The sequence below is a fragment of the bacterium genome, from assembly GCA_035505375.1.
In the GTDB taxonomy this organism is placed as follows: Bacteria; Hydrothermota; Tepidihabitantia; order Tepidihabitantales; family Tepidihabitantaceae; genus UBA2258.
Genome location: DATJQV010000075.1, coordinates 115,344 through 173,014, shown reverse-complemented (window position 1 = coordinate 173,014; position 57,671 = coordinate 115,344). Strand labels below are relative to the sequence as shown.

Below are 57,671 nucleotides of genomic sequence, written 5' to 3'. Positions count from 1 at the left end.
CACGGTCTACACCGCGGCGGCGAACGACTCCATCAAGGAAGTTTCGGTCGTCTCGAACCAGGACTACTTCAACAACCGGCTTTATTGTCTTGCCATTACGTACAGCGGCACGCTCGCATTTGTCTGGTCCGACACCGGAGCGGTAGCGTGGACTGAGATAGCGACCGGCGTGACGAACGCCGACCGCGGTCTCTCGGATTGCACAAACGAAGGGTACGATTCGCTCTTCCTCTGGGCTTCCTACTACGACAAGAGCAACAACCTGCGGATTGACACCGACAGGCCGGGAGACGTGTGGGGGAATGTCCTCTCTAGTCCGGCCGGGACCTCCACTCCGCTGACTTCAATCGGCGCCTACCACGACACGCTTCTCTGTGCCTTTGACTACCAGGGATCGTCGGTGTACTGGTGTAAGTACTTTGTCAGCTACAACGGCGGCACGAACTGGAGTTGGCTGTACCTCGACCCCGACACCATGACGACCTCCGAGTCGCCGGCGGTCATGCTGCGCGGCGGCGGCGGCGAAGGGGCTGTCTACCGCTATTACACCCCGACTCGGTCATTACGCTACACTTGGCGGCCCTACACCGGCGGTTCTTGGAGCACTCCCGTGTCGATTGCGGCCAACCAGCCGTATTGGAACCAGCCCGGGATCCAATACCTGGGCAGTGGCAATTTCGGCGTCGCCTACTTAAGCTGGAGCACCCCGTCCATCCGCGGTGCGTACTTCGTCCGGAGCGACTCGACCGGCGTTGCCGAACAGCGGCGGTTGGTGATGGAAGAGAACATTCTTAGCGTCACACCGAACCCGCTCTCGGGCAGCGGCCGGCTGAACTACACGCTCAATCGGCCCGCCGACCTGCGGGTGCAGGTGTACGACCGCGCGGGTCGCGTCGTGCGGACGCTCTTCGACGGCCACAGCCCTGCAGGCAGACAGTCGCTCGGGTTCGACGCTGCGGGCATGACGCCCGGCGTGTACTTCGTGCGTGCCAACGCCGACGGTGCAACGCTAACGGTGCCGATGACGATTGTGAAGTAGGACAGCTACCGACTTACCAGGGGACGGCCAGCGCCGTCCCCTTCGCTTTTCGCGTTGTTTAATCTTGACCGACGGCGCAGGCCGAGGGATAATTTATCCGTTCGACCGGGTTAGCTGGTGACCCCGAGAGAACCTCAGACCGGGCCTGGCAAGCCGGGCCCGGCTTTCTATTGGACGATTTCTTCGTCCTCCGGCCGCCAGGCCGGGTCCACGATGCAGGCGAACTCTATGTCGTCGCTGCCGGCATTCTCGAGCCACTGAACCGAGCCGGGAGGTATGTAGACGGCGTCGCCGGTCGAGACCGCGGCGGCTTCGTCACCGATGTGCATCGTGCCGCTGCCGCTAACGACGTAGTACACTTCGGCCGTCTTCAGCCGGTGCGGCCGGGACTGCTTTCCCGGAGCGACCCACGCGACCGCAAGCGAGCAGCGAATTGCGGCGGCATCACTCCCAGGGTGAAGCAGCTCACGCAGCCTGGTTCCGTCGCCGGCCGTGATTTCCCTGCAGTCCTTCAGCTTCTTGATGAGCATGGCGCAAGCGTTGCTGCAACGGGCCGGTCTTCGGGCTCTGGTCCGAGTCCTAGCCCCTTCCTAGTTCAGTTTCCCGACCGCGTGCTCGACCGCGTCGAGCAGTTCGCCCGACTTCACCGCGGCAGTCAGGTTGTTGATGTCTTCCTGGACCGGCCGGTCTTCGACCATCGGCTGCACGTACTCGCGCACGACGTCGTAGGCGATCTGCGTCCCCTTGCCCGGCTTGAGCGGCTTGCGGAACTCGACCGCCTGCGCGCCCGCCATCAGTTCGATGGCGACGACGTACCAGGCGTTGTCGAGAATCTGTCTGGTCTTCAGGGCGGCGGTGAACGCCATCGACACAAAGTCTTCCTGGTCGGCCGCGGCCGGTATCGAGCCGACTGACGCCGGCGACGATAGGATGCGGTCTTCGCAGACGAGCATGCCCTGCGTGTACTGGGTGAGCATCAGGCCGGAGAACATCCCCGCGCCCAAGGTCAGGAAAGCGGGCAGGCCGCAGGACAGGTTGCGGTTCAGCAGCCGGTTGGTCCGGCGTTCGGACAGCACCGCGATCATCGTTACGCACTCGCCGGCCAGGTCGAGCGCGAGCCCGAGCGGGGTGCCCTGGAAGTTGGCGCCGGTCAGGTAGGCCTTCTCGTCCGGGAAGAACAGCGGGTTGTCGCCGACGCCGTTCAATTCGGTCTCGAACATGTAGCGCGCCCATTTGAGCGCGTCCTTGGCCCCGCCCACGACCTGCGGGGTGGAGCGCAGACTGTAGGCGTCCTGGACCTTCTTGCCCGGCTGCTTGAGCATCTCGGAATCGGCCGTCAGCCGCCGGATATTCTCGGCGCACGTCACTGCCCCGGGATAGCCGCGCACCTTGTGAATCCGCTCGTCGAAGGCCACCATGTTGGCATTGACGACTTCCAACGTCAGCGCGGCAGCGATTTCCGAGACCTTGTAGTAGTGGTCCGCGTCGTTCAGGTGCAGCGCGCCCCAGCCCGCGGTCATGTTGGAGCCGTTGATGCAGGCGAGGCCGTCGCGCGCCTCGAACTGGATCGGCGTCACGCCTGCCGCCTTCATCGCCTCGGCCCCGCTCATCCGCTTGCCCTGGTAGAACGCCTCGCCCTCACCGAGCAGCACGAGCGCCATCTGGCTCATCGGCGAGAGGTCGCCGCATGCACCGACCGAGCCTTTGTCGTAGACGACCGGCGTCACACCCTTGTTGAGCATGTCGACCATGCACTCCACGACCTTCAGCCGGATACCGGAATGGCCGTTGGAGAGAACGTTGATGCGCGAGCAGATGGCTGCCCGCACCGTCTCCTCGGGCAGCGGCACGCCGCACCCGGCCGAATGCGAGTAAACGATGTAGCGCTGGAACTGCTCGGTCTGTTCCGGGGTCAGGATGGTCTCGGACAGCTCGCCGATGCCGGTCGTTATGCCGTACATCACCGCCCGCTCCTTGACCTTCTCCTCGATAAAAGCGCGGCAGTTGTTGATTCTCGCCTTAGCCGCCGGGGCCAGCTCAACCTTTTCACGCCGTCGCGCCACGCGGACGATGTCCTCGATTTTCAGGTTCTTGCCGTCTAGTACAACCGCCATCCGATTACCTCCGTGAGAAGCGGGCCCGGCCTCTTTTCCCGGCCGGAACCGCTACTTTGTTTCTCCAGTATTCTGCTGTCTGCGGGGACCGCCTCGGAACGGCCGGCGCGCTCGCGGGGGCGGCCCGGCCCGCTGCGCCATCTGTTCGACATGGTTACCCGGCCAGTAGATCTTGCGGCACTTCGGGCAACCACGGAAATCGTGATGAATCTGGTAAATGAAGAACGGCACCGACGGCCGCGCCTGCTCGCGGGTCAGCTTCTCCAGCGGGACGTTGCACTGCAGACACCGGCCGTAGGCAGCTATCTTCTCGGCCGGCGGCGACGCGGGCGCGCTTTGCGGTTGCGGCCGAGGAACCGGCGGCTTTGCGACAGGCACCGGCGTCTCCTCGACCTCGACCGGGACCGCAGGCTTCAGGCCCGCTTCCATCTCGGCCTTGACCTGCGCCACCTGTTCCGGCGCGAGCTGGCCCGGTATATATATCGTCCCCGGCAATCCCTTGAGCTTGCTTGTGCGGGTAAGCAGTATCCGGCCGCTCTGCCGCGCAATTCGGTAGGCGGGCATGCCGCCCAGGGTACGGTCGTACGCGGCGTCGTAGCCCAGCAGGCGCAGCTCTCGCGCCAGCTTGCCGAGCATCACGTCGCAGAGGAAGCTGACGTTCTCCGGGTTCTTGGGCGGGGCGATGTGGCCGCGTGGGCCGCGGCCACGAGGCCGGTGACGGCGTGGCTGCCGGCGGTTGTCGGGCGCCGGAACTTGCTGTTCTTCGGGAATCACGGCCTTAATCTAGCCAAAAAGCCCTTGAAATCAAGACCACCGGTCAACCGGGCATCGGTCCGACGCCATTTGACAAGCGCGTGTGAGCGAGGCATATTCCTGCATGCGGAAGTGGCACGTGCTCGCATGCGTTGGCGGATTCCTCGTTCTGGCAGCCTGCCGGAAGGCGGAGCCGGTGTCGCCCGTGCACTTTGCGCGGGAGGAAATAGCGATGGATGTGCGGCCGGGCACGCTCGAGGTGCGCGGCATGTATCACTTCACGAGCTCGTCCAAGGACCCGCTTGTGGCATCAGTATTCTACCCGTTCCCGCTCGACCCGACGCATCTCTACCCAGACTCAGTCGAAATCAGGCAGCACGGGTTCCAACGGCAGGATTCGGGCGTTTCATTCAAGATGCGGTTTCAGCCGGGCGTCGAGGACTCGTTCTTCGCTTACTACCAACAGCCCCTGAAGGCGAACTCGGCCACCTACATCGTCACCACGACCCGCAAATGGAAGCGACCGATTGACCGGGCGCGGTTCCACATTACAGTGCCCGAGAATCTCACAGGTGTCACGCTCACCTACAAGGCGGACAGCACGGTAATGTCCGGCGGAACCGTATCGTACTTCTTCACCAGGAAGCAGTTCTACCCGGACAAGGACGTGACGGTCAAGTGGAAATAGGAAAGTGGTCCAGCGATCAAGTGCGGAGAACGACTGGTGGCTTGCCGCCGCCCCTATCGGTAGCGTTCTCGCTTCGCGCTAGTACAGAACGAGCTTCGTCTTGGCCGTCCGACCTCCGGACCGGCACCTGGCGAAGTAAACTCCGGGCGCGAGCGTCACCGGAAGCTCGATTCTCTTCTCGCCCTTGAGAGGACCGAGGTCGAAGACGCTGACGCGGGAGCCGATTTGGTTGTAGAGTTGCACGCTCACAGGCGCCGTGCCGTCGCCGGTCACCAGCAGAGCCCGGCCCGAGACTCGCATCAACGGGTGTAACTGCGCAGACGGCGTCTCGGCCACACCAGCCAGCGGAATCACAAGGTCAATCCCGCTGACAACTTGGGAGTAGCCCACGGTGACCGATTCCGGGTAGACTCCGCGATATTCTTGGCCGTTGTATGAGCCGTCTGCACTCACGCGATAAGTCCCAGCGCCAAGGCCTTCAATGCTGAAGTTGGTCTTATGATACAGGCCGCAAGCAACGTCGTGACCGTATCGACCGCTTGCCTCGACTCCTGCATTGTCGAGAGTAATGCCACCGATCCCGGTCAAGGTGCCTGCAATCGTGCTATAGTTGTCATTGGCCTCGCCGGGGGTCGGCGTCGAATCGATGTACCAGTTCATCCCCTGGCTGCCGCTGTCGCCGTCGTTCCAAAACGCGATGCTGCCGGTTGGCGGTGGCAACGGAGCGTTTCCGTCGCGGGTAGGATAGCTGGGGAAGCGGACATCATCAACATCATTTCCAGTTGTGTCATACACAACAACGCTGTCTCCAAGCGGGTTCAATCGCAGCTTGCCGTGTCCGATGTGTCCGATGGCCAACGCCTCGGAGTCAACGACCAAATATGAATCTTGCGGAAGTTGGCACGTCAGGGTGCAGGCCGAGAGGGATGTGAGAATACGCCAGCCGCTCAGGTCAATCGGCATGGGCTCAGGCTTGCAGTTAAGTTCGACGAACTGATGAGCCGGATTAACGCTGACCTCACTGAGGCCAGTCTCGATGTAGGGATTGGCGGCAGCCACTGCCGCCGCAAAGAGCAGGCAGACTAGAAGTTTGGTCATAACCGCCTCCGGATAGATTTTATCTTCGGGCAGGACGCTGTCAACAGGCAAGGGTTCGAGCACGGGCTCCGGCATCCGCCACTGAACTCCTTGAATCCCAGAATCCTGGAATCCTCCTTCCCCGACCGCTTGACATCTCAGGACTAAATCATAGGGATATGATTCGGCAAGCGCTTGACAATCCGTGGTTTTGGTGGATAATGATACCCAATGCGCGAGCCGTCTGCGGCCAGATTAGGTCTGATTCCGCCGTATCTTTTCCAGGAACTCGACGACCTCAAGTCCCGGGCCGGCCACGACCTGATTGACCTAGGTGAGGGCAGTCCTGACCAGCCGGCTCCCAGGCCCATTTCCGCCGCGCTCACCCGGGCACTGAAGAATACAGAGAACCACCGCTATCCGAGCTATCTGGGCAAGCTCGCCGCGCGTGCGGCCGTGGCGTCATGGTATCGCCGCCGGTTCCACGTCGAGCTCGACCCGGAAACCGAGGTCTCGATGCTGCTCGGGTCGAAGGAAGGCGTCGCTCACCTGATTTGGGGCACGTGTGGCCCCGGCGACACGGTCGCGATTTCCGACCCCGGATACCCGGTGTATCTGAACCAGTCGCGACTGGCCGGCGCTACTCCGATTCCGGTGCCGCTCGAAGAGAAGAACCACTTCCTCGTCGACCTCGACTGGCTGTCGCGCATCGCGCCGCGCATCAAGCTTCTCTGCCTGAACTTCCCCAGCAATCCGACTGCGGCGGTAGCTACGATTGAATTCTACCGCGAGGTCGTGGCCCTGGCCCAGCGCCATGGCTTCTTCGTCGTCAACGACAACGTCTACTCGGAGCTCTACTTCGGCAGGAGTCGGCCGCCGAGCATCCTCGAAGTGCCCGGCGCCAGGGACCGCTGCGTCGAGTTCCACTCCCTGTCCAAGACCTTCAATATGGCCGGGTGGCGCATCGGCATGGCGGTCGGCAACTCGCGGCTGATAAAATCCCTGCTCAAGATAAAGCAGAACACCGATTCCGGCCCGTTTGGGGCGATTCAGGACGCGGCAGTGTGCGCCCTGCAGTCCGGTGCCAAGTTCGCCGCGGCCAACCGCGCGATGTACAAACGGCGCCGGGACGCCTTCTGCGGCGAATTGGTCAGACACGGCTGGGACGTGAATGTTCCCGAAGCCACGTTCTACATCTGGGCCCGCGTCCCTCCCGGTCACGACACCGCACCTGCCGGCGAGTCGGCGTCGCTCATCTTCACGCGCCAGATGCTTTCCAACTGCCGTGTGATGTGCGCCCCGGGTACCGGCTTTGGCCAGTACGGCGAAGGGTTCGTCCGGTTTGCGCTTATCGCCCCCGAGAAGCAATTGAAGGAAGCCGGTCACCGAATCGGCAAATGGCTCAACAACGAATGACGACTGACGATTGTCGAGTGTCGATTCAGGCGATCGGGCCGCGTCGGGGCATTCGGCAATCGCCAATCGGAAATCGCCAATGTCCTTAGTCGTCCAGAAGTACGGCGGCAGCTCGGTCGCGGACATCGAGCGAATCCGCCGGGTCGCGCGGCGGGTCGTCGCAACCCGCGCCGCCGGCGACCGGGTCGTCGTCGTGGTCTCGGCGATGGGTCACACCACCGACGCGCTCACACGGCTGGCTCACGAAATCACGCCGAGCCCGCAGCGACGCGAACTCGACATGCTCCTGACCGCCGGCGAGCGGGAAGCGATGGCGCTGGTATCGCTTGCGATTCTCAACGAAGGGCTCGAGGCCGTGTCCTTCACCGGCTCTCAGGTCGGTATCATCACCGACCGGTTCCATTCCGACGCGCGCATCGAAGAGATTCGCGGCGACCGTCTCCTCCGCGCCCTGCGCGGGAAGAAGATCCCGATTGTCGCCGGCTTCCAGGGCGTCAGCCCGGAGCGCGAGATAACGACCCTCGGCCGCGGCGGCTCCGACGTCACCGCGGTCGCGCTCGCGGCCGCGCTGGGGGCCGAAAGATGCGAACTCTACAAGGATGTGGACGGCATCTTCACCGAGAACCCGTCCGAATTCCCGGGCGTGCGGCTCGTGCCCGAGCTCAGCTTCGAGGAGCTGGCCGAGCTCGCCGGTTCCGGCTCGGAAGTAATTCACCCGCGGGCATGCGCGCTCGCGGCCAAGTACCGGGTGCGGCTATCCATCCGGTCTTCGTTCAACGATAAGCGAGGTACGACAGTGGCCAAACTGGAAAAGATGGAGAAGGCTTTCGTCCGGGCGATGACGCACAACCACAAGCTGGTGCGGCTTTCGCTCGTCGATGTGCCGAAGAAGAAGAAATGCCTGCATCAGGTCGTAACCCAGCTTGCCGCGGCCCGGGTGCCGATTGTGTTCTTCAACCACGGCGTGGTGCACGGCGACCGGTTCGACCTGTCGTTCATCGTGCCCGAGGAGCATTTGAGCACGGCGAAGACGATACTGGCGAAGCTCGCGAAGCAGGTCCGGGCCGACCGGCTCGACATCAAGGACAGCCTTTGCTCGGTCTCCGTAGTCGGGCCGGGTGTCGGTTCCGACCCTGACATCCTCTCCGGGACGCTCGAAACCCTGCACCGGGTTGGCGTCCACCTCGACGCCTTCTCGACGTCGGAGACACGGCTGTCCTGCTTCATGGACCGGAAAGACCTGCGCCTTGCCGCGGCCGCGCTGCTGGCGCGATTCAGGCTGAAGAGATGACCGAAAACGCAGAACGCCAAATGCCAAACGACGAACTGACCGACGAGCCGGCAACCGTCGGGGACTCGGATTCAACCACCAAGACACCAGGACACGAAGAGGAAAATACGGCCGCCGGGGATACAAGCGACGCCACTGCTCTTGCCGAGCCGACACCGGCGGTGCCCGAATCGCCTACTGCCGAGTTCTCATTCCCGACTCTCGACTCCGCAGAATCGGCACTCAACAATCGTCCTTCGGAAGTACTTTCCCCGGCTCCCGCTTCCGACCAATCTACAATCTCAAATCCAGAATCTGAGATTCCTGCCCCCGCGCCCCTCGTCCCCAGTCCCTCGCCCCTTCCTTCGGCCGAGGTCATCGAGGCCCTGCTTTTCGCCGCCGACGCGCCGGCGAAGCTCGACCGGCTCGCCGAACTGGCCGAGGTATCGCCGGAAACCGCCCGGACTGTGATTGACGGACTGAACGCGAGCTACCAAGAAACCGGCCGGACGTTCCGGGTCCAGCGGGTGGCGCAGGGCTTCCAGCTCTATACCATGCCGATATATGCCGAGTACGTCCGCCGTCTCTACCAGCACCAATACACCCACCGGCTGTCGCGGGCCGCGCTCGAGGTCATGGCCATTATCGCCTACCGGCAACCGGTCACCCGGCCCGAGATTGAGCAGTTGCGCGGGGTTGACTGCTCGGGCCCGCTTGTTACACTACTTGAGCGCAGGCTGATTGCGACCTACGGCCGCGCCAGTCGCCCCGGCAATCCCTTTCTTTACCGGACCACGCCCGAATTCCTGCGCTATTTCGGTCTGGCCGGGCTCGAGGACCTGCCGCGGATGGAAGAAATCGGCGAGTTCCTCGCCCGCCGCGAGACCGGGCCCGATACCGGAGAGCCGGGTCGGAACGAGACATCGGCCGCAACGGCATCGGTCGAGCAGTTCGATTCGCTGGCGATGGACGGCGGCCACAAGGATGCGGCACCGGAAGATGCGAGGTAGACGACCATGTTTGAACGATTGAAAGACGAACAGCCGAATTCCGACCCGACAAAATTGGTAGTCGGGTTGCTATCGTCGGACAGAAACCTGTTGGCGCAGGCGCAGTCCGCGCTGTCCGAGGGATTCGGAACAGTATCAGTAAAGAGCCCTGAGATTCCGTTCAACTTCACCGACTACTACGAAAAGGAAATGGGGCCGAACCTGATTCGGCAGTGGGTGGGGTTCCATGGCCTGGTCGAGCCCGACCAGCTCCACGAATTCAAACGGACGACCGGAATGCTGGAAAGGCGTTTCATCGGGCCGGAGCGCAAGCGCCGGGTGAATCTCGACCCCGGCCTGCTGTCACTGTACAACCTCGTGCTGGCTTCGACCAAGGGCTTCGCGCACCGCGTCTACCTGCGAGACGGGATCCACGCCGAACTCACGCTCATGTTCCACGCGGGCAAGTTCCAGCCCCTGCCCTGGACCTATCCTGACTATCAGACCCCTGTCTGCCAGGAATTCCTGATTAACTGCCGCAGAGAATTGCTTGCCGACGCCGCCGAGCAGCGGACCGGCCACAACGGCCAGGTTTTCAAGGCGACCTAGCGGATTCCTGATCCGACTGCCGGCAACAGCGTCACAAGCAGCAAGCCATGAGTGAGCCGTTGTCGTCGGCCGACCCAAAAGCCACCAAGCCGGAACGCCGGTTGAAAGACCTGCGCCACTACTTCATCACCGGCGTCGCGACGCTGCTGCCCCTGAGCGTCACAGTCTTCGTCTTCTGGTTCATAATCGTGCGGCTCGGCAGCCTCTTCTATCCGCTCTTCCGGATCCACCCGTGGCTCGCGCAGCACGTCCCCGGCTGGGGCGCGACGCTGGCCGGGTTCGTCCTCTTCCTGATTATCGTCCTGCTCACAGGCTGGGTCGCGACTGGTCTCATCGGCCGGCTCACGCTCGGCTGGCTGGACAAGGTCTTGAGGCGCGTACCCGTCGTCAAGAGCATCTACGGGTCAGCACGCCAGCTCACCGACGCAGTCTTCGTCGACCGCAGCTCGCTGCGCAAGACCGTCGTCGCCCAGTACCCGCGCCACGGCCTGTTTGCGGTCGGCTTCCTGACGAGCGACGACCGCATCACGCTTGCCGACGGCAGCAAGGCGCTGTTCGTTTTCTTTCCCACGACGCCCAACCCCACCTCGGGCTGGCTCGCGCTCATCCCCGAGCAAGACATTACCGAGACCCGGATGAGCATCGAAGATGGCCTGAAGCTCGTGGTCTCCGGCGGCGTCATCAAACCTGCCGACATCGGCACCTTCATTCGGCCCAGACCCTGACCCGGAGCGCGGGCGGCCCGCTCAAGCCCGAGTCGTAAGCGCACGAGTCACGGTCCGATAGTTGCAGGTAGCCCACCGCCACGGCGGACTGCAAAACGGTCGCTGCAGACTCGCAGCCCAGAGCTGCGCTCAGAAGCCTTTGTGAAAGCTCATCAGAAACCTCGCCGCAGAGTTCCCCAGATTGCACATTCAACGGCTTGTTCGATGGCTTACTCAACATCCTGCCCAAAGACTGCTGTCAGCCCCGCTGTTGTCACCGCCGCATCCGGGGTTTGAGCCGGAACTCGGCGCAGAACGCGAGACAGAAATAGACCCTGCACTTGCGTCGGCATTCGGCGTTTCATTCCACGAGTCACCTGCCGACTCATCCTGCAACTGACTCGCCGACTAACCCAGCGAGTCAATCTCCGACTTACCCGCAGAATCACTCTCCGGTTCACTCAGGGGCTGATTCTCCAACTCACGTGCCGATTCAGTCGCCGACTCAGCCCCTAAGTCATTCCACGAGTGACTGTTGGACTCACTCAACGAGTCATTCTGCAGGTCACTTGCCGATTCAATCCCTGAGTCACCCAGGGGATGACCCCGGGAGTGACTCCCCCAGTGGTTCCCTGACTGAATCCTGGAGTGCAAATCCTAGTGACAAGTAGCGCGCTCTCGCGCTTGGCGTGCGATGTATCTTACTCAAATGCCTTAGGTTACGTGTCTGGCCCTGCGTTGAGACCTGTCATCGCCCTGAAGTGTGGCTGTTTGAGCGAACGAGCGCTGACCAGCGCAGGTCAGAAGGCGGCATGGGCTGCTTCGCGTTCCCTATGCAAAGCTGTGTCCAGGTTTCCGACTAAGTGGGCTGTTGCGGTTGAGCCGCACTGCCCGACTCAGGCAGCTAACTGACCATTCTCGGCCAAGCGCGACCCCAGGCCGCGAATCGCCAATTCCCAGTTCGCAGGCTGCCGTATCGAACTGCGTCCCTTGCAGCCCAGGGCTTGCTGCCTGTGTCACGCGGTTGAGCCATCGGATGGCACATGCCTGCGGCAGGGCAGGGCTACTCCTCAGATCTGGCGAGAATCTCCTGCCACACGATGGTCACGGTTGCACAGTCAGTTCCGAGCCGTCGTCGAAGCGGAGGACAAACTGCTTGCCTTGCACGTTGGCTTTGGGGCCTGTGCCCAGCGAGTCAACGAAGAAGTCCAAGAAATCCAGCTCGACCGTCTGTGACATGCTCGGCCCGACCGTCACTGGAGCAAACCGCACGGTATCACCGCGGCCAGTACCGGGCAGCCCGATTGGTATCGGGTAGCCGGTGCCGAAACTCCCGTTAATGAGGAAGATTCTCATGTACGTGGACTCCGGGGCCTGGAAGAACTCAAGCGATCGGATAGTGTCTTCTGCCTCCCAAGCGTTGCCGATGTGAATCATGAAGCTCGAACTGTCGCCGCTCAAAGCTGGTGCACCAACCAATTGCAGCTGGACCGGCCCGCGAATGACGATGGTATGCGGCGCTGACCACGCGGACATCAGTCCGTCCGTATCCTTCGCCTGTGCCATCACCTCATAGCTATCCGGAACAGACCAGGAGTGCTTCATGTAGACGGGGTAGCCGGCGGGACCGAAATCGCTCCAGTCCGAGGTATCGCCGTCGCCCCACGCGAACCGGATTGCCACCGGCAGGCCGTCGGGGTGCTGCGCACCGGTGGTGAACGTGTAGGTGGTATCCGGATATCCGAGGTCCGGACCACCGGGCGGGTCCGGCATGTCGGGCGGATGGAGCTCTGCTACCTCGACCAGGAGTCCTTCGGACGAATCTGACGTCAGCAGTTGCTGGTCCTGCGCCCAGGCGTGGACAGTAAATGACCCGGTGTCCGACCAGGCGTGAGCCATTGCGACCGTCTCACCGCTCGCGAACCATCCCACCCAGTGCGAGACCGAGGAATCACCCCAGTCGAAGCGCACCTGCACGCTGTCGCCATCCGGGTCGGTGGCGACGGTCGTGAATGTGTACGTGGTTTCCGTGATGCAGTAGTTGGGGCCGGCGGGCGCAGCCGGCGCGTCGGGTCTGCGGTTCTGGTTGCAGGAAAACGACGCCATCAGCACCAGACCGGCGGACAATGCAAGGAACGACTGGACTCTATTTCGAACCATCTGGCCTCCGTCGTAATTATAGCGCGGCCGTGGTTATGTCAACGCAATCCGCCCAGTGCCCTTAGTCCGACTTCGGAATTCCCCGTAAAGACACAAGGAAGGCGCACCGAGAGGGTTTAGGGAGTGAGGACCTTCACTCTTCTTTCTTTGCAGCCAACGGCAATGGGCGTTTAGCGGCGTGCCGCGGCTGTTGCTTCGTCCCGACGGCCGAGTCTGCCTGGCTGTTCAATATCGGACATGGTGATGAAAGGGAGGCGTCGACGGACAGGCCCGGAACTGGGCCTGCCCGTGCAGCGTCAAAGACTATGACATGGCTCGCAGGATTTTGTCCGGCATTGTGGTTTTCGTCGGCTACCTGCTGTCGCCGTTATCGTGGTGGAATGACGCGTTCATCAATCTGCCGCTCGCATACCTGTTCGCGAGCCTGGTCAGCCTCGCTTCGCACCGGCTGTTCGTCCCGGCGATGATACTCGGCTACTGGCTGACCAATGTCGCCGGGCTCTTGATGATGGCATCAGGCACTGCCGGTGTCGTCGCGGGCAGCTCGTCCCGCTTCGGCCGACGCCAGCTTATCCTGAGCCTGGCTGCCGCCACCGGTTACACCCTGCTCATCGTCCTGCTCTACGTCGTCGGAATCCTCAAGCCCATCGGTGCCGTCATCGGCCATCGCCGGTAGCGGCGCACTGCGCGACCACCACTGATTCAGGCCCCGGTAACATGCGAGTTCGTGTTTATCCGTGGCTAACAGCCGGTTATTGCATCCGGCTCGGAATATGTCTACAATTAGTTGTGACGCCTGTCCCTACCCCCCGCCGTCACCGTGAAAGGCAGTCGAACCGGTACGCGGCACCAGAACCCGACCGCGTCCATTCGGCCGGCCACCTGCTGCGTCAGGCGCGGTCGGCCTTCTATCGCGAGGATGAGGACGAGGCACTGGACCTGCTGCTCGAAGCCATGCACATCGCACCGAGCAATCTGCACGCCCATTACCTCGCTGCGCTCTGCGCCGACCTGCTCTCCGAGGAAGACACGCTCGACGACGTGTGCGCGCACGCGCTCGAGACCGACGCGCGACATCCTTACACGATTGCCTGCGAGGCGGTCCGCTATCTCTACCTCTCGAACTTCTCCCGCGCCGAGGACCTGTTTAACCAGGCGCTCCGGCGACTGCCCGATGAGCTCGACATCCAGATCGGGCTCGGCATCCTGCACGAATACTCGGGCGATGAGGAGAAGGGTATGGCCGCATTCCGGCGGGCGCTGGAGCTCGACCCGAACAACGTCCGCGCCCGGGTTTCGCTGGGCGTCGCCTATGCCATGAGCGGTGAGTACCAGAGCGCCCTCGCGGAGTACTCGCGGGCCAAGGCGATTGACCCGAGCATCGAGAATCCCCACGAACGGCTGGGCCGAGACTATTACCTTGACGGGATGATTGAGGAAGCGACGAGCGAGTTCGGCCGCGCGATGGCCGAGGAGCCGGACGAGCCCGCCGCCTACTTCTACCAGATGGACTGCCTCAACCGGCTCGGCCGGCTCGATGATGCCCTTGACCGCTATCAGACCATCCGGCAACGGTTCGGCGACCAGCCGGAGCTGACCAGCGGTTTCTATGAGTATTTCCACATGCGGCAGGAGGCCCGCGCCGCGCTCGAGATGCTGGTCGGCCGCAACCCGAATGACCCGGACCTGCGAGTGCGGCTCTCCAACCTGCACCGCGAGTCCGGCCAGCTCGACCAGGCAATCGCCGCGGCCGAGGCCGCGAATAAGCTGGACCCCGAGAGCCATGAGACGATCGGGCTGCTGGGATCGCTCTACTTCGAACACGGCGACTACCACGAGGCGATTGATTCGTGTCACCGGGCGACCCAGCTTGACCCCTACGACCAGGCAGCCTATGTAACGCTGGCCGACTCGCTCCTGTTCCTGGGCCGTGACGAAGAGTCGCAGGCCGCGGTCGAGGAGATGGAGCGCAACCGCCAGGAAGCTTGGCGCCGTTACCAGGACCGTTTCTCAGGCCAGGACCGCGCCGACGCTGGTTTCTGACAAGACTTCAGTCAAGTCAGAGCGAGGCAGAAACCCCTTTACATCGAGTCCGTTCCCGGTATAATCCCTTAGTGACTGGTAAGGCGGGAGACGGCCAGTCAAGCGGTAAAGAGCATCTCAACCTCCGCTAACTCAGTAGGATGCAGACATTCTATCGAGGTAGTCAAATAATCCGCCGCTTGAGTTCCACCCCAGCCGTCCCCGCCTTCTTTTTTCATCCGCGAGAAAACTGACTGGTACTAGCTCCGGCTGAGGCGTAGCGCCAGCCGGATTGCGGCGAGCATCGACCGCGGTGAGGCGGCGCCTCGGCCCGCGATGTCGAAGGCAACGCCGTGTAGGGGCGACGTGCGGATGCGGCCCAGCCCAAGCGTGAGGTTAACGCCCTCGTCTCGGCCGAGCAGCTTGGCGGGAATCATCGCCTGGTCGTGGTACATGGCAACATATCCATCAAATGGCAATGACGAATGGCCGGACTGCAGCAGGCCGGCCAACGACGCATCGGCGGGAATGGGGCCGAATGCGTTGATGCCCATCTCGCGGGCTCTCGCGACGCCGGCGGCGATGCGTCCTTCCTCCCCGAGGCTGAACTCATAAGCGTGCGGGTTGAACGCCATCACGCAGATGCGGGGCCGCTTCACACCGGTGGCGCACAGGAACTCGCCTAGCAACCCTGCCTTCTCAGTGACCGCGGCAGCGGTAATGTGCCGGCTGGCGCGGGCCAGCGGCTCGTGGATGGTGACGAACACGACCTTGAACTTCGGGGTCCATGCGAGCATCGTGTAGCGTCTGCTCCCCAGCCGCTCGGCCAGGAACTCGGTCTGGCCCGGCCACCTGAAACCGGTAATACGCAGGGCTTCCTTTGAAACCGGCGCGGTTACGAGCGCGGACAGGCGGTTCTCTCTGAGTTCCCTGACTCCGACTTCGAGACAAGCAAGGGCCGCAGCGCCGCAGTTCCGCTGAGCTCGCCCCATCTTGAAAACCCCGACCCGCCCGGCAACGTCCTCGACGCAGGAGAGGTCGACGTCAGTCCTGAGTCGTTTCTGTTCCTTCTCAAACACTTCGCGTGACCCGAACAGACGACAGCGGAGGCGCGGCATATGAGACAGCGACTTGAGTACAATCTCCGGCCCGATTCCGGCCGGATCGCCCATGGAGATGCCCAGCGGAAGGGGTCGAGGATTCGAGGATTCAAGGATTCGAGTGCCCGAAGTGGAATCCTTGACCCCTTGACCCCTCGAATCCTTCTTCATCAGTAGTGGCTCAGCGTCCCGCTCCTGCGGGTAGAGCGGTCAATGGCTGCGAAGATCACCAGCCCGCAAACGACCCATATCACGCAAAGCACGGCCACGCGCAGGAACGCCGTGCCGACCGAGAATCCCATCTGTTCGCCCATCAGGAAGTGGCGCGCGGTCATGATGCCGTAGGTGGTCGGGACCGCGAGCGCAGCCTTCTGCATGAAGACGGGGAGGACCGCAAGCGGGTAGGCAATGGGCGTGATAACCATCAGCAGGCTGCCAAGCGCCTCGGAGATGAGCCAGCCCTGTTTGAAGATGAGCGTCGTCGAGGCCATTATCATCCCGATACCGTAGAGCGCGATGAGCATCAGTCCGATCATCCCAAAGGCGGGCAGCAAGCCGAGCGGGTTGACCTTGAGGCTGAAGACCGCCAGGATGAACAGCAGTTGCACGGCAATCATCAGGAACTGGTGCAGTATCGAGTGCATCGACATCCCCATGGTGAAAACCCAGCGCGGCACCGGCGCGGCAAAGACCGCCTCCAGCGTGCCGTACATCTGCTCCTTGCGCAGGCTGAAACCCATCGCCCACAGCGCCATGTTCATGAAACCGATGAAGACATAGCCGATGGTAATGAAGCTGACGATATCGGTGGTGCCGACAAGTTTCTGCAGGTTTGCAGAAGAGCGCCCACCGACCAGCGCGATGCCGTAGAACACGTAGGGCAGAAGATAGACGACCGGGTCAATCAGTCCGCGGAGGAAGTCGATCGGGTAGGTCAGCTCAAGCTTCCACTCTTTGATGTTCTCGACCCACACCGCGTTCGCGTAGTGCCGCAGCAGACGAAGGGGTCCAGGATTCGAGGATTCGAGGATTCCAGTGACCGGACCAGAATCCTCGACCCCTTGGCCCCTTGAATCCTCTCCCATCAGTGCATTCCGACCGTTCCGTCCCGGCGGGTCTTGCGTTCGAGCGCGACGAATGTGAAGTAGCCGCCGAGGAGCAGGACCGCGTCCATCGCCACCAGGATTCCTGAGATCTTCCAGAGTCCAACCGCGCGCTGGTTCAGCAGGATGATGCCGCGGATGGCGACGAGCGCCCAGGTCAGCGGGATCAACACGCTGACGAATGATGTAATCGGGTTCACCTGCACGGGGTAGCGGATGGGTGAGAACAGGAAGAAGACCCATTCGAGCGTATGTACCCAACCGTGGACTTCCTTGATAAGCAGCGTGAACCCGGCGAAGGCGATGGCGAAGCCGTAGAACCCGACCATCAGCAGGACGACGAGCAACAGCACTGGCAGAACCTTGGCAAGCGTAAAGGAGATGCCGAACGGCAGCAGGCTGATAATCGTGGCCTGCAGGAAAACGATGCACGTTGTAACCGAGGCCTCGGCCAGCGTCTTGCCGATGAGGACAACCAGCGGGTGTGTGGGCGAGGCAATGATGTACTCCATCGTTCCCCAGTAGGTTTCTTCGCGCAGGCTGTTGCCCACGCCCCAGAGCCCGGAGAAGACGAAGTTCGACACCATCGCGCCGATGAGGATGAAAGCCATGTAGTTGCCCGAACCGGTCAGGTGCTGGAACGCGGCGCTCGAATTCGAGCCGACCATTGCCTTGCCCTGGAACAGGAACGGAAAGACCCATAGCACCGGGAAGATTGCCCAGTACACGACGATGATCGGGTAGGAGAAGTAGATGCGCAGCGTCTTGGCCATTTCGGCCCGGATGACGTACGCCGTGGCCGCGAAGCTCATTCGGGTTCGGGCTTGTGCTCGGCCGTGTCAGCGCCGAGCGACGTCCCGGTGACATACAGGAACACGTCCTCGAGTGTCGGTTGCTTGATGTCGATGCCCAGTATCCGGCCACCCCTGCGCAGGTGCTCGATCGCCTCGGACAACACCGCCTCGGCGCGCGGAGCAACGACCTTGAGCGTGGTCACGCCCTCCTTGAACTCGGACGCGATACGCTCGACTCCGGGCAGGGCCTGGATCGGCGACGTGTCGGGCTGCCCCTGGATGCGGATTTCCAGCACCTCGGTGTGCGGGATGTCCCGCTTGTACTGCTCCGGCGTCTTCACGTCCACTATCTTGCCCTTGTTGATGAAAGCAATCCGCTGGCATAACTCGTCCGCCTCATCCATGTAATGTGTGGTGAGCAGGATGGTCTTGCCCTGCTTGCGGTTCAGCTCGTCCTTGATGAATCCACGGATGAACCGGGCGAACTGCGGGTCGAGCCCGAGCGAAGGCTCGTCGAGCAGGATGAGGTCCGGGTTGTGGAGTATCGCCCGGGCCAGGCTCACCTTCTGCTTCATTCCCGAAGAGTAGCGCTCGAGCCGGTCGCGCTCGACTTCTTTCAGGCCGAGGAGCTCGATCAGGTAGTCGATCCGCTTGTCGCGGGCCTTGCCGGTCAGTCCGTAGAGCGCGGCGAAGAAGTTGAGGTTGTCGCGGGCCGAGAGTTTCCAGTAAAGGGTCCGCTCACCCGAAGTCAGCAGGCCGATGCGCTGGCGGCAGTAGAGCGAATCCTTGAAGGCGTCGTGGCCAAGCACCTTGACGGTTCCGGCATCGGGAATCAAGAGGGTCGCGATGCAGCGCACGAGCGTGGTCTTGCCCGCGCCGTTCGGACCGAGCAGCCCGAAGAGTTCTCCTCTGCGCAGAGTCAGAGTCGCACCGTCCACTGCCCGTGTTATCTTCTTCTTCAGTCCGCGCCCGCGGCGGAAATTCTTTACGACCGACTGCACCTCGAGCGCCGGCGTTCGTTCTTCGTTCATCGTCCCTCGTTTATCGCTTTATCGGCTACCCGCTCCATCGCCTCGGCTGCACCGTCCCAGGTCCACTGCTTCGCCCACGCGATTCCCTGCTGACCGAGACGGGCACGCAGCGCGTCATCGGACAACAGCTTCTCCAGTTTCTCGGCCAGCGACGGCACGTCGCCGTACTCGTACATCAGGCCGTTCACGCCATCCTTGGATGAATCGCGCAGGCCTGGAGAGTTCGCGGCGACAACCGGCGTCCCACAGGCATTTGCCTCCATCACAATCAGCCCCCAGCCCTCCTTGACCGAGTTTTCGACGAGCACCGCAGCCCGACGATACCAGCTCACCTTCTCCGCTTCCGGCACGAAGCCGGTGAACCGCACTTGTTCGCCCAATCCGAGCTTCGCGGCGAGCGCTTCTAGCCTTGGCTTGTCGTCTCCGTCGCCGACGATGACAGTCGTGAAGCTGACGCCACGCTCCTTCAGCTTCTTCGCGGCAAGCAGCAGGTGGTCCGTTGCCTTGTAGCGCTTGAGCCGTCCGACGTGCAGCACCAACCGTTCGCGGGGCACCGAGTTATCAGGTCGGAACCGTAGGAAGTCGGTACCCGGAGGGATTACCGCTATGCGGCCCGGATCGATGCCGACCCTCACGGTGTCTTTCTTTGAACTTTCGGAGAGGACTGCGAACCGGCACTGCCTGTAGGCGAGGGGAATCATGGTCTCCGACGCCCACACGTAGGCTGCCATGGGCGGCAGGGTTTCGCGAAAGATGCTGCCGCGGAAAAGGTGCATCAGGATGGCCAGGACCGGCCGCCGTGTGTGCCACGGTGAGTAGAAGGGAATCTTGTTAAGGTCATCGATGACGACGTCGGCGTTCAGGGACTCGGCCAGCCGTCCAACCATCCGCCCGGCCGTGAAGTTGAACGTGAACTTGCCCCCGGCGCGGATTACACGAATGCCCTCGTTCACCTCCTCCGCAGACGACCCGGCGAACCGCTCGCTGAGCAGGGTAACGTCGTGGCCGCGTCTGACCAGGCGTGAGAAGATCTCCTGGAAATAGACCTCGGCACCACCCGCCAGAGGATTCCGGGAATCGCGCCAGTTCACGACGAGTATTCTCATGGGACGCTCATATTATTGGGAGATTCGAGGCTGGTCAAGGATTCGGGACGCCGGTCACACATTCCAGCAGCGGGCCGATGTTCACAAGATACCACCGCTTGGGGTGTGAAGGGCCACCGCGCGGCGAGACAGGAATGGCGTTGAACAGGAGTCTTTCGGCAAAGGACACGCGGCGCATCGTGGGCTACGATGCGCCGCGTTCTTAGTCGGTCCCCGTCGAGAGTGTTGACTGGTGAGGAGGGGACGTATGAGCGCTTCCTGCCCTTGGAGAGAACCTCAGCTTGGCTCGGTCTGACTCTCTGGGCCCACCGCTATCCCAGTATGCAGACATCCTATGTGCACTTGGCATGCCAAGCCGCACCCATGCGAGTCAATGACTTAAATCAATTCTTTTCAATGCATTATCTTGATGGACGATCACAGCTGTCAACACAACTATTGCCCTGTGCGTGATTTTGCTGCAGCAAAATACGACAGCGATTCATGCCCCGAGATCGTGCTCGGCCATCTTGCGACGCAGCGTGTCCCGGTGGATACCAAGCAGCTCGGCGGCGCGGGTCTGGTTGTTCTGAGTTCTTTGAAGGGCCTCCCTTATGGCCTGACCCTCGATCTCATGCAGTGCGAGCGTGCCGACGGCGGCTTGGAGTGGACCGGCGTCTGATGTCGAGGGCCGGTCGGTGCCCGAGGTAGCGCTGCTGTCTCGGGGTCGCGGGACGGATCCGGAGGGACGCGGGGTTTGCGTGCTGAGGAGCCTGACCATGCCGAGGGCCGGCATCACGTGGCCGAAACCTATCTCGGCGCTACCGTCGTACTGTGCGCGTTCGTATGCACGCTCAATGATGTTCCGTAGCGTACGGACGTTGCCGTCGAGCAAATCATTACTGCCGTCGACGTGCTGCTGAACGACCTGGCGGATGAACTTCACGGCGGTGCGTTCGATCCCCAGCTGTCGCTTGTGCCGAGGATTGGCGTTCATGATCTGAATGACATAGTGGGCGATGTCTTCGATATCCGCCTCGACGCAGTCGGCCGGCTCATTCTCCCAGCGCTCACGGATTGATGGCACAGGAATGCAGTGCTGAACCAGCCGGCCATAGAAGTCCGGTCTGAACCGGACCTGCAGCTCCGGCACGCTGCGGTTGGTAGCGGCGACGATGCGCATGTCGATCCTGAGCTCGCGCGAGCTGCCGACGCGCTTGATGCGGTGATACTCCATCGCCCGGAGGAGTTTGACCTGCGTTTCTTGCCCGATATCGCCGATTTCGTCAAGAAAAACCGTCGAGCCCTGTGCCGTCTCCAGGATTCCCGACCGCTCTCCCACCGCGCCGGTAAATGCGCCCCGCTGGTGCCCGAAAAGTTCATCCTCGACCAGGTTTGAGCTGAGGGCCGCCATGTTGACGGTGAGCGGATACTCGCGGCCGGGGTCACCTTCGACGTGGCGGTAGCTGCAGCGGTGCAGGGCATTGGCTACGAGCTCCTTGCCGACGCCCGACGCCCCCAGCAGCAGCACGGTGGCGTCGGACGGGCCGATACGCTCTATCTCGTAGACAAGGAAAGCCATCTTGCGCGCCCGGCCAACTACCATGTGATGCTCGGTGGTCCAGTGGTTGCGTTGTTCGTCAGTAAGCGGCCGTATGGCGAGCGTGTCGATTGAGGCGGCTAGCTTCGGGTAGTACTGGTCTCCAACCGCGCTCTCCGGCACGAACGAACAGAGGCCGTACCCGGGCCGGATGATGAACTCCGAGAACTCGCTGGTCGACTCAATGCCGGTCCGGCTGGAGACGAAGATGACCGGCGCAATGCGGTCGATGTTGTTCTGGCGGATGTAGCCATAGATCAGAAAACCCTGCAAGGCTTTGATGTCCGGTGTGCGCTGCAGGGGCTTGAGGATGTCTGGGTAGTCCACCAGCTTACGCTCATCTGTAGTGTGACTGAAGTCAACGTCCTGGACGATCAGCGCGACAAAACGCGCCCGGTTTCGGTTGTACCACTGGCGGACTTCGGCGAAGCAGTCGAGATGGACATAGTCGAACTCACGCGCCAACCGTCCGCCATCGTACTGTCCGGTACCCTTGACCAGACTATCATAACTAGACGGAAGGTCGTCAACTACCAGTATGACCGGTTTAGCCATGGACCTGTTGTCTAGTCACGCAGTTAAGTGTATGAGGCTGTCGTTCACAAGTCAAGGGGCTGAGGGCAATCCCCCTGCTTCTTCAGGCACCTCGCAACAGTCTGCGTTGTTGACCCACAACTTCCCGTGTGGGCCATCACGGGTTCGATTCGGCGGAGTGCCCCGGAAGTCAACAGCGCAAACTCGACCGGCTACCGGTGGTGCGCACTCCAGGGCGTGGCGATTTGAAACTCAGCAACGGCAGCGTGAAGTAAGCAGTTTCCCTCGTGCCACGTCCGATCGGCCCTGTGGTGTCTCACCACGTGCACTCCAGCCGCAGCCGGCTGGTTTCCGTTGCCAGCCCAACGGGAGAGACTTGCCTTGACTTTGGTAACGGCGTGGCTTGAATTATCGTTGTGCGAAGCATGAGCCGAGGTGTGCTCGTACTGCTTGCGGTAGGTTCCGTCGCCGCGGCCGGCTTCTGGGGCTCCGAAGTCCTGATTGACAGCGGTTCCGTCACGGCCTTCGACGCGACCGCTGATACCTCCGGCGGTATCTGGGCCGCGATCGCCTACCAGGACAGCGCTGTTGGTTTATACTATTCAGGAGACTTCGGCTCAACCTGGCACGGCCGTTGGGCGATGCACGCCGACGCATCGGTGCGGCAGCTGCAGCTCGTCTCCGGCCAGGGCGACTCGTCGTTCTTCTACCTGTTCATGCTTCAATCCGGTAACGGCGGCGACCTGTGGCTGGCGCGGATTCCTTACGACTCGAGCCAGCCCGGCCTCATGCCCGTCGCGGTGGGCCCGGACACGATCGACGACTTCTCCGTCGCCATCGACCGCGACGCCCACTACTACCTCTACTGCCTTTACGTGAACGAACACCGCGCCGGCCGGACCGGAGCGTTTACCCGCTCGCTTGACTATGGCCTGTCCTGGGAGCCTGGAACCGACTGGTGGAACGCCTGGGACCCGTGCATCTCCTACACGACCGGCTCGACGATTCACTGCGCCTGGCGCTACGCGCTGAATGGCGGCGAAATACACTATTCCTTCAACCGCCACTACGGGATGCCGGGTTACTGGTCAACCTACCGAGTCGTGAGCGACAGCCTTGCCGGGCAGTGCTTCGACCCGACCGTCATGCAGGCCGACTCCACGCCGGAATCGAAGGCTGCGGTCTGGGTCTTCTACACCGTTGGACGCCGCGACACATCGGTGCGCGACCTCGAGTACTCGTCAAGCACGGACGGAGGATCAAACTGGACCCTCGGTCTGCCGTTCGGTAACTCGACCACCGAAGAACAGCAGCCCCGCCTCGCCGCCGACCGCTCCAAACCAAACGACTACGTCAGCCTCTGCTATGCAGCGGGCAGCCGTCAAAGCGCGAACGAGGTCGCGGCCTACTGGACCTGCGCCAACTCCTCTGCCCCCGATGGCTGGCTGAGCCCGGTCAAGGTCAGCCGGTTCCCGCTCGCCGGGCTTGCGCCGAGGCTCGTATATGTGCCGCATGCACCGATGCGGCTGCCGGGCGTGTTCTACAGCCAGCAGACGGAATCCGGGCCGTGGGGCGTCCGTTTCGCGGCGCCCTGGCTCGCTTCGTCCCGACTCCCGGCGCCGGTTTCCCAATCCCCCGGCCCTGCCTCCTGGCCAAACCCGTCAAGTGGGCCGGTCAACTTCAGCGCGGCCGTGACCGAACCGGGCCACTATACGCTTGCCGTGTATGACGCCGCCGGTCGCCTGGTAACCAGCCTGTTCGATGGACGGCTCGAGCCCGGCCCGCAGTACTGGGTCTGGAACCGGACATTCCCGTCCGGCCGGCGGATGCCCGCCGGCACGTTCTTTGTACGGTTCAAGGGACCGCGCTCGTGCTTCACCCGCCGCCTGACCCTGCTCTAGCGCGCGGGTTGACTTCTGCCCTTTTATCCTCCATCATGTAGTCATGAAACAAGCATCTCGTCTGCTCAGTCTGCTGGTTCTGGTTGCGGCCTTCGCGGTTCTGGCCGGAAGTGCCTGCAAGAAAATACCGGAACGGGCCTGGACGCCCGGTGCGTTCCAGCCCGTGAATACGAATATCCAGACGTTCACGTGGCCGACCGGTGTCACCGTTGACACTCTCAACGGGTATGAAGAAGACCCGGACGCACAGGAATCGAATACGCCCCTGTACCTGGTCGTCAGCAACAGTGGTAGTGACGTCAGCGTCACCTTGCCGGCCGGACTCGTGTTCGCCCCGGCGGACCCCACGACCTTCGAATACATGATGCTGGTCAAGCCTTTCACGTTCACCGCCACCGGTGGTGGAACGTCGACCGCGATTCTGCCGACGTACGGGTGCAACGAAGACAGCGCCGACGTCCCCAGTGCTGACTGCTTCTACACCGTTGCCGGCAAGGAGTATGACAAGGAAACTCAGGTGCTGCTTGATGTGATGGCCGGCAAGACCATCACGGGCGACGACAACAAGGAATTGGTCCAGCTGGGTCTGACCGAAATCACCGAAGGTCCCGGGCTGGCCGACTCCACCAAGACGGCGCTGCAGAACCTGCAGTAATGGACCCCGCCGCGCTAGCGGCGGTAATGCCGCCGCTCTCCCGGCGAGGGATGGCGGCACTCGGCTGGGACTGGTGCGACGTCATCGTAGTCAGCGGTGACGCGTACGTTGACCACCCATCGTTCGGCTGCGCCGTAGTCGCGCGAGTCCTGCTCGACGCCGGATTCCGGGTCGGCGTGATCGCCCAGCCACGCTGGTCGGAACCCGAAGATTTCACTGCCCTCGGCCGGCCGCGACTCTTCTTCGGAGTCACGGCCGGCAACGTTGATTCGCTGGTTGCCAACTACAGCCCGAACCTCCAGCTCCGGCGAACCGACGACTTCTCACCCGGAGGCAAACCGGGCCTGCGGCCCAACCGCGCGACGACGGTCTACTGCAACCGGCTGCGGGAGGTCTACAAAGACGTCCCACTGGTCATCGGCGGCATCGAGGCCAGCCTGCGCCGGCTGGCCCACTACGACTACTGGGATGACTCGGTCCGTCGCTCGCTGCTGCTGGACACGCGTGCGGACATCCTGCTCTACGGCATGGCGGAAAGGAGCCTAGTGGAGGTCGCTCAGCGCCTTGCTGCCGAACCGCCCGCCCCTCGTCCTTCGCCCCTCGCCCCCTCGCTGCTCGACGGCATCCGTGGCAGTTGCGTCAACCGGAAGGAGCCGCCGGCCGACGCCGTCGCGTTACCCTCCTACGAAGCGGTTGCCGCGGACAAGGACAAGTTCAACGAGGCCTTCCGTCTCTGGCATCGCGCTGCCGATGACCCCGCCGGTCGCACGCTCGCGCAGCCGCATGGCGACCGCTGGGTCGTACACTACCCGCCGCCCGCGCCACTGTCCCAGGCCGAACTCGACCACGTGTATGACTTGCCTTACACGCGCATGCCTCATCCCGACTACACGGAGAAGATACCCGCACTGGAAACGGTCCGGTTCTCGATAACCTCACACCGCGGCTGTCTCGGCTCCTGCACCTTCTGCTCGCTCTCCGCGCACCAGGGCCGCATCATCCAGTGGCGGAGCCGGCAATCCATTCTGAGGGAGGCGGCGCGGATTACGCGGCTCGAAGGCTTCAAGGGGCACATCACCGACATCGGCGGTCCGACCGCCAACATGTACGCGGCTACCTGCGCGAAGATGTCGTCGGGCCGTGTCTGCCCGGACCGCGAGTGTACGTGGCCCCAGCGTTGCCCGCGCCTGCGTCTCGCGCCGAAAGAGGAACTGGCGGTGCTCGAAGCCGTCCGCACTCTACCCGGCGTGAAGAAGGCATCGGTCGGCACCGGGTTCCGGTTCGACCTCATCGACGACCAACCGGGTCTGGGCTATCTCGAACAGCTCTGCCGCCGCTACGTGTCGGGCCAGCTCCGGGTCGCGCCCGAGCATGTCTCACCGCGCGTGCTTGCCGCCATGCACAAGCCATCCCACGCCTCCTACCTGGCCTTCCGCCGCCGCTTTGCCGAGACGAACCGGCGCCTCGGCAAGAAGCAGTACCTGATTCCTTATCTCATCTCCGGCCACCCGGGCTCGACGGTTGACGACGCGATCGAGCTTGCCGAGTACCTCGTGCGCACCGAGCGGCTTTTCATCCGCCAGGTCCAGCAGTTCACGCCGCTGCCGATGACCGCGGCCGCTGCCGCCTGGCACACCGGCAAAGACCCGTTCACCGACCAGCCGCTGTACGTTCCCCGCGACCCGAAAGAGATGAAGCTCCAGCGTGCGCTGCTCCAGCTCCACGAACCCGGGAACTACATCTACGCGCAACGCGCGCTCCAGAAGCTCGGCCGACACGACCTTCTCCGACGACTTCAGGCCCTGAAGCCACTGCTGCGTCCGGGAAGCCCGGGCCGCGTCTCCGCTTGACAATCCGCCCTGTATGTCCTATAAGTCCTATATGTCCGGTTCGTCCCATTCCTCCCGTCGAAAGGACGCTATGAAGAACCTTGTTTTCCGCAGCGCGATTGCGCTGGCTCTGCTGTTTCTTGCCTGTGACCAACTGCTGACGAACGAGTTCCAGCCGTCCGGCACCCAGTTCAACATCAATTCGAATATCAACGTCATCTCGATTACCGGCAGCCCGGACCTGAGCCCATACGGGCCGTTCACGATGGGCATGACCATCGCGTCGCGGTCTTCGGGCACCGCGACCGATGTGCTGCCGGCCGGGCTCCTGCTCAAGCGCCGGGTCAACAACACCCAGCATATGCTGCTGCTGAAACCGCAGTCGGTCGCCGCCGACACTGCCGGGAGCACCGTGCTGCTCGGCGTCTTCTGCTGTAACAAGAACCGGCCGTCGCCCGACGCCGGCGACACCTTCGACATCGGCCCGGTGACCGACAACTCCGACCTGCTGCAAATCGTCGGCCTGGTCCAGCACAAAGACATCTCAAGCGGAAGCAACATGTGGATTGTCCAGCGGGCGGTGTACATGGTCACCGACTCGACCGGCCTGACTCAGGCTTACATCGACTCGCTCAACGCACTGCCTGCGGAGACGACGGACTGACCACGGCCGGGCCATAAAGCGACAGGGGCGCGGAATCGCGCCCCTGCACTGTCTAGAACCTCTGCTCGCTATCTCGCCACTACGACCTTGGCGACCTTGCTCGACTTGCCATCTGTCAGACGGATGAAGTACGCACCGGCTTCAACTCCGGCCAGACTCCAATTCGCCCGTCCCGAGCCGGTGAGCCGGTTGGCTATCACCGACAGCAGCCTGCCGTTCACGTCGTAGACGGCAAGCCGCGCGTAAGCTCCGGGCGGAATCGCATAGCTGACCGTCGCCGTTCGTTGGGCCGGGCTTCGGACTTCGAGCTTCGCGCTACGGACCGGCTCGCCCGGTGCCGGTTCGGTCACGCCCGCGTGGTAGGGCTCGAACAGCAGGTTGTCGAGGTACCAACCCTCTCCGTTCACGCCGCCGTCGGACAGGAATCTGAACCCGACCCTGACGGTCTGGCCCGACCAGGCAGCGAGCGGGATCTGCACGTGTTGCCAGTTCGTACTCGTTCCGGTGTAGCTCGCCAGCGGGACCCAGAACTGCGAGCCGTTGTTGATTTCCGGCATGCAGAAATCGTAGTCCTGCTCGACGTCATACCAGTGGTCGAACGAAAGCCGGGCCGAATCGCCCGACACGAAGTACGGAGTCACCAGCCGCGCGTCGTTCTCGATGGTGTACTGCCACGAACCCTCCGCACCGCAGTACCAGCTCGACGACGGCGACTGGCTCCGATGTGTGGTTTGATGCCAGTTGTCACTTGTTCCCGAGTGGGTCCAGCCGTTCGTTCCACGCTCCATGTCGTCCGAGAACCCGCGGTTGGTCGTGACCAGCAGCGGGAAACTCACGCTGCCCGCGTAGCCGTTCGCACCGGAGACCGCGAGATTCATCGTCACCAGGCTGTTGTCCGCATGCGAGCTGTCGACATGGATGATGAACGGCGTCAGCGAATAGCCGTCCTTTCCGAGCGTAATCGAGCCGAACAGCGCGTTCGGCGCGGTCACGTTGATATCCGGGTCGGTTGTCGAGAGCACCGCGCTCACCGAGTCCGCCAGTCCCGTGCCACGGTTCACGAGCCCGACCGTGAGGTTGACGTTCGCTCCCGGCTCGGCGTACGCGGCCTGATACCCGCGATAGTCCAGCGCCGGCACCTGGTAGACGCCGATGCTCGCGCCCTGGTACATCGCCTTGGTCGAATTGTCCTGCACGAAGACGACGAGGTTGCAGTTCCGCGCCACCCACGCCGCGTCGATGGTGAAATTCCTGGCCTTCGTTATCGAGTCGTTGGCCGGGATTGTCACCGCCTCGCCGTTGGCATCGGGAAGCATGTTGCGCTCTACGTGGTACAGGCTGTCGAGCCCGTACCAGACGTAGTGGATGTGGCTCTCGCAGAGCGCGACCTGCAACTGCCCGGTCACCGCTGTGCCGGTCGTGTTCTTCAGCTTTATCCCGAGGTTCCCCTGCCGCGAAGCAGAATCGTAAGTGCAGGTCAGGTCGATTTCGAGCGGACTGGGTACGCTCTTGCGCGTATCGAAGTACGCCCGGTACACCGGGTACATCGTGCCGTTGGTAATGCCGCCGACGACCTCGGAGTCGCCGTCCAGGTGAACGTACGGCGTGCCGCTTTCGCCATAGTAGGAGTACCGGGCCGCCGCCGCCGTATTCGCATACGCATCACCGGAGTGATAGGCGATGCACACTACCGAATCGAACGCCGCTGACGCGAGTTCGCAGACCCCACGGGCCGCGCCTGGACAGTACGGTCAGCCCCCGGCCCGGGTCAGCTCCTCGACCACCATCACGCGCTGGGTGCCGAGCACCATCGCCGGGACCAGCAGCGCAAGCAAACACAGACTCTTCACTCTGCCTCCTCTGTTTCGGTAAGACCAACGTCGCTGATGGCGCGCCGGCTGCGCCGGAGAATTCGGCGTCGGCGCCTCAGCCATGGATAATTGTAGATGGCCGTTTCCGGTCGTCAACCCGAGGCAGCACAACCAGGATTGACCACAGATGAACACGGATAAACACAGATGCTCCGGCTTCGCCATCCCAATTCTGCATTCTGGATTCTGGTCTCTGGACTCTGAATTGTCCGGGCCCCGGTTGTTACTTCTCTCGCCCGAACGTGAAGGCGATTGCCTTGTTCGGACAGTTGTCCGCGCAAACGCCGCAATTGATGCACTCGCTCGAGATAATCTTGCCGCGCGCCACCATCGGCTGGACTTCGAGGCTCATCGGGCATACGCGCGTGCACGTCCCGCAACCGGCGCACTTCGCGGAGTCGGCCTTCATGTGCAGCGTCGGAATGCGAAGGACACGACCGAGACTGCGACCGATGATCATGAACGGCGCCATCCAGCATTCGTAGTGGCAGAACGCGCGCCGGCCGATGACCAGTGCAGGCAGCAGGACCAGAAAGCCCAGGGTGGGAACATAAGTGACAATCCCCGGCAGGCTGCCCAGCGAGAACCCGTGCGTGGTCATGAAGAACGGGTCCACGCGCTTCAAGCCGAAGCGGGCAAAGGTGAAGACGAGGTTGCCGAGCCAGGGCACCCAGATGAAGAACTTCATCCAGTTCCAGCGCCCACCGGCAACACGCCGGTCGCGTGCGCGGAAACAAGCCTCCTGCATGCCGCCGCTCGGGCATGCCCAGCCGCACCACGCCCGGCCCAGCACGAACGCGGAGACGAACTGCAGGCCGAAGAGCAAGAGCGCGCCCGTAACGACGCCCTGAAACGCCCCGAAAGTCGAGATAGCCGGCGACAGATAATAGAACGTCACCGGGAACAGAAAGAAAGAGACGATTAAGAGCCCGCTGCGGACCCGCTGGCGGCGATTCATGGCGCTAAGACTAGAGATTTCTCCGCTCTGCGTCAAGCCGCGCCCAGACGGTGTGTCGCGAACCTGGCTTCAGCCGCCACGCTCGTTCACAGTTGTTGGCAATTCTGCATTCTGAATGCGTCCGGCGCGCTCCCTGATGGTTCGACCCCGACTCTCGGGCCTCACGATGCGTCGGCGGACAGAGGAACTCCGGAGGCAATTCTCCGAGCAATTCGGCGAGCAACGGCCTGAGCTACTCCGGGACCAACGCGGAGAGCAACCCGCGGAGCTACTCGGGCCGCAACGCTCCGACCAACCCGGAGAGGAACCGGTGGAGCAACGGGTAGACTAACCGGGGAAGCTAACCGGAGAGCAACCGGTAGACCAACCCGTCGAATTCCGGTGGAGGTTCATCCCAGAATTGCGGTGGAGGTAACCTCCCTGTCTACTGTCTACTGAATCCTGTCTACTATCCCCCGGGCGGGGGAATCGATTCGTGAGCTACAAGCCTAACGCCTGAGACCGCAAGCAGATAACCTCAAGGACCCGCTCCTGATGAATGATACGAATTCGTCTCATCCGCACGGACGTGAGTTCACGCCCGCCGATGGCTGCCTCTCGTCGGCTGTAACCTGTTGGCCACTATCGGCGATTCGCGCGCCCGCGCGTCAGGAATCACCTGCCACGTCGCCGGGACGTCCCGAAAATGGGTAGCGTCCCTATTATTGCCGGCTCTTGGTTTCTGGCCTTTTACTTGCATCAGATGTAACTGCCGCCGAAGCCTCCGGACGTGAGCCGTTAGCTGTTGGCCGTCCGACCCGCCGATTTGACATGGCCGCCCATGAATCTTACAATCACGCTATGAGGACCGGCGTCTTGCTGGTGGTCAGCGTCCTGCTGTCCGCTGGCTGCCTCGCTTCAATTGCCTCTGCCCAGACGAACTGGGCAAGAACCTACGGCGGGGCTATTGTTGACTTTGTCAGTTCGGTCCAACAGACTTCGGAGGGCGGGTATATCATAGCTGGGACCACTAATTCCTTCGGCGCTGGGGATGAGGATTTCTACCTCATCAAGACCAACGCTCAGGGCGATACACTTTGGACCAGAACCTACGGTGGGACAGGCAGAGAAGAAGGCTACTCAGTCGAGCAGACCAATGACGGCGGCTACATCATCACGGGCTTTACCGAATCCTTCGGTGCAGGTCGTGGTGACTGCTATCTCGTGAAGACCGACGCTCAGGGCGATACGCTCTGGACCAGAACCTACGGCGGGCCATGGCCTGAAATGGGCCTCTCGGTCCAACAGACCACTGATGGGGGCTATGTCCTCGCAGGCGTCACCCAGTCGTTCGGTGCGGGAGATAATGATGTCTATCTCATCAAAACGAATGCTCGAGGCGATACGCTCTGGACCAGAACCTATGGAGGATCGAATGCGGACGAGGGTTACGCTGTCCAGCAGACTACCGACGGTGGCTATGTCGTCTGTGCGCGAACCTATTCGTTTGGTGCAGGCGCTGATGATGTCTGGCTCATCAAAACTGACGCTCAAGGTGATACGCTTTGGACCAGAACCTACGGCGGGGGGAGCGTCGAACAGGGCCACTCGGTCCAGCAAACGTCGGATGGTGGCTACATCGTAGGCGGGAGGACGAGTTCGTTTGGCGCAGCTGCTGTCTATCTCATCAAGACCAACGCCCTTGGCGACACGCTTTGGACCAGGGTCTATGCCGACTCGGGCCAGGCAATGGGCTACTCGGCCCGACAGACCGCTGACGGCGGCTACATCGTCGCCGGCTTCACCCAGACCTTCTATGCTGCCAGGACTATTGATGTCTATCTCATCAAGACTGACGCTCAAGGCGATACGCTCTGGACCAGAACTTACGGCGGGGGAAGAAGCAACGAAAAGGGCTACTCCATCCAGCTGACTTCTGACGGCGGCTTCGTGGTCACAGGCTATACCAAGCCTTTCGATGCGGGCGCTGAATTCTACCTCATCAAGACCAATGGCGAGCTTGACGTTGGCCCGGCCGCGCTTCTGTCCCCGCCCGCAGTCGCGGACTCCGGCAACTCGTATTCACCGCGCGTGGTAGTCCGCAACTACGGCCTGACTTCGGGGTCGGTATTGCAGGTGACCATGACGATTGGCTCGGACTACTCCCAGACAGTGCAGGAAACACTGAACTCCGTACCGCAGGACACGTTAACGTTTCCGGCGTGGACTGCAGGTACTGTAGGTTCCCTTCCAGTGACGTGTTTCACATCGCTGGCGGGTGACCAAATACCGGCCAACGATACCATCAGGACCTCGATTCAGGTGAAAGGCCCGCCGAGGCATGATGTCGGGGCGGTCGCGATTCTTGCACCACCCGGCATACTGCGAGCCGGCGACACCGTGATGCCGAAGGTGAGAATCAAGAACTTCGGAAACACCGCCGAGCGACTCTTCGGCGTACAGTTTCGCATCGGTACGAGCTACAGCAAGACGGTGACTGTAACGCAGGCGCTCTCGCCTGACTCCACCATGGACCTGACATTCTCAGAATGGATAGCGCCGCCGGGCCAATGGGCGGTCAGTTGCTCGACGATGCTGGCGAATGACATGAATCGTGCCAACGACAAGGTCATCTCCTCGGTGCGGACGTTCCCGCAGTCGTTACAGGTTGGGCCGGACCAGTCTGACCAGCTCAAGGCCGGACAAGAGAAGACGTATAGGTTCTATGCTCTGGTTCAAGGCGACACCCTCACCCTCTCCCTCCCCCTTGTAGGGGGAGGGAACAGAAGGGAGGGGGATGCCGGAGGCATCGTGGAGCTGGCACGGCCATCTGCGCCGGCGGGCTGGGACGTTCGGCTCTGCAACGCGACCGGTGCGAACGACCTGACCGATACGGATGGTGACGGAATACCTGACCTTGGCTACGTAGCGCCGGGCGAGTCATGCTGGTTCTCGCTCGACGTGACGGCGCCCTCTGGTTTGATTGGCGACACGGCCTCGCTTGCTCAAAGGACATTCCTGATAGCCGGGCACCTGGGCAATGACACGCTTGTAGCTGACACAGCCGTCTTGAACCTGACCCTCGTGCCGGGCTTCTCCGTCCACAACTTCCCGAATCCATTCAGCACCAGCACCTCGTTTGTCATCGGCCTGCCGGACGATGGCAAAGTGAGTCTGACTGTTTACACGCGAGCAGGTGAGCGAGTGTGTCGGGTGCAGGCGACAAAGGACATGGCAGCCGGAGTTCATATCGTGCCGTGGGACGGAACCAATGACAATGGCCGGCACGTAGCGCCCGGCACGTACGAGTACGTGCTCGACTATGTGCACGGTGACAAGTCCGACCGCATCCACAAGAAACTGGTGGTGTCAGGGCAGTAACGAACGGGTTCCGGCAAGGCAGAACTCAATTCCGCCCGGCCAGTTGAGCGATACGTCGCAGTGCAGGCAGCCAGAACCCAAGGTCCGCGATTGACGCGGCTGCGCCTTCTCGCTGAGGGCATTCCGCTAAAGCTGTCGCTTGTGGTGCGGCGACGGTGCTGCCGCGAAGGGCGTTCAGCGACCTTTGAGCACGATATTTCTGACAAGCAATTGGCCGCCGAATCTCGCGCGGACCAGGTAGGATCCTGCCGGCAGCCGCCTTCCCCTTGAGTCCAGGGCAGGCCAGACCAGGAGCTGCTCGCCCGCGGCGCACCGGTCCGTCGAGAATGAGGCCAGGATGCGACCCGTTGCATCGGTGACGTGGATGACAACCGGACCCGGCTTCGGGCTGCTGAAATGGAAGGAGACCGGCCCGGACGTGACGGTCGGTTCCACCCGGAAACGCACGACCGGTAGCGGCTCGGCCCGACTCCTGACCCCGGCAGCCTCGTTCGATAAGAGGACGAGCGTGGTGTTCGGGCCGGTGGTGTGGTCCTGATGTCCGGCGACATATAGCCGGACGTCGCCGACGCCCGGAGACGGCGCGGTCCAGACGAAGCTGCACGTGTCGTAGCCGTAGGTCGGCATGTGCACGCCGTTCGATTCGGTCGGGACTGAGTAGGTTTCGGTGTAAAGGCCGGCCGAAATCACGCCCGCGGTCTGCGAGCCGGTCCCAATTCGGGCCGAGGCATTGAAGTTCCAGATCGCCGGGCCACTGTCGTGTCCCAGCCGGATTGTATAGGCTTGTCCGGGCACGTACTGCACGGGGAATCCGGTGACAGTCATGCTGCCGTCGAGGGTGCCGTGGCAGGAGCCCGCGCACGCCCCGAGCGTCCCGGGTGCTCCCGAGTAGCCTTCGTAGTCCGAGTAGGCGAGCGCGAGCGATGCCGCCAGAGCGATGGTCGCGCTCAGGCGTGCGAGTCCATGGGCCACCGGCATCGTGTGTGAGTGTATGCACGCCGCAGCGCAAGGCAAGCCCTCCATCGCATCCCCAGAACCGATATTGAAACCACGAAAGCACGCATCAAACCCGTGTTGCACTAACAGGAACGTGGGCGGGCGCGTGGCCTGCTGGCAAGAGCGCGGCGCGGCGTGTATCGTTCATCGTTGCATCGTACATCGTTATTCGTTCCCCGGAAGGAAAGAGTCCAGCGCCGGCAGGCGATGCGCCGTCCGACAGGGACCTCAGAGGTCAACGTTGTACAATCATCCGGGCCAACGTGGCAGGTCGAGACGATGATGACCGCCGACGGCGCCTTGGACATACCGGTGCATGGACTGTACGGACCTCGGGTGACGAAGTCCGAGTTGTGGAAGGAACGAGGTGAGCCAGGAGAGCCCGCAGTCCGGCCAAGGTGCCTTCCCTCCTTTCTGCACCAAGCCAGGAAATCCCCGCTCCGCAGCGACAATCCCGGGAAAGGAATTGACACAGCCTGCGTTTCCGGGCAAGATTCTAAAGTCCGCGTGGTGGCCATGTAGAGTGTCGAGTAAGGCATCTTCACAACCGTCCGCAAATGAAAGGAAGGTTTTCAGATGAGAACCGTAAGTGCTGTCCTTCTTGTCTTGCTCCTTGCGTCGTTCGGCCAGGCCCAGCAGAATTGGACCAAGACCTACGGAGGGCCGGAAGCGAACATCGGCGAGGCCGTCCGGCAAACATCGGACGGGGGCTACATCGCAACGGGATGGACGACTTCATCCGGTGGACACGATACTGCTGTGTACCTGATCAAGACCAAAGACACCGGGGATACCCTCTGGACCAGGACCTACGGAGGGTCGGGCGGTGATTTCGGCTACTCTGTTCAGCAGACCTCGGATGGGGGCTTCATCGTCGCGGGATACACCAACTCCTTTGGCGCAGACAGCAATGATGTCTACCTGATCAAGACAAATGCCTCCGGGGATACCCTTTGGACCAGAACCTATGGCGGGACGGGCGACGACGAGGGCTACTCCGTCCAGCAGACGTCGGACCGCGGCTACATCATCGCGGGATACACCTGGGCCGCCGGGCTACGCGAATATGACTTCTACCTTGTCAAGACGGATAGCTTCGGAGATACTCTCTGGACCAGGACATACGGAGGGAATGGCGATGATTACGGTTACTCCGTCCAGCAGACCTCGGACGGAGGCTATATCGTCGCGGGGTCCACGTCCTCCTTCGGAGCAGGTGAGGATGATGCTTACCTTGTCAAGACGAATGCCTCGGGGGATACCGTCTGGACCAGGACTTATGGAGGAAGCAGCGTTGAGTATGTCTACTCAGTCCAGCAGACTTCGGACGGAGGCTATGTCGTCGCGGGATCCACTAACTCCTATGGAGCAGGCAGAGATGACGTCTATCTCGTCAAGACCAGAGCTTCGGGGGATACCGCCTGGACCAGGACCTATGGAGGGAGTTCCTCGGATGGGGGTTACTGTGTCCAGCAGACCTCGGACCGCGGCTACATCGTCACAGGGTACACAAGCTCCTTCGGGGCGGGCGTCGAGGATGTCTACCTCGTCAAAACGGATAGCCTCGGGGACACCCTCTGGACCAGAACCTGGGGTACGACGGGCGACGATTGGAGCACCTCTGTCCGGCAAACCTCGGACGGCGGCTACATCGTCGCAGGGACCACGTCATCTGAGACCGACTGGTGTGATGTCTGGCTCATCAAGACGGATGCGAACGGACATGCGGGCGTGGCTGAGCCAGCCGTGAGCCGAGAGATGAGAGGCGCGACCAGAATCGTGGCCGTGCCAAACCCGTTCGTCTCTTCTACCAGAATTCCCGGACACGACGGCGACCGGTTCGAGGTCTACGACGCTTCCGGAAAGATGGTTGGAGCGTACCGGGGCAATCGAATCGGCGAAGGACTTTTGCCGGCGGTGTACTTCATCAGGTCGGGCGATGAACGTGGTGGTTCCCTGCGCGTTGTGAAGGCGAGATAGAGAACGCATCATCGAGGCTGCCGCCGATCGCGCGGCCCCGGAGACAAAGGACGGGGAATCCGGCGCGGCATGAGAAGATGGTAGGTCTGGTCGAGCCGATGCTGACAGCCGACGGCTTGCGGCCCATGTCTTACAGCCGCGACGCGGGAAGGCAGGACGGTGGGCTTGACCGAGCAGGCAAGGTGTCGCTCATGAGGATTTCGGACAGGGCCCGGAGCCGCGCGACGTCGCAGAGCTTGTCGCCCGGGAGAGACAGGCGAAGGGATACTGGGGAATACTGTGTCTAAGGTCTTCAAATGAAGTCCGTCGTATGTCTTCAGCCTTCCGCAAAAGGCGGATTGGCCCATAACAACACAGGGAGGTATACGTGAAGAGAGCAGCTCTGTACGCAGTCGCGGTCGCGCTTGCGGCGGTCGTCCTTGTCGGCTGCGCCAAGTCGAATGGCGACGAGAGCGCGACGATAACCAGCCTGCTTGCCGCGTCCGGCTACACCGACGACCCCCACGCCGTCAACTACGGCGCCAATGACACGACGCTCGAGCGGCCCGATTCGATGACGGGCACCGCCGCGTCCATCCAGTTCATACCACCCTTTGTCCGGTTCCGCCGTTACATCCCGGCCAGCGGCGTGCAGCGCAAGGTGGTGGTCCAAATACCCGCCGACTCCGGTGGTCCGGACAGCACCGCGCTGGCTACCATTACCTGGACCATCACCGGCGAACTCCGCACGTGTTTCGACACGACCACCCATCCCATCTATGTCTGGCGTAAGCCGTTTACCGACGTGGCAACCCGAAAGGTCTACCTTGAGAAGTACGACGGCAAGTGGCACATCGTGAAGCTGTCGCCGCTCGCAACCGCCACTCAGAATCCGGCCTATCACCTGAACATCACGAACATCCACGCTGTCAGCCGCATCTCCCACGACACGTTTGACCTTTCCACAACCGACACCATGCTCACCAAGTCCCAGTTGCCGTGGTTTGCGCCCCACGACACCGTCACGGTCGACGTCACAGTGCAGAGCGACGGTGATTCGAGCTGGGTGTTCCTCCATCACGGCCGACTCGGCGTGCCGCATATCTGGCGCCGGCCGATGTGGAAAACCGGCACATGGACATTCGAGCGAACCTGGCTTGTGAGCGACGAGACTTACAACCAACCGGTTGTGCGACCGAGCATCCACGACGCCATCGGTTGGGGCACGCTCTGGGGCGACTCCACGAAGCCGTATGTCGCAGCCGCATGGGGAATACCGTACATCGTAAGAACCCCGACCGACTCCACACCGGCAGACGAGTGACGCCGTGCGTTTGTCCGGCCGACTGACCTGACGCCAACGCGAACCAAGAAGGGGCGGGACGCCGACGTCCCGCCCCTCAAACTACGGGCTGCTGATTATCTCCGCACGACGAGCTTCTGTGTCGCGCGGAAGTCGCTAGCTGCAAACCGGCAGTAGTACACACCGGGCGCGACCATCCGGCCACGGTCATCGCACCCATTCCAGTACGCGCTCCGGTAACCGGCCGTCTGCGCTCCGCCGACCAGCCGCCGCACGAGCGTACCCGACACGCCGTAGATTCGCAGCTCAACCTGTGTCGGCCGCGGTAAGTCGTAGCGGATATGAGCGCCCGTGGCCAGCGGGTTCGGGTGCGGCTGGTGCAGAGCGAACACGAGCGGCAGGGCACCGTTCCCGGCCTGAGCAATGCCGGAGGACGATTTCACCACGACCGTGTCCATGGCGCGGTCGTTGGCATGGCTGGTGTCGGCGTCCAGCCGGGTCGAGCACCGAACAACGAACACTCCGACCGGACCGGCTATCCACTGCGTGAAGGCGACGGTGTCGGTCACGCCCGAAGCGATTGTCACCGTGGTGTCATGCGTGTAGAGCATGCCGATGCTGAACCGCACCGGGAAGGTCTCCTGGACACCGCCGAAGTTCTTCACCACCGCGGTCGGCACGACGGCCGTGCCCGAGTCGACCGTGTCTACCGGCTGGATAATACTCAGTAGTCCGACGTCGTGGGCCTGCGCCACGATGGTGAAGTTGGCGTCGCTCTTGTCCTCGACTCTGCCGCCGTCGCCATCCCAGGTAACGACCTTGACCCGGGCCTGCGTGGTCGGCGTGAACGGAACGGTCCAGGCGTATTGGAGCGGGGCCGGAGGAGTGGCGAACCAGGTCACGCCGGTCCAGCTCGCACCGCCGTCGGTCGAGTAGTAGATTGAATCGCTGACCCCATTGGCCGTCTGGGTCCAGGTGATGTTGTGGATCGTGCCGGCATCCCAACTCTCGCCGCCATTCGGTGCGGTCACACCCACGCTGGGCCCGACCGCGGTCCAGTTGAGCGCGTTCACCAATAGCCGGCACCACTGCCCGGTGGCAGTTGAACGCCAGTAGTCCAGTGGATAGAAACCCAGGGAGGCGGCACGCTGGCCCGCGCTGTCGAAGCAAGCGGCGACGCAGAAACTATCGGTGTATTCGGCCAGGCTCACGCAGTTAGCGCTGCGCAGCGTACCGGGAGTGTTGCCCGCGCGCCAGTCGCTCAAATAGAGGGCCGTCACGTCCGACATTATCGGGTGGAGCGGCTGGTGGATGGTGCCCATCGTGCCGGGAGCCAGGACGTCGTTCTGAAGAGTGAAGGGCGCATACGTCGAGCGCCATGCTCCCGTGATCTCAGATCCATGGTCGGATGCGAACGGTGCTTCCACAACGCCGCCGCCCAGTTGAATGAACCGGGCGAGGCTGTCGCCGAACGCGGCCGAATCCGCGGGAGAGTAGTTTGTGAACGCCAGTATCGCCCGACAGCCGCTGTTGTACCAGTCCGTGGCCGGGAAAGTGGCATGCGTGGCGATGTTGTATGTGTCAACCGCTGTGAACTTCCCGCCGGATGAGTCCGCCAGCATCTGCCCCAGACTGTCAACATCGTAGAAGTACGGGTCGGCGAAGCAAATCATGACCGTGTAACCGCTCTTCCTGCACATCACGCCGCGCGTGTCGATGCTTATCGTCCCGCTGGCCGAGAGGGTTCGGTCAGGGTTGAACCGCTTGAAGGTGTTGGAGGCGTACCCCGCCCAGGAAACGTAGTAGTACTGGCCGTCCCAGGCGACTTGGGCCGGGGATGCGGTGCCGGCGCCCACGTCCCACGTGGCGTCCGGCGTTAGCGAACCGCCGGTGAACTTCGAGCAGGCGTAACCTTTGAGGATCGTGTCGGAACCGGTCCCGCACCAGACAGTGTCGTTTGCTACCGAGAATTCGTAGTACGCCGGAGTAATGTCGAGGGCCGTGGAATCAACCAGGGTCCCGGTGAACGTGTACTTATACACGACGTTGCTGACCGGGACGTAAAGGTTGTCACCGTCGGTCGCGCAGTTCCAGTATCCGTTGGCGATTGTGTAATCGGTGTACGTCCCGTCATCCGTTTTGGTCCGCCGCAGGTTGGTGTTGTAGACCTCGTAGGCATAGACGCCCGCCGTGTCCATACAGGCCACCGTTTGGCTATTCTGCCACGCAAACGCCGGCCGGCAGTCGGCCGGAGTCGGATTCGGGGCCTGTGACTTGGGGCACCCGTAGAGGATATCGGTCACGTTGTACTGCTTGAAGTAGAGCGAGTCGGTGCCGACGTCTTCCTGTGACCCTTCCGGCAGCGGGTTCCCATGTCGGTCGTAGAACCTGTCCCATTGAACAACAGTACGCGCTGGTTCTACGACCACCGCCTGCCCTGCGGGCCTCGGAGCAGACTGAATGGCTGTGCTTAAAACCGGCTTTGCGATCAGGCCGGTCGCGAGCGGAGTCAAGGCGAGCACCGAGACAAGAAACACGGGCATTCTGCGCATACATCCTCCCTGCTGGACTGGGGGCGGAACTCATCTCGCGGCGTCCGGTCGGCCTCCCGTTGCGGCCGGATGTCGGCTGCGGGCCGGTGACAGACAATTCCGACCACCGCGCTCGCGCGAGACCGCCTCATTAAACACGCGCCTCCATACGCTGTCAAGCAAAGCCAGCCCCGCCATAGCGACTGCGTCGCAGCTCAAGCACAAGCTCAAGCCGCTGTCCGTGAACCGTACACCGTGGACCGAGTACCGCTCCCTTCTTATCAACGCCGCCATGACGGTCAGGGGCGGCCCGGAGGCCGCCCCGACCTGTATCCTGTCTACTGTCTACCGTCTGCTGTCTACTTCCCTACTATCTCCCACGACCAGTTTCTGCCCGGCCCGGAAGTCGCCGGTCGTGAACCGGCAGTAGTACACGCCGGGCGCGACCATCCGGCCACGGTCATCGCACCCGTTCCAGTTGGCGCTCCGGTAACCGGCCGTCTGCGCTCCGCCGACCAGCCGCCGCACGAGCGTACCCGACACGCCGTAGATGTTCAGCTCGACGTGCGCCGACCGCGGCAGGTCGTAGCGGATTTGCGCCCCCGACGTTGACGGGTTCGGCCGGGGCTGATGCAGCGCGAACACTCGCGGCAATGCACTGCTCTTGGACTGCTCGATGCCGGGCGGCGGCGGCACGACAACGACCATGCCCGCTGTATAGTCGTTGTCACTGTTCTGGTCTGAATCCAGGCGTGTTGAGCAACGGACCGCGTGCGCGCCGACCGGACCGGCCACCCACTGGAGGAAGGCGACGGTGTCGGTCATGCCGGGGTCGATTGTAACCGATGTGTCGGCTGTGTAGAAACCGCCGATGCTGAACCGGAGCGGGAAGGTCTCCTGCACTTGGCCGAAGTTCTTCACCGCCGCAGTCGGCACCACGGTCGTACCGGAGTCCACCGTGTCCACCGGCTGGATAACCTGCAGGACACTGACATCGTGGACCAGCGCCGCGATAGTGAAGTCGGAGTCGCTCGCGTCCTCGACTCTGACGCCGGCGGTGTCCCAGGTCACTACCTTCACCCGCGCCTGCGAGGTCAGCGTGGACGGAACGGTCCAGACATGCTGGAGTGGTGCCGGCGGCGGGTCATAGTAGGCCACGCCGGTCCAGCTCGCGCCGGCGTCGGTCGAGTAGTAGATCGAGTCCTTGATGCCATTGCTGGTCTGGCTCCACGCGATGTTGTGGACCGAACCGGTCACCCAGTTCTCGCCGCCATTCGGCACGGTCACATTCGCGTCGAGAACCGGATTGCCCATCCAAATCAGGGCGTTGACGAGCTGGGTGAGCCACTGGCCGGTCCCGCCCGGGTTGTAGTTCGGGTGGTAGCCGAGGAACACGGTGCGCCTGCCGCCGGAATCGAACGCAGCACACTCGATGTAGGAATTGGTGACGTCCCAGTTCGCAAGCCGCACGGAGTATGTCGGAGAGCGAACGTCCATCGTGTAGGGCTCGCACGTGAAGTTGCCGATTGCCGTGACCCCGTTCATTATCGGGTGTAGCGAATCAAGGATGGTAATTGAAGGACAGTGGACGTTGTCATAGGTCACGGTCGGCACCGGCATGTACTGGTCCTTGTACCGGCCGCCGATACACCAGTCGCCACCGGCGCATGTCGTATAGGTCATATTCAGCGCCCCACCACCCAGGTCAACGAACGCCGCCAGGCTGTCGCCGAATATGTCGCCGCTGCCCCAGAGGTAGTTGCCGCCAAAGGTTATTATCACCCGGTAGCCCTGCTGGTAGAGAGCATACGCCGGCAGGGGCCCGTTGCGCGCGGCGAAGTAGTCGACCGAGGTTATCTGGCCGCCCGAAGCGCTCACGATTTGGGCCTGAAGGGTAGGATTGTCGCCCTCGGTCCCGGCGAACAGCACCTTGAACGACGCGCTCTTCCTGCACATCACGGCGCGCGGGTCGATGCTTACCGTGCCGGTCGAATAGAGCGTCCGGTCGGCGTAGAACCGCTTCAACGTAGCGTTGGTCGTGCCGATCCAGGTCAGATAGAAGTAGTAACCGTCCCACGTAACCGGGCCGACGCTGGAGTTACCGGAGCCGACGTCCCACGTGGCATCGTAGTTGATGCTGTCGCCGGCAAACCGGGAGCAGGCGTAGCCGTAAAGAGTCACGGGACTGGACCGATTGTTGGTGAACCAGACCGTGTCCCGGCAGCAGGATATCGAGTATGCGTCACAGCTCACGTCAGTTGTGGTCGAGTCGACGAAGGTCCCGGTCATCGTGTACTTGTCGATGGTCTTGCTGCTGGCGCCGCGCGGCCGGTAAATGTACTGGCCGTCGGTCGCGCAGCCAATCCCGCCCGTGTATGCAAGGGTGTAGGTCATCATTGAACCGTCAACCGTGCTGTACCGGTACAGGCTGGTGCCGCCTACCTCATAGACATAGTCGCCGGTCGGGTCCATGCACGTGGTGGACTGCTGGTCGTGGAACGCCATCGCCGTCCGATTGGTCGGAGACGGATTCTGGACCTTCGGCGACGACTTCAGGTGGGCAGAGTCGTTGTAGTCTTTCCAGTAGAGCGATTCGGCGCCAACCGCCTCTCCCCGGCCGCCGGACAGCATTTTCCCGGACCGGTCGTAGAACTTGTCCCAGTGAATGGTCGTCGGACCCGCGTTCCCGGGAAGCGCGGCCCACGCCGCAGACGCCGGGTTTGGCGCGGGGGTCGACCGAGCAAGCGGGCTGGCGCCCGCCGCGGTGAGACTATTGTTGCTGGCGAATCCGGCCGTGGCCAACATCGCGGCACTGAATACCAGAACTATCACAACTCTGGGCATCTTCCCTCTCTGATTAGCCGGAGGCGGGATTCTTTGCGCGACGCCCGGTCGGCCTCCTGTTGCGGCCGGATGTCGGCTGCGAACCGGTGGCAGACAATTCCGATCACCGCGTTCGTCCAAGGCCGCCTCATTAAACACCCGCGTCCATACGCTGTCAAGCAAAGCCAGCCCCGCCATAGCGACCGCGTCGCATCTCAAGCACAAGCTCAAGCCTCAGGCCTTCATCCGTGAACCGTACACCGCTCCCTTCTTATCAACGCCGCCATGACGGTCAGGGGCGGCCCGAAGCCCGCCCCGACCTGTATCCTGTCTACTGTCTACGGTCTGCTGTCTACTCCCTACTATCTCCGCACGACGAGCTTCTGTGTCGCGCGGAAGTCGCTTACTGCAAACCGGCAGTAGTAAACGCCGGGCGCGACCATCCGGCCACGGTCATCGCACCCGTTCCAGTACGTGCTCCGGTAACCGGCCGTCTGCGCTCCGCCGACCAGCCGCCGCACGAGCGTACCCGACACGTCGTAGATCCTGAGCTCGACCTGCGTTGGGCACGGCAGGTCGTATCGAATTAGCGCACTCGACGCCAGCGGGTTAGGGTACGGCTGGTGCAGGGCGAACGCCCGAGGCAAAGCGTTGTTCTTCGACTGCTCAATGCCGCCTGACGGCTTCACCACAACCGTGTCCGTGGCCCGGTCGTTGGCATTGTTTACGTCCGACCCCAGCCGGGTCGAACAGCGGACCTCGAACGTGCCGACCGGACCGGCCACCCACTGGGGGAAGGCGACGGTGTCGGTCACGCCCGAGCCGACTGTCACCGTCGTGTCGTGCGTGTAGCTGCCACCGATGCTGAATCGCACCGGGAAAGTCTCTTGTACGCCGCCGAAGTTCTTCACCACCGCAGTCGGCACGACGACCATGCCCGAGTCAACCGTGTCTACCGGCTGGATTATCTGGGTCACGCCGACGTCGTGGGACGGCACCACGATGGTGAAGTCGGCGTCGCTCTTGTCCTCGACTCTGCCGCCGTCGCCATCCCAGGTCACAACCTTGACCCGGGCCTGCGTGGTCGGCGCGAACGGAACGGTCCAGGCGTACTGGAGCGGCGTCGGCGGAGTGGCGCACCAGGCTACGCCGGTCCAGCTCGCACCGCCATCGGTCGAGTAGTAGATTGAATCACTGGCTCCGTTGGCGGTCTGGGTCCAGGTAATGTTGTGGACCGTGCCGGCATACAGGCTCTCGCCGCCGTTCGGCGCGGTTACGCCCACGCTGGGCCCGACTGCAGCCCAGTTGAGCGCGTTCACCATCAGCCGGCACCACTGACCGGCGGCCGTATCCTGCCAGTACGTCAGCGGGAACATGCCCAGGGAGGCGGCACGCTGGCCGGCGCTGTCGAAATATGCCACGAGGCAGTGGCTATCCGTGTACTCAGCCAGGCCGACGCAGCTGGTGCTGCGCAGGGTGCCGGGTGTATTGCCGGTGCGGAAGTTGTCCATGGTGATTGCCGACACACCCGATATCACCGGGTGGAGCGGTTGGTGGATCGTGCCCATCGTGCCGGGAGTGAGGGAGGCGCTCTGGACGGTGAAAGGCGCATACGTGGAGCGCCAATTCCCGGCGATTTGATAGCCGGAGGCATCCGCGAATGTGGCCTCCACAACGCCGCCGCCCAGTTGAATGAATCGGGCGAGGCTGTCGCCCAGCGTGGCCGCATCTTCGGGAGAGTAGTCTGTGAACGTCAGTATCGCCCGATAGCCGAGGTCATACCAGTCCGTGGCCGGAAACGTGGCGTGTCCACCGGTGCCGATGAAGTAGGTGTCGACCGCCGCGAACCTCCCGCCGGATGAATCCTCAAGCATCTGACCCAGTCCGCCGACGTATGAGGGGTTTCCCGAGCCGTGGCAGATCATGACTCCGTAGCCAACCGTCTTGCACATCACACTCCGGGCGTCGGCGTGCACCGTGCCGGTCGAGTGGAGTGTACGGTCTTTGTAGAAGCACAGGAGCGTATCCTTGGCGTAGCCGCCCCAGGTCATGAAGTAATACTGGCCGTCGAAGGTCAAGGACATCGCATCACCCGAGCCGCCAATCGTGGGCCACGTCGCGTCGTGGGTGATACTGCCGCCGACGAACTTGGCGCAGGCATAGCCGTACCAGGTCGTGCCCGCGCTGGACGGGGTAAGCCACACCGTGTCGTTGGCCACACCAAAGCCGAAGGTGCTGGCGGCGACCCAGCACGAGTCGTCGGTCGTGGTAGCGCTCACCAGGGCTCCGTCAAGTGTGTACTTGCGCGTCGTGGTACCCTTCGGGACGTAAACGTAGTGACCGTCGGTGCCGCACGCGCCGCCGCTTGCATCGGCGAGGGCAAAGGTATCCACCGCGCCGGTAGTCAGATTGGTGCGCAGCATGGTCAAGGCGTACACCTCAAAGACGTAGTGGCCGTCCGGGGTCATGCACGGTATGGTCTGCTCGTTCTGCCAGGCTAACGCCGTTGAGTCGCCCGGGGTCACGCTATCCGCCTTGGGTGATGAATAGAGGTATGTGGTGCTGCTGTACAGCTTCCAGTAGAGCGAGTCCGTGCTGACGTTCCTCGGCAGGCCGGCGGGCAGCGGGCCGCCGGGCCGGTCGTAGAACCTGTCCCAGTGAACAACCGGACGCTCACCTCCCGCGACCACGCCGTGCATCACGGACGTCGGATTAGGCTGAATGGCCGTGCTTGAAACCGGCCTTGCGGTCAACCCGGTCGTTGCCGCGAACCCGACGGCAGCGAGCACTGCCACAAGGAACATCCTCACTCTGAGCATATATCCTCCCCGATGACCGGAGGCGGAACTCCTCTTGCGGCGTCCGGCCGGCCTCCTGTTGCGGCCGGATGTCGGCTGCGAGCCGGTAGCAGACGATTCCTACCGCTGCGCTCGTGCAAAGCCGCCTCATTAAACACCCAGCACGACAAGCTGTCAAGCAAAGCCAGCCCCGCCATGGCGACTGCGTCGCAGCTCAAGCACAAGCTCAAGCCTCAGGCCGCTATCCGTGAACCGTACACCGTGGACCGTGCACCGCTCCCTTCTTATCAACGCCGCCATGACGGTCAGGGGCGGCCCGCAGGCCGCCCCGACCTGTATCCTGTCTACTGCCTACTGAATGCTGTCTGCTTACCGCCGCACGGCCAGCTTCTGTGTCGCGCGGAAGTCGCCGGCCGTGAACCGGCAGTAGTACACACCAGGCGCGACCGTCCGGCCGCGGCTGTCGGTCCCGTTCCAGTACGCGCTCCGGTAACCGGCGGTCTGCGCTCCGCCCGCCAGCCGCCGCACGAGCGTACCCGACACGTCGTAGATCCTCAGCTCGACCTGCGTTGGGCGCGGCAGGTCATAACGGATTTGTGCACCCGACGCCAGCGGGTTGGGGTGCGGCTGATGCAGCGCGAACACCAGCGGCAAGGCGCTGTTCCGAGGCTGTTCGAGTGCCATCGGCGGCGCGATCGTGAAGTCGGCGTCGCTTGCGTCCTCGACCCTGCCGCCGTCCGCGTCCCGAGTCACAACCTTGACCCGAGCCTGTGTGCTCGGTGTATTCGGGACTGTCCAGGCATACTGGAGCGGGCTCGGCGGTGCGGCGAACCAAGTCACACCAATCCAGGATGAACCGCCATCGGTCGAGTAGTAAATCGAGTCGCTGACGCCGTTGGCGGTCTGGGTCCAGGTGATGTTGTGGACCGTGCCGGCATCCCAGGTCTCGCCGCCGTTCGGCGCCGTCACGCCCACGCTGGGCCCGACCGCAGTCCAGTTGAGCGCGTTCACCATCAGCCGACACCACTGGCCGGAAGCCGACGAGAGCCAGTACACCTCCGGGTTTGTGCCAAGGGAGACGGCCCGCTGGCCCGCGCTGTCAAAGCAGGTGGCGACACAGTTGTTGTCCGTGTACTCCGCCAGGCTCACGCAGTTGGCGCTACGCAGCGTGCCGGGCTTGTTGCCAGTGCGGAAGCTGCCGACCGTCAGTGCGGAGACTCCCGTCATTATCGGGTGTAGCGGTTGATGTACCGTGCCCATGGACCCGGCAGAGTAGGACGTGCTCTCGATGCTGAATGGAGCATACACGGAACGCCACTCACCCCGGACGTCGTTTTTGGGCTGGTCCGCAAATACGGCCTCAACCACGCCGCCGCCGAGCTGTATGAACCGCGCGAGGGAATCGCCCAGCGCGATGGAATCCTGGGGATTGTCGTCGGTGAACACCAGTATCGCCCGATAGCCACCGTCATACCACTCGGTCGCCGGGAACGTGGCGTGGGCTCCTAAGCTAATGTCGTACGTGTCGACCGCTGCGAACTTCCCGCCGCAGGAGTCGAGGAGCATCTGACGCAGACTCGCCAGATAGGAAGGATGCCACGAGCCATGGCAGACCTTCACCCCGTAGCTACCCCGCTTGCACATCACGCCCCGCGTGTCGATGCTGATCATCCCGCTGGCCGAGAGGGTCCGGTCGGCGTTGAACCGCTTGAAGGTATTTGACGTCTGCCCGTCCCAGGATACGTAGTAGTAGCGGCCATCCCACCCCACCAGCGCCGGAGTATTGGTGCCGGCACCGACGTTCCAGGTCGCGTCGGTCGTTATCGAACCGCCGCTGAACTTCGAGCAGGCGTAGCCATGCAGTATGCTGTCTCCGGGGGCGCACCAGACGGTGTCGTTCGCCACCGAGAACTCGTACCATGTCGGAGTAACGTCGAGCAGTGTCGAGCTCACCAACGTGCCGGTCAGCGTGTACTTGAAGACTGTATCGCCGACCGGTGCATAGACGTAGCTGCCATCAGTGCCGCACGCCCAGTAACCGTGTCCGATAGTATAGTCCGTGTGGCTGCCGTCAGCCGTGCTGGTCCGGCGCAGCGTGGTGCTGTACACCTCGTAGCAGTAGTTGCCGAACGGGTCCATCCCGACCGAGGTCTGGTTGAGCTGCCATGCGAACGCCGGCCCGCAGCTCTCCGGGGTTGGATTCGGGACCTCCGACTTAGGGCTACCCAACAGGGCCGTCAGCGAGTAGTAGTTCTTGAAGTAGAGCGAGTCGGTGCCGACGTTCTCCTGCGGCCCACCCGGCAGCGGGTTGCCGTGTCGGTCGTAGGACCTTTCCCAGTGAACAACTGCGCGCGCGGGTGCTGAGGCCAATGCCTGCCTTGCGGCCTGGCAGGTCGGGCCAGTGGTAGACTGAACTGAAGCTTCCGAAACCGGGTTCGCGGTCAGTCCGGTCGTAGCCGCCAACCCGGTCGGGGCGAGCGTCACGACTAGTAGCATCAGAGCTATCACCGTCTTGGGCATTCTTCCTCCTTGGCGAACCGAACTGGAGGCGACAACGCCTGTGCGACGTCCGGTCGGCCTCCTCTTGCAGCCGGACGCCGGCTGCAGACCAGCGGTGGCCAATCTCGACCACCGAGCTCGTGCGAGCGTGTCTCATTAAACACTCGCGTCCCTATGCTGTCAAGCCAGACCAGTCGGTGATTCGGGCTCTGCACGCCTCGCGCGGCCGGTGTCAAACCAAGGGGCGAGCCGAAGCTCGCCCCGACCGTTGTGCTGTATCCTGTCTACTGTCTGCTGTCTACACGCCCGCTATCTCCGCACGACCAGCTTCTGTGTCGCATGAGAGTCGCCGGCCGTGAACCGGCAGTAGTACACGCCGGGCGCGATGGCACGGCCGCGACTGTCGGTCCCGTTCCAGTACGCGCTCCGGTAACCGGCGGTCTGCGCTCCGCGCACGAGCCGCCGCACCAGCGCGCCGGACACATCGTAGATGCTCAGCTCGACCTGCGCCGGTCGCGGCAGGTCGTAGCGGACTGTTGCGCCTGACGTTGCCGGGTTCGGCTGGGGCTGATGCAGCGCGAACACCAGCGGCAAGGCGCTGTTCCGAGGCTGTTCGACTGCCATCGGCGGCGCGATCGTGAAGTCGGCGTCGCTTGCGTCCTCGACCCTGCCGCCGTCCGAATTCCAGGTCACAAGCTTCACCTGGGCCTGCTTGGTGGTATCGTTGGGAACGGTCCAGGCGTATTGGAGCGGACTCGGCGGAGCGGCGAACCAGGTCACGCCGGTCCAGCTCGCACCGCCGTCGGTCGAGTAGTAGATAGAATCACTGACGCCGTTGGCGGTCTGGGTCCAGGTGATATTGTGGACCGAGCCGACATCCCAGGTCTCGCCGCCATTCGGCGCGGTCACGCCCACGCTGGGCCCGACCGCAACCCAGTCAAGTGCGTTCACCATCAGCCTGCACCACTGGCCGGTGGTGGGCGTGATCCAGTAATCCATGGGGTCCATGCCGATCGAGAGCGCACGCTGACCCGCGCTATCGAAGCACGCGGCAAGGCATATGTTGCCGTCAGTATACTCGGAGAGACAGACTGAATGCTGGCCGCGCAGAGTGCTGTCGGTGTTGCCGCTGCGGTAGTCGCCTACACTGAGCGCGGACACGCCGAGCATGACCGGATGGAGCGGCTGGTGCACCGTTCCCATGGTGCCCGAAGAGAAGGACGCGCTCTGCACTGTGAATGGGGCGTACATCAAGCGCCAGTTACCGGTTATCTGCCAGTTCGTGCAGTCCGAGAATGTGGCCTCAACAACGCCACCGCCCAGTTGGATGAACCGTGCCATGCTGTCGCCCAGACCGGACGGATCCGTAGGGGTCTGGTCGGTGAAAGTCATTATCGCGCGGTAGCCGTGGTTGTACCAATCAGTAGCCGGGAACGCGTCATGCCCGCTGGTGCCGATGTGGTACGTGTCAGCCGCCGCGAACTTGCCACCGGAGGAGTCCACGAGCATCAGGCTGAAACTCGCGACGTGATCCGGATAGGAGGTGGCCTCGCAGAGCATCACTGGGTAGCTCCCCGCCTTGCACATGACGCTGCGAGCGTCGCCGGTTACCGTACCGGTCGAGTAGAGCGTGCGGTCGCGGTAGAAGCGCAGGAGCGTATCAGCGGGGTGGCCGCCCCAGCACATGTAGTAGTATTGTCCGTCCCAAGTCACGGTCATCGCAGTCACAGCGCCGCCAACAGTGGACCACATCGCATCGTGGGTAATGCTGCCGCCAGTGAACTTCGAGCACGCATAGCCGTACCAGGTCTTGCCCGTATCCACTGGTGTCAGCCACACCGTGTCGTTGGCTACGCCAAAGCCGAAGGTGCTGGCAAGTAACACCGGTGCGTAATCAGTAGTGGTCGTGCTGATGAGCGAGCCGGTCAAATTGTACTTGCGTGTCATCGTGCCCTTCGGGACGTAGACATACTGGCCGTCGGTTCCGCACGCGCCGCCGCTGGAGTCGGCAAGGGCGTAATTGATTACCTCGCCGGTAGCGAGATTGGTCCGGCGCATGTTGTTGGCGTAGACCTCGAACATGTACAGCCCGTCCGGGGTCATGCAGGATATCGTCTGGCTGTTCTGCCAGGCAAACGGCGAGGCCTGGGCCGCGGTTACTTCCTGCGCCTTGGGCGACGAGTAGAGGTTAGTCGTGCTGGAATTCAGCTTCCAGTAGAGCGAATCCTGCGCCGTCGACCGCGCTCCCTGCACCGAGCACATCACCCCGCGCGAGTCGATGCTCACGGTGCCGCTCGAGTAGAGTGTCCGGTCCGCATAGAATCTCTTGAACGTGATGGGCCTCGTGCCAATCCAGGGGAGGTAGTAGTAGACGCCGTCCCAGGCGACATTGCCCACTCCGTCGGTGCCGGTGCCGACGTTCCAGGTGGCGTCGTGCGTGATGCTGCCGCCGGTGAACTTCGAGCAGGCATAGCCGTAGAGGGTCACTCCGTTGTACCGGTCGTTGGTGAACCAGACCGTATCCCGGCAGCAGGATATCGAGTAAGCATCGCAGGTGTAGTCCGTGGTGGTTGAGCTGACGTAGTTCCCGTTCATCGTGTACTTGTACATGGTCGTGCCGTTCGGACAGTAAATGTACTGGCCGTCGGTCGCGCATCCGGATCCACCGCTATCTGCCAGGGTGTATGTCGTCATCGAACCGTCAACCGTGCTGAACCGATACAGTGTGTCCCCATCTGCCTCGTAGACATAGTTGCCGACCGGGTCCATGCACACCGTGGACTGACCGTCCGGGAACGACATGGCTGAACGGTTGGCCGGGGAAGGACTAGCGACCTTCGCCGACGACTTCAGATAGATGGAGCTGTTAAGGTCCTTCCAGTAGAGCGAGTCTGGGCTGACGTCCTCCGGCGCGCCCGCCGGCAGTGGGTTGCCGTGCCGGTCATAGAACTTGTCCCAGTGGATGAGTGTGGTGTTGGCGATGGAAAGGGCCGGAGCGTGCGCCTGCACCACCGGGATCGGCTTCGGGATCGGCCGAATGACCGGGCTCCGATTGGGCATTCCGGCTGTGCCGGTCGCGGTGTTCGCGAGGCCTGCTGTTGCCAGCATCGCCATTGAGAGCATGATAGCCATCACAGTCTTGCGCATCTTTCCTCCTCATAGAGAACCAGTTGGAGGCTTCATCGCTTATGTGGCGTCCGACCGGCCTCCCCTTGCAGCCGGACGTCGGCTTCGAGCTCGCACGGCCATCTCAACCACCGGGCTCGTGTCCGACCTTCTGATTAGACACGATTCTCCCTCACGTGTCAAGCTCAGCCACCTTTTATGATGTGGACACTGCCCGTTTTCCGCGGCCAGCGGCCGCAGGACAAATGTCTCGACTATGGACCGGAGATTGCGCTCCGGGCGCTCTTATCCGCGCGTCGTCTTGCGTTCAGCGCGGGCCTTGGCCTCCGCCTCCAGCTTTGCGCGCCGTTCGGCGAGGCGGCGCTCCTCTTCCTCTTCTTCCTTACGCTCGGCCTCAGCTCGGGCCTTGGCCTCCGCCTCCAACTGGGCACGCCTGCGTTCCTTGTCGGCACGGGCCTGGGACTGGGCCTGCAACTGGGCACGGTGCTCGGCGATCTTGCGTTCCTCTTCGGCACGCAGTTCGCTCAGCTTGCGTTCGGCCTCGGCGCGGGCTTTGGCCTCGGCTTCCTCTTTGGCGCGAAGTTCGGCCAGCCTGCGTTCGGCCTCGGCTCGGGCCTTGGCCTCCGCCTCTTCCTTGGCGCGGCGCTCGGCGAACCTCCGCTCCGTTTCCTCGAGCTTCTTGCGCTCTTCTTCGGCGCGGGCTTTGGCGTCGGCTTCCTCTTTGGCGAGTTGCTCCGCGAGCTTGCGTTCCTCTTCGGCGCGGGCCTTGGCCTCGGCCTGCCGCCGGGCTCGCTTCTCCTTCAGGTTGCGTTCCTCTTCCTCGAGTCGTTTGCGTTCGGCCTCGACCCGTGCTCTGGCTTCGGCCTCTTCCCGCGCGCGCTGTTCCTCTTCGCGCTTCCTACGTTCCTCTTCCTCTCGCCGCTTGCGTTCGGCCTCGGCACGGGCTCGGGCCTCGGCTTCTTCCTTGGCGCGCTGCGCGGCAATCCGCGCTTCTTCCTCTTTCCGCTTACGCTCGGCTTCGACGTAGGCTTTGACCTCGGCCTCAAGCTGAGCCCGCCTCTCCGCGAGCCTGCGCTCCTCTTCCTTACGCTTGGGTTCCGCGTCGGCGTAGGCCTTGGCCTCGGCCTCCAATTGCCCCCGCCGCTCCACGAGTTTGCGTTCCGCCTCAACCAGCCGGCGTTCTTCTTCCTCGACTTTCCGGCGTTCACCATCGAGGCGAGTCTTGACCTTGGTTTCTTCCTTGATGCGTTGCTGGGCGAGCCGCTGTTCCTGTTCCGCCAGTCGCTTGATCTCCGTCTCGGCGCGCAGTCTGGCCTCGGCCTCATCGCGTGCGCGCTGCTCGGCGACCCGGCGGGCTTCATCCTCTTTCCGCTTGCGCTCGGCTTCGGCGCGGAGCCTGGTCTCGGCCTCTTCCCTGGCACGCTGCTCGGCGAGTCTCCGCTCTTCCTCTTTCCGCCGGCGCTCGGCTTCGGCCTTGGCTTTGGCCTCGGCCTCTTCCCTGGCACGCTGGGCTGCAATCCGCGCTTCTTCTTCTCTCTTCTTCCGCTCGACTTCCGCCCGGGCTCTGGCTTCGGCTTCTTCCTTGGAGCGCTGCGCGGCAGCTCGCGCTTCTTCCTCTCTCCGCTTGCGCTCCTCTTCCTCCCGCCGCTTGCGCTCGGCATCGCTCAGCGTTCTGGCCTCGGCCTCTTCCTTGGCGCGCTGCGCGGCCATTCGCTGTTCTTCTTCTTTCCGCCTGCGCTCGGCTTCGGCGCGCGCCTTGGCTTCGGCCTCCTGCCTGGCCCGCTCGGCCTCGGCGCGGGCCTTGGCCTCGGCTTCCTCCCTGGCGGGCCGCGCCGGCGTCTCGGGTGCGGCCGCCGGCTTCTCCGGGGCCCTTGGCGACAATTGCCTGAGCAGCTTCTCGGCTTCCGGCTTCGGCATGCCGGCCTCGACGCACCCGGCCAGGAATCGGTCGACGCCCATCTGTGCTGTCAGCGGCCTGAGCCGCTTGATAGTCTGCTCCACACCCGACCGGGCGCCGATGTTAGTGAACAATTGCAGGGCTTGTACAAAGTGCTTGAGCGCCTTGGCGTTTTCGCCCCGGTCCTGGGAGACCGTGCCGATGCCGGTGAGACTGGCTGCCAGCAACTGCGGGTTTGCCAGCGTGCGTCCAATCGCCAGCCCCTGCTCGAAATTCGTCAGTGCCTTGTCGAGTTGACGCAGGGCCAAATAGAGCTGCCCGAAATCGTTCAGGCTTGCCGCCACGCCCGTCTGGTAGCCCATGCCGCGCTGCAGTTTCAGCGCCTGCTCGAAGTTGGCCTGTGCCTTGGCGTTGTCGAGTCGGATCAGGTAAGCCCGGCCGAGATTGCTGAGGCTGTCGGCCTGAATCTGCAGATTTGCGATATCGCGCGACATCGTCAACGATTTCTCGAAGGACTCCAGCGCACGGTCGGCCTTGCCCGTCTCCTGGCACGCATTGCCGATGTTGCCGAGGGTTACGGCCACACCCGGCTGGTAGTGAATCTCGCGGTAAATCGCCAGGGCTTGCTCGTGCAGCTTCAGGGCCTTGTCGGGCTCGCCGGTGGCGCGGCAAACCAGCCCGATGTCGTTGAGGGCGGCTGCTTCGCCGTGCCAGTACTTCGCCGCACGGTACGCCGTCAGCGCCTGCTCGAAGTTCTTCAGGGCCTTGTCGGGCTCGCCCTTGGACAGGGCAATGCGGCCGATGCAGCAAAGGTTGTCGGCCTGCAGTTGCGGATTCGGAGGCGTGCTCGCCAAGACCAGGGCCTCTTCGTGGTACTTCAGGGCCTTGTCGGGCTCGCCTTTGGCGTAGCACAGCCGCCCGAGATTGGTGAAGGCCGCGGCCTTCCCCGACCGGTCGGCAAACTGCTCCGCCAGCTTGGCCGATTCCTCGTGACTCTCCTTGGCATCCTGCCACCTGCCGGGCGGCTCGTGGCACAACCCGACCAGGTTTGCGAGCGCCACAAGTTCGGTGCCGGCCCCTTGCTTCGCCGCCACCCTGAAGAGCAAAATGGCATTGTCCCACTTGTAAGCCTTCATCGCGGCCCGGCCCAGCTCGAACGGGGACCTGACCGTCGGCAGGGAGTTCATCAATCCGTCAAGATATTCTGTCATGTTCTGAATCCCCCGTGGCGGGTTCCCGCCTGCTTCATCTGGATGCCATGCGGTCGGGACAGCCGTATTCCATTCCGGTCAGTGGACGCGGTCGGCCGGTGGTTTGCTCGTCCATTATGCAGTCTCGCACGCGGACGTTATAGCGGGAAAGGTCGTGTCTGTCAAGCTTAGTAGAGCGGTCTGATTTGCCGGTGTTCCGGCGGGCTGGCGCACGAAGAAGCCGGAAGGCCCGCAAACCAGCCGGCAACTGGCAGACTTAGAGGCGAGAAGCCGGAAGTCAAAAGGGTCGGAGCCGGAGATGGAAGGGCGGGAAGCGGTGAACTGCCGCCTTCGACTCTCCCGTCCTGCGTCCCCGGCCCTGCGGGAAAATCAGGGTCGCTACCGGCGCGGCCCATCTTCGCTGTGCAGCACGCTTTTGACCTTGTCGGGAAATTCCGTATATTCACCCTAGGTTAAACGGAGAAAATCATGACTCGAATCAACAAGCTCGTATCGGCTCTTGCGCTCCTCGCAAGCATCGCGGCCGCAGCCGCGCCGCCGGTGGCGCTGCTGAAAGGCATCACGCTTGCGAAATACCCGGACGCGAACGCGGTCATCGTGTTCGATTCCACGCTCGTCACGCTCCAGGCCGACGGCCGGAACGTGACCCGCGAGCACCGGCTGGTGAAGATATTGACCGAGCAGGGCAAGCAGGAATACGCCACGCCCGAGGATGGGTACTGCCTGACCTATTCGACGGCCGACGTAAAGCTGGCCCGGGTGATAGCGCCCGACGGCAAGGTCACGAATGTCGCGAAGTCCGACATCGTGGACGTGCCGATGCCGCTGGAGGAAGGGTCGAAATTCGTGCTGCCCAACGTGCGGGTGAAGTCCATCCAGTTCCCCGGACTCGCGCTCGGCTCGTCGGTCGAGTGGATAACCGAGGACGTCACGTTCAACCCGGTAATGGACGGCCAGTACGACAACGAGGAGTATTTCAGCGGGGGCGACCCGTTGCTGTCCGTGGCGTATACCCTCGACGCTCCGACCACTTTGAAGCTGCGTTGGCTGGTCAAGGCCGGCAGCGTGGACACGAACTTCACGGTGAATGGCAAGCGCCAGCGCCTGACGTGGTCGGCGCACGACGTTCCCAAATTGGTCTACGAGCCGATGATGCCGTACGGCGAGTCGATGACGCGGCTGTTCATCTGCACCCAGCCGGACTGGCAGACCTGGTCCCGCTGGTTCTACAACCTCTCCTCCACCCAGTACGATGTGGATTCGGCCTTAGGCCGCGCCATAGACTCGCTCACTGCCGGCGCGAAGACCGAGGATGCGAAAGTCCGCGCGCTCTACAACTTCGTGAACCAGCGCATCCGTTACGTGGAAACATCCTACTCGGGTAAGAAGGCCGGGTATCAGCCGGAGAAGATAAGCCTGACGTATCAGAAGCGCTACGGCGTGTGCCGCGACAAGGCCGCGCTGCTCACCGGCATGCTGCGCCACGCCGGCGTCGACGCCTACATCACCCTGACCAACGGCGAGACCCAGACCGACTCCGAACTGCCGGTGGACCAGTTCAACCACTCGACCGTGGCGGTGAAGCGGGCTGACGGGAGCATCTACTACCTCGACCCGACGGCCGAGAATTCGCGCCAGTATTACGCAGCCTCGGAGATGAACCGCGGGGTGCTGGTCGCGACCAAAGCGGGTGACGGCCTGCGCTACACGCCGTTCATCCCGGCGGACTCGAACCGGCTCGACGTGCGCATCGACGACACGCTCGCGCCTGACGGTTCGCTCTCCGGCGTCGCCGTTCTTGTCCCGATCGGTGAGCAGGAATTCGGCCTGCGCTCGCTCGCCCAGTATCTGCCGCCGCAGCAGCAAAAGCAGCGCTACGAAAACTATCTCCACGTGCTCGGGCCCGACGCACATCTCGACACGCTGGCGATGACCGACCCGCGCGACCTGAACCAGCCGCTCGTCGTGAAGCTCCACTTCTCGGTGCCTGACTTCGCCACCGTTCTCAAATCGAAAACCGGCAATCGCAAATCTACGATCCGCTTCACCCTGCCCAAGGCGGGCAACGGCATGTTCACCTCGAACGCCTTCGCCTGGGCCTCGTCGATGCCGGCACGGAAGTACGACATCGATTTCCACTCCACCTATACCTGGCACATGGTTCACCAGCTGACCCTGCCCAAGAGCTTCAAGACCGTGCTCGTGCCCGACTCGTTGGAGCAGGCGTCCGACAAGTTCGAGGCGAAGTCCGAGACCAAGGTCAAAGGCAACCAGCTTACCAACGAAGCCTGGTTCCGGCTCAAAGACCCGCTGGTGCGGGTGGCCGAATACCAGAGCCTGCGCAGTCTCCTGGCCGCGACCGAGGAGATTGAGCGGCAGCACGTGATGCTGAAGCCGGTAGAGGAGTAGGCAATGCAAGCCCGGATAATCCAGAATTCAGAGACCAGAATCCAGAGTGCCGAATGCAAGATGCAAGGTGCAAAATGGCTTGCCGTTTTGTCCTTAGTCCTTATCACTTTGTCCTTCGGCAGCGAGATTGACAGTATCATCAAGGCGGCGCCGGGCCATGATGCCTATCCCGAGGCCGGCGCGCTCATCCTGCTTTCCCGCACGACCGTAACAGTGGACAAGAACAACTCGACCACGCTGGACCGTTATCTCGTCGTCAAGATATTCGAGGACCGGGGTAGAGACGAGTTTGGCGAAATCACCCAGAAGTTCAACAAGGACGGCCAGACAGTGGAAGTGCTGGAGGCCTGCACCCACCGGCCCGACGGCTCCATCGTCAAGCCCGAGGCAAGAGCGATATCCGACGTGTCGGCGCCCGAGGTGGCCGACGCGATGGCCTACACCAACGCGATGCTCAAGGTGATATCATTCCCGGCCCTGGAGCCGGGCGCGGTCATCGAGTACCACGTGCGGGTCAAGCCGAAGAAGAGCACGAAAGAAGACGGCTTTTCCGGAACCGTCATGTTCGGCGCGTCCAACCCGATCCTGAAGCGCGCATTCACGCTGGTCGTGCCCAAAGGGGTCCAGTTCTCGCAGGCATGGTCCAAGAACGGCGTCAAGCCGGTCGTCGAAGCCCTGCCCGCCGGCTACAGCTTCACCTGGACCGTGACCAACACCCCGCAGATATTCCACGAGCGGGCGATGCCCGACATCCGGCGGCTCGTCCCCATGCTGAGCTACTCGTCGTACAAGG

38 protein-coding genes (2 of these 38 cut by a window edge) are annotated in these 57,671 nt (G+C 62.7%); 18 read left to right on the top strand and 20 right to left on the bottom strand.

The annotated features are described in order from the left end of the window. A protein-coding gene (locus VMH22_12275; GenBank protein HTW92470.1) for a T9SS type A sorting domain-containing protein crosses the window boundary here: on the top strand, positions 1-1,039 show its 3' portion. Its footprint begins 746 nt before the window's first position; the window shows 1,039 of its 1,785 coding nt (coding positions 747-1,785); the start codon falls outside the window, past its left edge; it ends in the stop codon at positions 1,037-1,039. A gap of 167 nt (positions 1,040-1,206) precedes the next feature. On the opposite strand, the gene VMH22_12270 is transcribed toward VMH22_12275, so the two are convergent. The 3 genes from VMH22_12270 to VMH22_12260 are packed head-to-tail and all read right to left on the bottom strand — an operon-like array spanning position 1,207 to position 3,927. Further along, complete coding sequence (locus VMH22_12270) at positions 1,207-1,569, bottom strand: cupin domain-containing protein (protein HTW92469.1); 363 nt, start codon at positions 1,567-1,569, stop codon at positions 1,207-1,209. A 60-nt stretch (positions 1,570-1,629) separates the two neighbouring features. Continuing rightward, complete coding sequence (hutH, locus tag VMH22_12265) at positions 1,630-3,153, bottom strand: histidine ammonia-lyase (protein ID HTW92468.1); 1,524 nt, start codon at positions 3,151-3,153, stop codon at positions 1,630-1,632. A gap of 51 nt (positions 3,154-3,204) precedes the next feature. Then, positions 3,205-3,927: a Mut7-C RNAse domain-containing protein gene (locus tag VMH22_12260; GenBank protein HTW92467.1), complete on the bottom strand. Its 723-nt coding sequence runs from the start codon at positions 3,925-3,927 to the stop codon at positions 3,205-3,207. Positions 3,928-4,030: 103 nt separating this feature from the next. Between VMH22_12260 and VMH22_12255 the strand changes: the two genes are divergently transcribed. Next, complete coding sequence (locus VMH22_12255; GenBank protein ID HTW92466.1) at positions 4,031-4,594, top strand: hypothetical protein; 564 nt, start codon at positions 4,031-4,033, stop codon at positions 4,592-4,594. Between the two features lie 78 nt (positions 4,595-4,672). On the opposite strand, the gene VMH22_12250 is transcribed toward VMH22_12255, so the two are convergent. Beyond that, entirely contained in the window at positions 4,673-5,692 is a 1,020-nt protein-coding gene (locus VMH22_12250; protein HTW92465.1) for a hypothetical protein, read from the bottom strand. Positions 5,693-5,902: 210 nt separating this feature from the next. Between VMH22_12250 and VMH22_12245 the strand changes: the two genes are divergently transcribed. The 5 genes from VMH22_12245 (at position 5,903) to VMH22_12225 (ending at position 10,680) form a co-directional block, all read left to right on the top strand. After that, entirely contained in the window at positions 5,903-7,087 is a 1,185-nt protein-coding gene (locus VMH22_12245; GenBank protein ID HTW92464.1) for an aminotransferase class I/II-fold pyridoxal phosphate-dependent enzyme, read from the top strand. Between the two features lie 79 nt (positions 7,088-7,166). After that, positions 7,167-8,378, top strand: coding sequence for an aspartate kinase (locus VMH22_12240; protein HTW92463.1), 1,212 nt, complete (start codon positions 7,167-7,169; stop codon positions 8,376-8,378). Next, positions 8,375-9,367, top strand: coding sequence for an SMC-Scp complex subunit ScpB (gene scpB / locus VMH22_12235; protein ID HTW92462.1), 993 nt, complete (start codon positions 8,375-8,377; stop codon positions 9,365-9,367). Before VMH22_12240 ends, scpB begins: the two co-directional genes overlap by 4 nt. A 6-nt stretch (positions 9,368-9,373) precedes the next feature. Beyond that, positions 9,374-9,955 (top strand): DUF4416 family protein, encoded by a 582-nt coding sequence (locus tag VMH22_12230; GenBank protein ID HTW92461.1) that lies wholly within the window; start codon positions 9,374-9,376, stop codon positions 9,953-9,955. A 47-nt stretch (positions 9,956-10,002) separates the two neighbouring features. Then, on the top strand, positions 10,003-10,680 hold the full coding sequence (locus tag VMH22_12225; GenBank protein HTW92460.1) for a DUF502 domain-containing protein: 678 nt from the start codon (positions 10,003-10,005) through the stop codon (positions 10,678-10,680). A 1,083-nt stretch (positions 10,681-11,763) separates the two neighbouring features. Here VMH22_12225 and VMH22_12220 read toward each other — a convergent pair. Next, positions 11,764-12,819 (bottom strand): hypothetical protein, encoded by a 1,056-nt coding sequence (locus VMH22_12220; GenBank protein ID HTW92459.1) that lies wholly within the window; start codon positions 12,817-12,819, stop codon positions 11,764-11,766. A gap of 310 nt (positions 12,820-13,129) precedes the next feature. On the opposite strand from VMH22_12220, the gene VMH22_12215 reads away from it, so the two are divergent. Together VMH22_12215 and VMH22_12210 are read left to right on the top strand one after the other, a co-directional pair. Then, positions 13,130-13,495 (top strand): hypothetical protein, encoded by a 366-nt coding sequence (locus VMH22_12215; GenBank protein ID HTW92458.1) that lies wholly within the window; start codon positions 13,130-13,132, stop codon positions 13,493-13,495. 113 nt (positions 13,496-13,608) lie between these two features. Next, positions 13,609-14,862, top strand: a complete 1,254-nt coding sequence (locus VMH22_12210; protein HTW92457.1) for a tetratricopeptide repeat protein — start codon at positions 13,609-13,611, stop codon at positions 14,860-14,862. A 239-nt stretch (positions 14,863-15,101) separates the two neighbouring features. Here VMH22_12210 and VMH22_12205 read toward each other — a convergent pair whose 3' ends face one another. From VMH22_12205 to VMH22_12180, 6 genes are all read right to left on the bottom strand, one after another. Continuing rightward, the gene (locus VMH22_12205) at positions 15,102-16,013 is read right to left on the bottom strand and encodes a 4-hydroxythreonine-4-phosphate dehydrogenase PdxA (GenBank protein ID HTW92456.1); all 912 of its coding nucleotides are present in this window, start codon (positions 16,011-16,013) and stop codon (positions 15,102-15,104) included. Between the two features lie 98 nt (positions 16,014-16,111). Then, entirely contained in the window at positions 16,112-17,026 is a 915-nt protein-coding gene (locus tag VMH22_12200; protein HTW92455.1) for an ABC transporter permease, read from the bottom strand. Then, complete coding sequence (locus tag VMH22_12195) at positions 17,026-17,856, bottom strand: ABC transporter permease (protein HTW92454.1); 831 nt, start codon at positions 17,854-17,856, stop codon at positions 17,026-17,028. The genes VMH22_12200 and VMH22_12195 overlap by 1 nt, the downstream gene beginning before the upstream one ends. Next, positions 17,853-18,869 carry an ABC transporter ATP-binding protein gene (locus VMH22_12190; GenBank protein ID HTW92453.1) on the bottom strand — a complete coding sequence of 339 codons (1,017 nt, stop codon included), beginning with the start codon at positions 18,867-18,869 and terminating at the stop codon, positions 17,853-17,855. Before VMH22_12190 ends, VMH22_12195 begins: the two co-directional genes overlap by 4 nt. Further along, the gene (locus VMH22_12185) at positions 18,866-19,975 is read right to left on the bottom strand and encodes a glycosyltransferase family 4 protein (protein HTW92452.1); all 1,110 of its coding nucleotides are present in this window, start codon (positions 19,973-19,975) and stop codon (positions 18,866-18,868) included. Before VMH22_12185 ends, VMH22_12190 begins: the two co-directional genes overlap by 4 nt. Positions 19,976-20,456: 481 nt before the next feature. After that, positions 20,457-22,109 carry a sigma 54-interacting transcriptional regulator gene (locus VMH22_12180; protein HTW92451.1) on the bottom strand — a complete coding sequence of 551 codons (1,653 nt, stop codon included), beginning with the start codon at positions 22,107-22,109 and terminating at the stop codon, positions 20,457-20,459. Positions 22,110-22,504: 395 nt separating this feature from the next. Here VMH22_12180 and VMH22_12175 point away from each other — a divergent pair, with 395 nt between their 5' ends. The 4 genes from VMH22_12175 (at position 22,505) to VMH22_12160 (ending at position 27,137) form a co-directional block, all read left to right on the top strand. Beyond that, positions 22,505-23,989 carry a hypothetical protein gene (locus VMH22_12175; protein HTW92450.1) on the top strand — a complete coding sequence of 495 codons (1,485 nt, stop codon included), beginning with the start codon at positions 22,505-22,507 and terminating at the stop codon, positions 23,987-23,989. A gap of 43 nt (positions 23,990-24,032) precedes the next feature. Further along, entirely contained in the window at positions 24,033-24,644 is a 612-nt protein-coding gene (locus VMH22_12170) for a hypothetical protein (GenBank protein ID HTW92449.1), read from the top strand. Beyond that, the gene (locus tag VMH22_12165; GenBank protein ID HTW92448.1) at positions 24,644-26,494 is read left to right on the top strand and encodes a YgiQ family radical SAM protein; all 1,851 of its coding nucleotides are present in this window, start codon (positions 24,644-24,646) and stop codon (positions 26,492-26,494) included. Before VMH22_12170 ends, VMH22_12165 begins: the two co-directional genes overlap by 1 nt. A gap of 70 nt (positions 26,495-26,564) precedes the next feature. After that, positions 26,565-27,137 carry a hypothetical protein gene (locus VMH22_12160; protein ID HTW92447.1) on the top strand — a complete coding sequence of 191 codons (573 nt, stop codon included), beginning with the start codon at positions 26,565-26,567 and terminating at the stop codon, positions 27,135-27,137. A gap of 68 nt (positions 27,138-27,205) precedes the next feature. Here VMH22_12160 and VMH22_12155 read toward each other — a convergent pair whose 3' ends face one another. Continuing rightward, positions 27,206-28,825 (bottom strand): Omp28-related outer membrane protein, encoded by a 1,620-nt coding sequence (locus VMH22_12155; GenBank protein ID HTW92446.1) that lies wholly within the window; start codon positions 28,823-28,825, stop codon positions 27,206-27,208. 406 nt (positions 28,826-29,231) lie between these two features. Further along, a complete protein-coding gene (locus tag VMH22_12150) occupies positions 29,232-29,966 on the bottom strand; it encodes a 4Fe-4S binding protein (protein HTW92445.1) in 735 nt (244 codons plus the stop codon). A gap of 840 nt (positions 29,967-30,806) precedes the next feature. Between VMH22_12150 and VMH22_12145 the strand changes: the two genes are divergently transcribed. Next, positions 30,807-33,326 carry a FlgD immunoglobulin-like domain containing protein gene (locus VMH22_12145; protein ID HTW92444.1) on the top strand — a complete coding sequence of 840 codons (2,520 nt, stop codon included), beginning with the start codon at positions 30,807-30,809 and terminating at the stop codon, positions 33,324-33,326. Between the two features lie 174 nt (positions 33,327-33,500). Here VMH22_12145 and VMH22_12140 read toward each other — a convergent pair whose 3' ends face one another. Next, a complete protein-coding gene (locus VMH22_12140; protein ID HTW92443.1) occupies positions 33,501-34,304 on the bottom strand; it encodes a hypothetical protein in 804 nt (267 codons plus the stop codon). Positions 34,305-34,898: 594 nt separating this feature from the next. On the opposite strand from VMH22_12140, the gene VMH22_12135 reads away from it, so the two are divergent. Beyond that, positions 34,899-36,302 carry a hypothetical protein gene (locus VMH22_12135; protein ID HTW92442.1) on the top strand — a complete coding sequence of 468 codons (1,404 nt, stop codon included), beginning with the start codon at positions 34,899-34,901 and terminating at the stop codon, positions 36,300-36,302. 367 nt (positions 36,303-36,669) lie between these two features. Beyond that, on the top strand, positions 36,670-37,605 hold the full coding sequence (locus VMH22_12130; protein ID HTW92441.1) for a hypothetical protein: 936 nt from the start codon (positions 36,670-36,672) through the stop codon (positions 37,603-37,605). A gap of 95 nt (positions 37,606-37,700) precedes the next feature. Here VMH22_12130 and VMH22_12125 read toward each other — a convergent pair whose 3' ends face one another. The 6 genes from VMH22_12125 to VMH22_12100 form a co-directional block, all read right to left on the bottom strand. Then, positions 37,701-40,136, bottom strand: coding sequence for a FlgD immunoglobulin-like domain containing protein (locus tag VMH22_12125; GenBank protein HTW92440.1), 2,436 nt, complete (start codon positions 40,134-40,136; stop codon positions 37,701-37,703). Positions 40,137-40,460: 324 nt separating this feature from the next. Further along, complete coding sequence (locus tag VMH22_12120; GenBank protein HTW92439.1) at positions 40,461-42,959, bottom strand: FlgD immunoglobulin-like domain containing protein; 2,499 nt, start codon at positions 42,957-42,959, stop codon at positions 40,461-40,463. Positions 42,960-43,300: 341 nt separating this feature from the next. After that, positions 43,301-45,757 (bottom strand): FlgD immunoglobulin-like domain containing protein, encoded by a 2,457-nt coding sequence (locus VMH22_12115; GenBank protein HTW92438.1) that lies wholly within the window; start codon positions 45,755-45,757, stop codon positions 43,301-43,303. Positions 45,758-46,105: 348 nt separating this feature from the next. Further along, on the bottom strand, positions 46,106-48,256 hold the full coding sequence (locus tag VMH22_12110) for a FlgD immunoglobulin-like domain containing protein (protein ID HTW92437.1): 2,151 nt from the start codon (positions 48,254-48,256) through the stop codon (positions 46,106-46,108). A gap of 288 nt (positions 48,257-48,544) precedes the next feature. Then, a complete protein-coding gene (locus VMH22_12105) occupies positions 48,545-51,382 on the bottom strand; it encodes a FlgD immunoglobulin-like domain containing protein (protein ID HTW92436.1) in 2,838 nt (945 codons plus the stop codon). Positions 51,383-51,646: 264 nt separating this feature from the next. Continuing rightward, on the bottom strand, positions 51,647-54,469 hold the full coding sequence (locus VMH22_12100) for a tetratricopeptide repeat protein (protein HTW92435.1): 2,823 nt from the start codon (positions 54,467-54,469) through the stop codon (positions 51,647-51,649). 468 nt (positions 54,470-54,937) lie between these two features. Here VMH22_12100 and VMH22_12095 point away from each other — a divergent pair, with 468 nt between their 5' ends. Continuing rightward, on the top strand, positions 54,938-56,878 hold the full coding sequence (locus VMH22_12095) for a DUF3857 and transglutaminase domain-containing protein (GenBank protein HTW92434.1): 1,941 nt from the start codon (positions 54,938-54,940) through the stop codon (positions 56,876-56,878). A gap of 108 nt (positions 56,879-56,986) precedes the next feature. Next, positions 56,987-57,671, top strand: partial view of a DUF3857 and transglutaminase domain-containing protein gene (locus VMH22_12090; protein ID HTW92433.1) — the 5' portion only. Its footprint extends 1,268 nt past the window's final position; only the first 685 of its 1,953 coding nucleotides appear in the window; it begins with the start codon at positions 56,987-56,989; the stop codon falls past the right edge of the window.

What these genes read in the sequence shown, in the direction of transcription:
- VMH22_12120 (HTW92439.1), bottom strand. Translation starts at nt 42,959, where the DNA reads ATGCCCAGAGTTGTGATAGTTCTGGTATTCAGTGCCGCGATGTTGGCC.
- VMH22_12215 (HTW92458.1), top strand. Translation starts at nt 13,130, where the DNA reads ATGGCTCGCAGGATTTTGTCCGGCATTGTGGTTTTCGTCGGCTACCTG.
- VMH22_12200 (HTW92455.1), bottom strand. Translation starts at nt 17,026, where the DNA reads ATGGGAGAGGATTCAAGGGGCCAAGGGGTCGAGGATTCTGGTCCGGTC.
- VMH22_12150 (HTW92445.1), bottom strand. Translation starts at nt 29,966, where the DNA reads ATGAATCGCCGCCAGCGGGTCCGCAGCGGGCTCTTAATCGTCTCTTTC.
- VMH22_12110 (HTW92437.1), bottom strand. Translation starts at nt 48,256, where the DNA reads ATGCCCAAGACGGTGATAGCTCTGATGCTACTAGTCGTGACGCTCGCC.
- VMH22_12095 (HTW92434.1), top strand. Translation starts at nt 54,938, where the DNA reads ATGACTCGAATCAACAAGCTCGTATCGGCTCTTGCGCTCCTCGCAAGC.
- VMH22_12100 (HTW92435.1), bottom strand. Translation starts at nt 54,469, where the DNA reads ATGACAGAATATCTTGACGGATTGATGAACTCCCTGCCGACGGTCAGG.
- VMH22_12125 (HTW92440.1), bottom strand. Translation starts at nt 40,136, where the DNA reads ATGCGCAGAATGCCCGTGTTTCTTGTCTCGGTGCTCGCCTTGACTCCG.
- VMH22_12160 (HTW92447.1), top strand. Translation starts at nt 26,565, where the DNA reads ATGAAGAACCTTGTTTTCCGCAGCGCGATTGCGCTGGCTCTGCTGTTT.
- VMH22_12245 (HTW92464.1), top strand. Translation starts at nt 5,903, where the DNA reads ATGCGCGAGCCGTCTGCGGCCAGATTAGGTCTGATTCCGCCGTATCTT.
- VMH22_12270 (HTW92469.1), bottom strand. Translation starts at nt 1,569, where the DNA reads ATGCTCATCAAGAAGCTGAAGGACTGCAGGGAAATCACGGCCGGCGAC.
- VMH22_12145 (HTW92444.1), top strand. Translation starts at nt 30,807, where the DNA reads ATGAGGACCGGCGTCTTGCTGGTGGTCAGCGTCCTGCTGTCCGCTGGC.
- VMH22_12195 (HTW92454.1), bottom strand. Translation starts at nt 17,856, where the DNA reads ATGAGCTTCGCGGCCACGGCGTACGTCATCCGGGCCGAAATGGCCAAG.
- VMH22_12230 (HTW92461.1), top strand. Translation starts at nt 9,374, where the DNA reads ATGTTTGAACGATTGAAAGACGAACAGCCGAATTCCGACCCGACAAAA.
- VMH22_12180 (HTW92451.1), bottom strand. Translation starts at nt 22,109, where the DNA reads ATGGCTAAACCGGTCATACTGGTAGTTGACGACCTTCCGTCTAGTTAT.
- VMH22_12225 (HTW92460.1), top strand. Translation starts at nt 10,003, where the DNA reads ATGAGTGAGCCGTTGTCGTCGGCCGACCCAAAAGCCACCAAGCCGGAA.
- VMH22_12220 (HTW92459.1), bottom strand. Translation starts at nt 12,819, where the DNA reads ATGGTTCGAAATAGAGTCCAGTCGTTCCTTGCATTGTCCGCCGGTCTG.
- VMH22_12170 (HTW92449.1), top strand. Translation starts at nt 24,033, where the DNA reads ATGAAACAAGCATCTCGTCTGCTCAGTCTGCTGGTTCTGGTTGCGGCC.
- VMH22_12165 (HTW92448.1), top strand. Translation starts at nt 24,644, where the DNA reads ATGGACCCCGCCGCGCTAGCGGCGGTAATGCCGCCGCTCTCCCGGCGA.
- VMH22_12255 (HTW92466.1), top strand. Translation starts at nt 4,031, where the DNA reads ATGCGGAAGTGGCACGTGCTCGCATGCGTTGGCGGATTCCTCGTTCTG.
- hutH (HTW92468.1), bottom strand. Translation starts at nt 3,153, where the DNA reads ATGGCGGTTGTACTAGACGGCAAGAACCTGAAAATCGAGGACATCGTC.
- VMH22_12140 (HTW92443.1), bottom strand. Translation starts at nt 34,304, where the DNA reads ATGCCGGTGGCCCATGGACTCGCACGCCTGAGCGCGACCATCGCTCTG.
- VMH22_12205 (HTW92456.1), bottom strand. Translation starts at nt 16,013, where the DNA reads ATGGGCGATCCGGCCGGAATCGGGCCGGAGATTGTACTCAAGTCGCTG.
- VMH22_12135 (HTW92442.1), top strand. Translation starts at nt 34,899, where the DNA reads ATGAGAACCGTAAGTGCTGTCCTTCTTGTCTTGCTCCTTGCGTCGTTC.
- VMH22_12250 (HTW92465.1), bottom strand. Translation starts at nt 5,692, where the DNA reads ATGACCAAACTTCTAGTCTGCCTGCTCTTTGCGGCGGCAGTGGCTGCC.
- scpB (HTW92462.1), top strand. Translation starts at nt 8,375, where the DNA reads ATGACCGAAAACGCAGAACGCCAAATGCCAAACGACGAACTGACCGAC.
- VMH22_12115 (HTW92438.1), bottom strand. Translation starts at nt 45,757, where the DNA reads ATGCTCAGAGTGAGGATGTTCCTTGTGGCAGTGCTCGCTGCCGTCGGG.
- VMH22_12240 (HTW92463.1), top strand. Translation starts at nt 7,167, where the DNA reads ATGTCCTTAGTCGTCCAGAAGTACGGCGGCAGCTCGGTCGCGGACATC.
- VMH22_12105 (HTW92436.1), bottom strand. Translation starts at nt 51,382, where the DNA reads ATGCGCAAGACTGTGATGGCTATCATGCTCTCAATGGCGATGCTGGCA.
- VMH22_12190 (HTW92453.1), bottom strand. Translation starts at nt 18,869, where the DNA reads ATGAACGAAGAACGAACGCCGGCGCTCGAGGTGCAGTCGGTCGTAAAG.
- VMH22_12185 (HTW92452.1), bottom strand. Translation starts at nt 19,975, where the DNA reads ATGAGAATACTCGTCGTGAACTGGCGCGATTCCCGGAATCCTCTGGCG.